This is a genomic window from Lacrimispora algidixylanolytica, assembly GCF_003609635.1.
Lineage (GTDB): Bacteria > Bacillota > Clostridia > Lachnospirales > Lachnospiraceae > Lacrimispora > Lacrimispora algidixylanolytica.
In genome coordinates this window covers 57,672-115,342 of the sequence record NZ_MCIA01000030.1, presented here as the reverse complement: position 1 = coordinate 115,342, position 57,671 = coordinate 57,672, and the positions used below count along the sequence as shown (strand labels likewise).

The window sequence follows — 57,671 nt, the reverse complement described above, 5'->3', positions numbered from 1 at the left end:
AGGTTCTTAGCGGCAACGGCTGCATCTTTAGCAGCGTCTGCCATGTCGGAAGCCGCAATCTTAAGCTCGTCCTTGTTTGCATTTAAGGAGACATAGTTACGGTTCATCGTACTATCAATTTTGGAAATATCGTCATTGCCATCATCTTCAAAGTCATGAAAATTTTCTTCCAACTCTTTGTGAAAAGATTTGTATTTCGTAAAATAAGAGATGCCTGCAGCAACTGCTCCGGCGATTGTAGCAAATGCCACAAATTTCCCAAAACCATAACCCTTTTTTGCCATAAAATAACACTCCTTTCATTCTCTCTGTTATTGTAATACTTCTATTGGAAAAAAGAAAGGTATATAATAAGAAAATTTCTATAAACTAAGTAGGTAAAGCGAAAAAAAGGGTTCAAAATGGCAAAAATGTAAAAAAAATATAAAGTTAGCACTCAACTATTGACAGTGCTAATAATGAGTGATATAACTTATTATGTGAATAATAAAAAAACTTCTTTCGGGAAGCCAAAAGAAAGAAAATAAGAAAAAAGCTATGAGGAGGAATTGCAATGAAATTAGTACCATTATTTGACAAAGTTGTGTTAAAAGCGTTGGTTGCAGAGGAGACAACAAAGTCCGGTATTGTTCTGCCGGGTCAGGCAAAAGAAAAGCCACAGCAGGCAGAAGTTATCGCAGTAGGACCTGGCGGTTTGGTAGAAGGCAAGGAAGTTACCATGCAGGTTAAATTAGGCGATAAGGTAATCTTCTCCAAGTATTCAGGTACAGAAATTGAGACTGGCGAAGATGACGAGAAACTCGTGATTGTAAAGCAGAGCGATATTTTAGCAGTGATCGAATAAATAAATGATGGTATTGACCGTCAATTAAGCAGAAAGCCCTTATGACTTTCTATCATTTTAGAAGAAAACTGGAGGAATGAATCATGGCAAAGCAGATTAAATATGGTGTAGATGCAAGAAAAGCACTTGAATCAGGTGTAAATCAGTTAGCAGATACCGTTCGTGTAACATTAGGACCAAAAGGAAGAAATGTTGTACTTGATAAATCATTTGGAGCACCACTTATTACAAACGATGGTGTAACAATTGCAAAAGAAATTGAATTAGAAGATGCCTTTGAAAATATGGGCGCTCAGTTAGTAAAAGAAGTTGCAACTAAGACAAACGATGTAGCTGGTGACGGAACTACCACTGCTACCGTTCTTGCTCAGGCAATGATCAATGAAGGCATGAAGAACCTGGCAGCAGGTGCTAACCCAATCGTACTTAGAAAAGGTATGAGGAAGGCAACAGAAGCAGCGCTAGAGGCAATCAAGAACATGAGTGAGCCTATTAAAGGAAAAGCATCCATCGCAAGAGTTGCAGCTATTTCTGCAGCAGACGATATCGTAGGCGAGATGGTAGCTGACGCTATGGAGAAGGTATCGAACAACGGTGTTATTACCATTGAAGAATCCAAAACCATGATGACAGAGCTTGACCTGGTAGAAGGTATGCAGTTTGATCGAGGTTATATCTCAGCTTACATGTGCAATGACATGGAGAAGATGGAAGCTAATTTAGACGATCCATATATCCTTATTACAGATAAGAAGATTACAAGCATTCAGGATATTCTTCCATTGTTAGAGCAGGTAGTTCAGTCTGGAGCTAGACTTTTAATCATCGCAGAAGATATTGAAGGAGAGGCACTTACCACTCTTATCGTAAACAAATTAAGAGGAACCTTTAATGTAGTAGGTGTAAAAGCACCAGGTTATGGCGACAGAAGAAAAGAGATGCTTCAGGATATCGCTGTATTAACAGGCGGAACTGTAATTTCTGATGAATTAGGCTATGATCTTAAGAGCGCAACTCTTGATTTATTAGGACGTGCTAAATCCGTTAAGATTCTGAAAGAAAATACCGTTATCGTAGACGGATGCGGAGATAAAGAAGCCATTACTGCAAGAATCGGCCAGATTAAGGGACAGATTGAGGAAACTACATCTGACTTTGACCGCGAGAAATTACAGGAAAGACTTGCTAAATTATCCGGCGGCGTAGCAGTAATCCGTGTAGGTGCTGCCACAGAGACAGAGATGAAGGAAGCAAAGCTTCGTATGGAAGATGCTTTATCTGCAGCAAGAGCAGCGGTAGAAGAAGGTGTAATTGCAGGCGGCGGTTCTGCTTATATTCATGCAATCACTGAAATCGAGGATTTAGTTAGTAAATTAGAAGGCGATGAGAAGACCGGTGGAAAGATCATCTTAAAGGCACTGGAATCACCGTTATACCACATTGTAGCAAATGCAGGTCTTGAAGGAAGCGTCATCATCAGCAAAGTAAAAGAAGCAAAAGTCGGAATCGGCTTTGATGCATATAAAGAAGAGTATGTAGATATGGTGGAAGCTGGTATTTTAGATCCTACTAAAGTTACTAGAAGCGCTCTTCAAAATGCAACCAGTGTAGCATCTACCTTATTGACAACTGAGTCTGTAGTTGCTAATATGAAAGATAAAACACCTGCAATGCCTTCACCAGGCGGAATGGATATGATGTAAGACATAATCCTACAGAAGAAACACCCAAAGGGTAAGTCTTCATGCCCTGGTATGATGGGCAGGGAAGAAAGGATCCAATATCATTATGAATGAAATGTATGCAGAATGGCTTGTGAAGCGCAAAGCTCCGGCCTATACCATGGTGCTTAAGATTTTAATGGGGATTTTATGCGTAATTGCATTTTTACTTTCCATCTCTCCGGCTTTTGGGATTTTCGGAGTGATTATTCTCTTTGCTGTGGGCGGAGCCACATATCTGGTATTTAGAAACAGTGAAGTGGAATTTGAGTATCTTTTTGTGACAGGCTCATTATCCATTGACCGTATCTACGGCAAAAGCAAGAGAAAGAAAGCCTGGGAGGCTACCGTGGATGAGATACAGATCATCGCCCCAACCGGCTCCATAGAAGCCAGGGACCATGAGACTAAGGAAATGAAGGTATTTGATTTTTCTTCCAAGACTCCAGATGCTAAGACTTATACAATGATCAGTCAGTCGGGTTCTGAAAGAACGAAAGTTATTTTTGAGCCTAACGACAAGCTGCTTCGCTGTATCAAGATGACAGCTCCCCGTAAGGTGGTTTCTCAGATATAAAGGAAAAAAGGCAGGGACAGTTTTTATTGTCCCTGTTCTTTTTTTCTTTTTTAAATAGGATTGTTTTATTGTCCACCCGAGACGGAAAACCACAATAAAATGTCCGTTGACAACCAATGTAAAATTTGTTAAACTATGTAACTAAATAAACAAATCGCGTGAAAGCGTTGTGTTTTCAAAATCGAAAGAAGGAGAGAATAAATTAATGGGTACAATAATTGGCGAAGGCATTACATTTGATGATGTGCTGTTAGTTCCAGCATATTCACAGGTGATACCGAATCAGGTTGATTTAACGACAAACCTTACGAAAACCATAAAGCTGAATATTCCGCTTATGAGTGCAGGTATGGATACTGTTACCGAGCACCGCATGGCGATTGCCATGGCAAGACAGGGGGGCATCGGCATCATCCATAAGAATATGACCATTGAACAGCAGGCGGATGAGGTTGATAAGGTTAAGAGATCAGAAAACGGCGTCATAACGGATCCATTTTTTCTTTCCCCAGAACATACATTAAAAGATGCGGACGAGCTTATGGGCAAATTCCGAATTTCTGGCGTGCCGGTTACAGAAGGGAAAAAACTAGTTGGCATCATTACAAACCGTGATTTAAAATTCGTAGAGGATTATAGCAGAAAGATCAAAGAGTGTATGACTTCTGAGAATCTGGTTACAGCAAAAGAAGGCATTACTCTTATGGAAGCAAAGAAAATTCTTGCAAAGGCAAAAGTTGAAAAACTTCCAATTGTTGATGATGATTTTAATTTAAAGGGACTCATTACCATTAAAGATATTGAAAAACAAATTAAATATCCATTATCCGCAAAGGATGAGCAGGGAAGACTTTTATGTGGCGCAGGCGTTGGAATTACTGCCAACGTGTTGGAGCGAGTTGATGCTCTGGTTCATGCTAAAGTAGATGTTATTGTTCTTGACTCCGCTCACGGACATTCTGAAAATGTAATTCGTTGTGTGAAGATGATAAAGGAAGCTTATCCAGATCTTCAGGTAGTTGCAGGTAACGTTGCAACTGGAGATGCTACCAGAGATCTTATTGAAGCTGGCGCAGATGCTGTAAAGGTAGGAATTGGACCTGGATCCATCTGTACGACACGTGTAGTAGCTGGTATTGGTGTACCACAGGTAACCGCCGTTATGGACTGCTACACAGTGGCAAAAGAGTATGGTGTACCAATTATTGCCGACGGAGGTATTAAGTACTCTGGTGACCTAGTAAAGGCAGTTGCAGCAGGCGGTAGTGTCTGTATGATGGGCAGCCTGTTTGCAGGTTGTGATGAAAGCCCTGGTTCTTTTGAGTTATATCAGGGAAGAAAATACAAAGTGTACCGTGGAATGGGATCCATTGCAGCGATGGAAAATGGCAGCAAGGACCGTTATTTCCAGTCTGATGCCAAGAAGCTGGTACCAGAAGGCGTGGAAGGCCGTGTGGCTTATAAAGGAATGGTAGAGGATACCGTATTCCAGATGTTAGGAGGACTTCGTTCCGGTATGGGATATTGTGGAGCACAAGGTGTTAAGGAGCTTCAGGAGAACGGTAGATTTGTAAAAATCTCAGCCGCTTCCTTAAAGGAAAGCCATCCTCATGATATCCATATCACAAAAGAGGCACCTAACTACAGCATCGATCAGTAAGAATGATAACAGGCGGAGTTTGCGAAAGCAACCCCGCCTGTTTTTGCAAAAGAAAAGATTTGTTATTTTGCCTTGTGAGGAAGACGTCCACGGAATAACCGCTTCTTTAATTCCGATAATTGGAATGGAATCAGAGGGTAGATATAGCTTTTTCCAGCTATGGTCTTATTAAAGACAACGGCACATACGGTAAGGAGTACGCCTCCAACAAATCCCCATACATTGAACATGGCCGTAGTTATGAGCATGATCATTCGCATGAACTTAAATGCATACCCAAGCTCAAAGCTTGATTGGGTGTAGTTTGCAACGGTGACAAAGGACATATAAAGCATGGTTTCACTGTTGAACCAGCCGGATTTTACGGAGTACTCTCCAAGGACAATACCGGCAATCACACTGAGAGGTGTGGTCAGCATACTGGGGGTATTGACCGCAGCAAGTCTTAATCCGTCAATGGCGAATTCAAAGATCAAAAGCTGGAATAATAAAGGGACCTGCGGTATTTCCGACAGCTTAATAAATTGAAGCCAGGACGGGATCATATCTGAGTTTTGCATAAAAAGAAGCCACGTAGGAGTCAGAAAAAGGGTCAGGATGGAAATCAGGAACCGAGATAAGCGAAGATAGGTTCCTGTAACGGGAGGAAAGTAGTAATCGTCTGCTTCTTCAATGATATCAAACACGGATGAAGGAAGAATCATGGCAGAAGGGGAATTATCCACCATGATAACGATGTTGCCCTCCAAAAGAGAGGCGGCTGTCGTGTCAGGACGTTCTGAATACTTGAATTTAGGAAACGGATTGAACCATTTATGGGGATAAATACATTCCGCAAGGCTCTCCTGGTTCATGGTAAGCGCATCTACTTTTACCGTTTTGATCAGTTCCTTGATTTTTTCCAAGAGCTTTTCGTCCACTCTTCCTTTAAAATAGCAAATTGCTATGTCTGTGTGGGAGCTTTCTCCTGCATTTGTAATCTCTATGGTCAGCTTTGGATCTCTGATTCTCCTACGGATAAGGGCTGTATTAAAGGTGAGGGTTTCCACAAATCCATCTCTAGACCCACGTAAGACCTTATCTTTTTCTGGTTCTGACACGCTTCTGGTTGGATAATTTCGGCTGTCAACCACCAGACACTTATCATATCCATCGATAAATAGGCAGGAAAGTCCGGAAAGTAAATTCTTTATCATGGTAAATTCATCTTTGACAAGGCTTACCTGGGTGTAAGGAAAGTGTTTTTTAGAAAACTCTTGGACATCAATAAGCATGTCTTCTGGAGTTAGGCTAGAGAAATCCTCCATAAGCTTTTGCCATACATCGTTTTTGGTGAAGCCTTCGATGCAGTAGAGGCAGGCAAGTTTGTCACCTACATAAAAGGTGCGGTGAACGATATCAAAGTTCGCATCCACATCAAGCTTGTTGTTTAGATAATTCATATTGTCGGAAATGCTGGTAGAAAATTCCATGGTAGTTATCTCCTTGCTTATAAAATGGCCGGGAATTGGCAATAAGGAAAGTATGTGCAATTTTCTGAAAAATATGTTTTATTCAATATTCTATGTGGTAAAAGATGTGATTCCTGTTTTGTGTGAAAATATTCCTTAAATCACCTTTTGAAGGGTGGTTTTTCAGTAAAATAGACGAAAAACATTGACTTAATTGGAAAACTATGGTATTATCGTGTATGTAATAAGCACAAAGGGGTGTCTTGTGTGCTTGACATCGGCATGGGGATGCCGAACAGCAAAAACGATATGGCGTGACGGTTTTGGATCGTGACGGAGGATTGCCTTCTGTGGGGGAAAGGCAATCCTCTTTTTTTGTTATAAAAAGATTGATATAGATTGAGAACTTACATATAATAGCTTTTAAAGATAAGGAGGATTATTATGTTTCGAAAACTAAGGAAAGACAAGCGGGTAAGAAATGTGATGACAACACTGGCTGTTGTTGTATCTGCGCTTTTACAGACCTATGTGATTCAGGCATTCATTCAGCCATCAGGGCTGCTATCTGGGGGATTTACGGGAATCGCCATTTTGATTGATCGAATCACTTCCTTATTTGGTATTAATATATCTACTTCCCTTGGCATGATCGTATTAAATATTCCTGTTGCTTGGGCATGTAGTAGAAGCATTAGCAAGCGATTTACTTTGTTTTCCCTGATTCAGGTTTTTTTAGTCAGTATGTTTTTAAGAGTATTCCACTTTGGTCCCTTATTCGACGACGAAGTGCTAAATGTGGTCTACGGCGGTGTTCTTTATGGTTTTGCTATTGTCCTGGCACTTCGGGGGAATGCTTCCACAGGTGGAACTGATTTTATCGCACTTTATGTATCCAATAAAACAGGAAATTCCATTTGGACTCAGGTCTTTATTGGCAATGTAATTCTTCTTTGTATCTTTGGTGCAATCTTTGGCTGGAAATACGCTGGTTACTCCATCTTGTTCCAGTTCGTGGGAACAAAGATAGTATCTACCTTTCATCACAGGTATGAACGAGTCACGTTACAGATCACCACTGTAAAAGGACCTGAGCTTGCCAAAAAGTATGTGGATACGTTTCATCATGGAATTTCATGTGTGGACGCGGTAGGCGGCTATAGTAAGAAGAAAATGTACCTTCTCCATACGGTGGTGTCCTCTTACGAAGTAGCCGATATCATCAGGTTAATTCACGAGGTTGATGATCATGTCATCGTAAATCTCATTCGGACAGAACAGTTTTATGGTTCCTTTTACCGGGCTCCTATGGAATAGGAGCTCGGCAGAAGGGATTATTTTTTTATGCGGAATGGGAAGCGCAAGCATTTGAGCCTGCTAAAAAAGAAGAAATAAATAAGAAAGAGCACGGAAGTAGTAACCCAGGTCATGGGGTAAGTGAAAATTACGGTTTCAATGGTACGGTGTTTTGGAACTACGGTCCAGATCCAAACAACACGGAGCAGACAGACTCCCATACAGGTAAGCAGCATAGGAATCCAGCAGTCCCCAGTTCCTCTAAGAGACCCAGAGCAGATCTCTATGGAGATGTAAGTGATATAGACTGGAGCCAGATAACGGAGAATGTTTGTCCCAATTGAAATCACGCTGGCGTCCGTGGTAAAAAGAAGATATATATGATTTCCAAAGGCATAAAACAGGAAACTAAGTATTAGGGAGGAAGTAAAGCACATAGCCATACAGACTTTCATTCCTTTGTACACCCTGTCCTTTTTTCCAGCTCCGTAATTTTGCCCTACAAAGGTAGTGATTGCAATTCCAAAGGCGCTGACGATGGTAAAGAATACACTATCAATCTTTCCGTATGCAGTCCAGGCGGCGATGGTATTGGTGCCAAGGGTATTGATACTTGACTGAATGATGATATTTGAAAAGGAGTACATAACCGACTGAAGTCCTGCTGGAAAACCGATGCGTATAATTCTTTTTAACATACCAGAATCAATCTTTAAGTTACGAGGGATCAGGCGGTAGGATTCCTTTGTGTGCATGAGGACTAACACCACTAAAACGGCACTTAAAAGCTGTGATAAAACTGTTGCAAATGCAGCTCCCCGTACGCCGAAGGGCAGGTATACTACAAACAGGATGTCCAATATAATATTGGTAAAACAACTGGCAATGAGGAAATAAAGAGGCCGCTTGGAGTCTCCAACGGCCCGGAGGATTCCGGCTCCCATATTATAGATTAAATTAGCGGTTATTCCTATAAAATACACCCTCATAAAAGCCACCGCGTGGTGAAGAATTTCATCTGGAGTTCCCATGGCCTTTAGAGCAATGGGGGCAAATAAAATCCCGATTATGGTAAAAAGAATCCCTGATATAATGGAAAAGGCAATGGCCGTATGGACCGCCTGGCTTACCTTATCCTTTTGATTGGCTCCGTAATGCTGAGAGATGATAACCGTTGCACCAGAAGAAAGCCCTATGAAGAATCCGATCAGCAAATTGATCAAGGTTCCGGTAGGACCTCCTACTGCAGCAAGTGCTTCCTTACCCACAAATCTGCCGACAATGACGGCATCAATGGTATTATAGAGCTGTTGAAAAAATGTCCCAAATAAAATAGGAAAGAAAAACAGAAGAAGCTGCTTCCATATCACTCCCTCTGTAATCCCGTTATGCCCCAATGCATCTTGTGCTTTTGTAGTTTGATTCATGTTAGTTTTCCTCGATCATGTAAGTATGTAACTCGTTTTTTCATTATACTGTTATAAATGAAAAAATACAATCCCTGCTTATTCTTCCTTTGTAGCATTAAGAAGCGCCTGATCCACAGCCTTTAAAAGAACGCCTGAGGTATAGCGGGATTCCGTTGGATAAGAGATGTTTTTCGTAGACTGGTTTTTCACAATCTGTTCCGATAAGTTTTCCATTGCAGGCTGCATCAGTGGATACATGGTTGTAACAGCTTCGCTTAGGGAGACCAGGTTCACAGAGGTGATCTTTCCGGAATCTACGGTGACCTGAACATTGATATTCTGGTTATTCAGTGTTATGGCAGAGGCGTATACCCCTGGAACATAATGCACGGCGTCGCCAGACGTTGGAACAGAATCCCTTTTCGGGCGGAACATGACTAAAAACAAAGTGATAAGTAGTATTCCAAGTCCGACGAAGATTGCAGTGTAAATGATTTCTTTCATTCGTAAAACAACGATTTTTGTTTTTGAGCTCATATAAAAAGCCCTCCGTACAGTTTTGTTATAGTGTATTATTTTGATTTGGGTTTCATGCCTAAGATTTGATTGTTGTAAGGGGAAAACTATGTTAAGATGATAAACGAACATGCGTTTTATTTTAGCAGGAATTATTAGAAAAAGGAGACAAAAAGGTTATGTCCCTTCAGTTTATTTTAGGTGGATCAGGGTCAGGAAAGACCTATCGCCTTTATACAGAACTTATCCGGATGTCAATGGAAGATGCGGATACCAGATATATCGCCATTGTACCAGAACAGTTCACCATGCAGACACAAAAGGAGATTGTTACACTTCATCCCCGTCATGGTGTTATGAATATAGATATTGTAAGCTTCAACCGTCTGGCGTACCGAATTTTTGAGGAGCTAGCCATAGAAAATCCCCAGGTCCTTGATGATATGGGAAAATCTATGGTCTTAAGAAACGTTGCTTCTGAAAAGAAAAAGGAGCTGGTGCTTTATAAGGAGCATTTATCAAAGAACGGTTTTATCTCCCAGTTAAAGTCCATGTTGTCTGAGCTTTATCAGTATGGAATTACACCGGACATGCTCAAAGAAGAGCTACCGGAAACCATGAGCCCTATGCTAAAGCAGAAGCTTTTCGATATCTCCGTGATGTATCAGGGGTTTAAAGATTATATCAAAGACAAGTACATCACTACAGAGGAGATTCTCGATGTATTTTGCCGAATTTTGCCCCAGTCTGAACTTATAAAAGACAGCGTTATTACCCTAGATGGTTACACCGGTTTTACTCCGGTTCAGTACCGAATTCTTGGTCTTTTTCTCAGGTTTTGTAAAAAGGTGATTGTAACCGTTACCATCGATCCCTTAGAAAACATGAGTAAAAGGGCAGGAATGCAGGAACTGTTTTACATGAGCCGCCAGATGATATGGAAGTTAAATGATTTGGCGAAGGAAGCAAGTGCCATTCGGGATAAAGATCTTCTTTTAATGGAGCACCCAGCCATTCGCTACAAAGAGTCAGGGGAAAATCAGGATAATTCCTTAGATTTTCTAGAACAGAATCTATACCGCTATAAAGGGAATGTCTCTAAAAATACTGGAGCCATTCGTTTGATAAAAGCCTTAAATCCTTCCGAAGAAATCTCCTTTTTGATTCATTCCATGGAGGAGGCAATACGAAGGAAAGGCCTTCGCTACCGGGATATGGCGGTGGTTACCGGAGACTTAGGAAGTTATGCCAATGAGATCATTCATCAGTTTCAGCTAAATAACATCCCATTTTTCCTGGATGATAAGAAAAGCATATTAAAAAACCCAATGGTTGAGCTGATCCGAGCAGCCATTGAGATTATTCAAAAAGATTTCACCTACGAATCCATGTTTCGTTATTTGAGAACTGCCCTTATTATGAAGGAAGAGGATAAGGAAAAGTCAGATCGGCTGGAAAACTACGTGATTGCCATGGGTATTCGAGGATATAAAAGGTGGAATAGTACCTGGGAGGGCTGGTACCGGGGAGCCAAGGAGCTTAATCTGGAGGAATTAAATGAATTTAGAGAAAAGATCATAGCCCCATTAAGTGGCCTTCGGGAAGCGTTTCGTAAGGAGGATTCTACGGTTAGAACCATGACAGCGGCTGTCACAGAGCTGTTGATGGAGCTTGGAATTGAAGAAAAGCTTCTTGCTTATGAAACCAAATTTAAGGATATGGGAGAATTGATTCTTGCTAAGGAATACAGTCAGGTATACGGTCTGGTTGTGGATTTATTTGACCGGCTGGCAGGTCTGTTAGGCGACGAGCACGTTAGTAAAAAAGAATATGGGGAGATACTAGATGCTGGTTTTTCAGAGATAAAGGTGGGTCTTATTCCTGCTTCTTTGGACCGGGTAGTGGTTGGAGATATTACCAGAACCAGGTTAGACCATGTGAAGATTCTCTTTTTTATCGGAGTCAACGATGGAATTGTTCCGGTAAAAAAGGAAAAGAGCAGCCTGTTTACCGACCGGGAAAGGGAATTTTTAGGAACCCAGGCCATTGAACTAGCACCAACAAGCAAAGAAGAGGGATTTCGACAGAGATTTTATCTCTATCTTGCGTTGACGAAACCAGAGCAGGAGCTTATCCTGTCTTATTCTGCTATGGATGGGTCAGGAAAGAGTCTGCGTTCATCGACTCTAATTGGGGAACTAAAAAAGCTATTTCCTGATCTGAAAGAATTGATTCCGACCAAGGATCAGATGCCTTTGTCTATGAGAGAAGCAAAGGATTCTCTGCTTCATGGTCTGCGAGAATACCGGATGACGGGTGAGGATAAAAGGTTCTTAGGTCTTTTTAAAGCATTTCTTTTATCGGACCGTTATAGCGAGGAAGGGAAAAAGCTTTTAGATGCAGCCTTTTACACCTACGAGGAAAAGGGAATTGGAAAGGTGGCAGCAAGAGCCTTATATGGTTCTGTCATAAGCGGAAGTGTGACTCGTATGGAGCAGTATGCTTCTTGTGCCTACGCTCATTTCTTAAATTATGGTCTGGAGTTAATGGAACGGCAGGAGTATGAGCTGGCGGCAATGGATATTGGTAATCTGTTTCATGATTCCATTGATATGTGCTTTCAAAGGATCAGAGAGGACGGAAAGGATTTTAAAAACTTATCCGATCAGGAGAGAAAAGCGCTTGTCCATGAATGCGTATCCCTAGTCACTGGAGAATATGGAAATACTATTTTAAAAAGTTCCGCAAGAAATGCTTACTTAGCTGGTAAGGTAGAGCGTATCACGGACCGAACCATGTGGGCGCTTACAGAGCAGTTAAAAAAAGGTGATTTTGTGCCCGTTGGTTTTGAGGTATCCTTTTCCGCTTCTGATCATTTAAAGGCTATGCGGATTCCTTTATCGGGTGAGGAAGCCATTCACTTACGTGGTAGAATTGACCGATTGGATTTGTGTGAGGATGAGGATGCTGTCTATGTTAAAATCATTGATTATAAGTCAGGAAGTACGGCTTTTGATTTATCGTCACTGTTTTATGGCTTGCAGCTCCAGCTTGTGGTATATATGGATGCGGCCCTTGAGATGGAAGAGAGACACAGGCCAGAAAAGCAGGTCATTCCTGCTGGTATCTTCTATTATAACATCGGTGATCCTGTGGTGGACAAGGACGGGGACATGTCTGATGAGGAAATAGACCGCAGAATGTTAAAGCAACTTCGTATGAATGGTCTGGTTAACACAGATCTAAATGCCATCTCTCATATGGACCGTGAGATCGAGACGGAGTCTGATGTAATTCCCATTGCTATGAAAAATGGCATGATTCAGGAAAACAAATCATCAATCGCAGGCGGAAAACGGTTTAAGGCCCTGCGTCAGTTTGTACAGGAGAAATTAAAAACAGAGGGACAAGAGATATTAGACGGAATCATTGATGTAAAGCCTTATAAGCAGGGAAACAGAAGTGCCTGTGATTATTGTCCCTATCATGCAGTCTGTGGCTTTGACCTAAAGACAGAGGGGTATGGCTACCGCAAATTTAAATCACTAAAATCAGAAGAAATCTGGCCCGTAATTGAGGGAGAAAAGGAGGCAAAGGACGATGGCGATAAGCTGGACGGATGAGCAAAAAGCGGTTATTGAAAGTAGAAATAGAAATCTTCTTGTCTCAGCAGCGGCAGGAAGCGGAAAGACAGCCGTTTTGGTAGAACGCATCATCCGTATGATTACAGAGGGAGAAGAACCTTTAAGAATTGATCAGCTTCTAGTCATGACCTTTACAAAAGCGGCAGCAGATGAGATGCGGGAACGAATTCTAAAAGCGGTAGATGAAAAGCTGATGGAACATCCGGACAACACTCACTTGCAGATACAAGCGGCCATGATTCCCTATGCCAAAATCACTACCATCCATAGCTTTTGCCTTGGTCTTATTAGAGAGCATTATAATAAGCTTACTATTGATCCTGCCTTTCGAGTGGGGGATGAAGGAGAGCTGATTCTCTTGCGGGCAGACGTGATGAAAGAGATGCTAGAAGATTTCTATGAGGCGGCAGATCCTCGTTTTGAGCAGTTTGTAGAAACATATGCCAATGGTAAGACAGATCATGGCATAGAAGATTACATCATGCAGGTATATACTTTTTCTCAAAGCAACCCATGGCCTGAGGTATGGCTTGAACACTGCCGGGCTGAGCTTTTAGCAAGTGATATGGAACAGATGATGGAAACGGACTGGATGAAGTTTCTAATGGCTGATGCGGCCCTTCAGGTCACCGAACTTGCAGAGCAGATAAAACGGGCGGCAGAAGTCTGTGAGGAGGAAAACGGACCAGAAGCATACCTTCCCATGATGATCAGTGATTTACGCCTTTTAAATAGACTTTTAGAAGCAACAGATTATGAGACTTTGAATCAAGAATTAAAACAGGTAGCGTTTGATCGGCTTGCCTCCATTCGTAAAAAGGAGATTGATCAGGAGAAAAAGGCTTATGTAACCGGGGTAAGGGATCGGGTGAAAAAGGCTGTGTCAAAGCTTTCGGATCTTTATTCCTTTGAATCTCCGGATGAGGTTCTGTCAGATATCCAGGGAACCAAAGAAGCGGTGGCGATGCTTCTTGATCTGGCTGGTGAGTATGCCAGAAGGTACCAGGAGAAAAAACAGGAGAAAAACCTGGTGGATTTTAATGACTTAGAGCATTATGCCCTTGAAATTCTTTTAAAGCAGGAAGACGATCAAAGAATTCCTTCTGATGCGGCCGATGAACTGAGCAAGCAATTTGAAGAGATTTTAGTGGATGAATACCAGGACAGCAACGATGTTCAGGAAGCTTTAATAAGCAGCATATCAAGAGAACGGTTTGGGACTCCCAATGTCTTTATGGTAGGAGATGTAAAGCAGAGTATCTATCAGTTTCGCTTGGCAAGGCCTCAGCTTTTTCTGGATAAATACGAAGCCTACAGCAAAGAAGAGGGCAAATACCAGAAGATTGAACTTCATCAGAATTTTAGAAGCAGGGATGAGGTTTTGACAGGCATCAATGAGATATTTTATCAGATCATGACGAAGAATCTGGGCAATATCCGTTATACCAAAGATACAGCTCTCCACCCAGGTGCATTTTATCCGGAAGGAGAAGGCCGGGTGGGGGAAAAACCAGAGTTATTGATGATCCATGCAGAGGGCAATTTATTAAAGCAGTTAGATGACGACGGTGGGGAATTTACCAGCCGGGAATTAGAGGCAAAAGCAATTGCAGCAAAGATTCGTGAGTTTGTTCATCCGGAAACTGGTCTTTTGGTTTTTGATAAGAATATAGGTAAAACTGGAGGTTACCGGACCGCCAGGTATGGGGATATGGTCATTCTTTTAAGAAGTTTAAGCGGTTGGGCAGAGGATTTTGTAAATGTATTGATGAATGAAGGAATCCCGGCTTATGCAGAGAGAAAGACTGGGTATTTTACTGCCATAGAGGTGGAAGTAGTTCTTTCCATGTTAAATATCATAGACAATCCAATGCAGGATATTCCCTTGGCGGCTGTACTCAGATCACCTGTTGGTGAGGTGACGGATGAAGAGATGGCTCATATGACAGCCCTCTTTAAAAAGAAAGCAAAGAAAGAACAAGACAGGGGCATCTACGGGGCATGGCAGCAGTATCTAAAGGAATATGAAGAAGCAGAGGATGAAAATTATCCTAAATTATATAGAAAACTAAATCGATTTTCTAAGATGCTAACTGCTTACCGCACTAAGGCGGCCTACCTATCCATTCATGAACTGCTATACGATCTCTATGAGGGAACCGGATATTATGATTACGTTTCGGCAATGCCTGCTGGAGAAGTAAGAAGGGCCAATCTAGCCATGCTGGTGGAAAAGGCTTCTGCTTATGAAAAAACCAGCTACACGGGATTGTTTCATTTTATAAGGTATATTGAGAACCTTAAAAAGTATGATACGGATTTTGGAGAGGCATCTCTATCCGGAGATGAGAATACAGTTCGGGTTATGAGTATTCATAAAAGCAAGGGACTAGAGTTTCCTGTTGTATTTTTAGCTGGAATGGGAAAGAAGTTTAATAAACAGGATGCTTATGGCAAGATACTCATTGACCCGGATCTGGGAATTGGAACGGACTACCTGGACTTGGAGAGGCGTATCAAAGCCCCTACCTTAAAGAAGCATGTATTACGCCGAAAAACAGAGCTTGGAGCCATGGGAGAAGAGCTTAGAGTTCTCTATGTTGCTATGACAAGAGCAAAGGAAAAGCTGGTAATGACAGGGCTTGACCGCTACCTGGAAAAGAAGATGGAGCGTTATCAGGAGGTCTTTCGGGTGAAGGGAGAGATTCCTTTTACCATTTTATCCACGGCAGATTCCTATTTAGACTGGATGCTCATGAGCCTTTCTGGGAAATATTCAGATACCGCCATTCTACTTGATGAGGGACAAGATACGGGGAGTTTGATTGTCAGAGAGTTACCAGTTTCTGATCTGGTGGGACGGGAAGTAGAGCGTCAGGCAGGAAAGAAACTGACCAAGGAGCGGCTGTTATCCCTAGATACGACTGAGATTTATGACATGGAGTTTGAAAGGGAGCTTGCGGCTGCATTTGGCTACCAATACCCTTATGAGTCAGAGATCGGACTTCATACTAAGCTTTCTGTATCGGAGCTTAAAAAGCAGGGGCAGTTTCTTGATGAAGAGGAAAGTGAGTTCTTGCCGACCATTCCTAAGTTCTTAAAGGAAGATGGAGAAGGGGATGCGGTAAGAGGCGCTTACCGGGGAACTGCCTATCACCGGGTTCTGGAACTTTTAGATTTTGGTTTGGTACAGACGGAAGCAGACATTTCACAGGCACTGGTTGATTTTTCAAGGAATAAGCGTATGGATGAGGAAAGTATTTCCCTGATCTCTAATACGCTGCTTCTAAACTTTTTAACCTCACCTCTTGGTAACAGGCTTTCCATGGCGCAGCGTAATGAAAAACTAAAAAAAGAGCAACAGTTCGTCATTGGCATACCTGCTAGAGAGATGGATCTTGGAGATTCTACAGAGCTTATTTTAGTACAGGGGATCATTGATGCTTATATGGAAGAAGAGGATGGACTTGTTCTGGTGGATTATAAGACAGACCACATAAGAAAAGGGGAAGAACAGGTGCTCATTGATCGGTACCAAATCCAGTTAAATTATTATAAACGTGCGTTGGAGCAGATGACCGGGAAAAAGGTAAAAGAAGCGGTAATTTATTCCTTTGCACTTCAAAAAGAAGTGGTGGTAATCGGTTCATAGGAGAAGGAATCTCAAAAAGAATGATTCTCTGCCAGTAAGCATAAAAAATAGGCAATGTTATATAATAAGGAAGAGCATTCCGGTTTAGGAATAACTAGTATAAAATCTGGCAGAGAATCATGGAACAAAGTATTATTATGAAAAGCAATTCCTAAGAGGGAATTGACAGAAAATTCTGATTAATGGACTAAAAAATAGTAATAATACACGAAATGCACAAGAATAAAAATATCATTGACAAATAGTTGTACAATATGTTATAGTCGACCTGTCAGAGATCACAAAATTTATTTGATATCAGAATAAATGAAGCTTATATATGCTCATAATTGGTTGAGTGTTTCTACCAGCTACCGGAATAGTTGTCTATAAGTTTTCGCATGAAATACGGCGCAGCCCCTTTGGGCTGTGATTTGTAGTGCGTGCGCGGGAAGATAGAGGAAACGGTAGTTTTTTATTGCGCATGGAACAAAATGCTGCAATGGAAGCTGCCGTATTGTATTTATGGATAGCAGGATAGGAGGCTTTATGGCTGATAATAATAATTTTGTCTTTAAGGGAAACATATGCTACAGTGAGGATATCCATCTGTTACGGACCGTAGAACAGGGGTATTTGGTTTGTTTGGAGGGGAAAACGGAAGGGGTATATAAAGAACTGCCTGAGCAGTTTTTAAACCTGCCGCTTACGGATTGGGGAGATATGCTTATTACTCCTGGTCTTACCGATCTTCATATTCATGCGCCCCAATTCTCGTTCCGTGGGCTTAATATGGATCTGGAACTTTTGGACTGGCTGAATACGAATACGTTTCCGGAGGAAGCTAAGTACATTGATCTGGATTATGCGAAGAAAGCCTATCAGATTTTTGCCGATACAATGAAACGAAGTGCTACGACAAGAGCCTGCATTTTTGCCACCATTCATCGTCCGGCTACCCAGGTCTTAATGGATCTTATGGAAGAAACCGGATTAAGGACAATGGTGGGAAAAGTGAATATGGACCGGAATTCTCCTGATTTTTATTGCGAGAAGAGTCCAAAGGAGTCGGAACGGGAAACCATTGAGTGGTTAGAACAGGTAATGTCTAAATACAAACATGTCAGTCCCATACTCACACCTAGGTTTATTCCATCTTGCACGGATGAATTGATGGAACGGTTGTCAAGGATACAAAAGAAATATAAGATACCCGTTCAGTCCCATTTATCGGAAAACAAAAGTGAGATAACATGGGTCAAGGAACTTTGTCCTGCCTCAAAGTTTTATGGAGATGCCTACGACCAGTTTGGAATGTTTGGTAAACCTGCAAAGACTGTTATGGCTCATTGCGTTTACTCTACGGACGAAGAGATAGACTTAATGAAGAAACAGGGAGTTTATATTGCTCACTGTCCTGAGTCCAATACCAACTTATCTTCTGGAATTGCTCCTGTGAGAGCTTATTTGGACCAGAAGATGAACATTGGCCTTGGAACTGATGTGGCAGCAGGCACTGGAGAATCCATTTTCCGCGCTATGGCAGAGGCTGTTTCCGTCTCAAAATTAAGATGGCGCCTTGTGGATGAAAGCTTGAAACCAGTTACCATGGAAGAAGCATTTTACATGGGTACATTAGGTGGAGGGTCCTTCTTTGGTAAGATTGGAAGCTTTATAAAAGGCTATGAGTTTGATGCTCTGATTCTGGATGACAGCAGTTTGCCTCATCCACAGCCTCTTTCCTTAAAAGAAAGGCTGGAACGTTTTATTTACCTGTCAGATGACAGACATATCAAAGGAAAATTTACAGAAGGAAGCCGGATATTCTAAAAGTAGACTCCGGCATCAGGAGGTACGACAATGGCAACAAAAGATAAGGGAAGTTTTCTAGATAAGACATTCCACTTGTCACAAAACCACACGGATGTAAAGACAGAGGTAGTAGCTGGTGTTACTACATTTATGACAACTGCTTACATTCTGGCAGTGAACCCCAGCATCTTAAGTGCTACTGGAATGGATAGCGGAGCTGTATTTACAGCCACTGCGCTAGCTGCCTTGGTGGGAACGCTTTTGATGGCATGGCTTGCAAACTATCCGTTTGTACTTGCTCCAGGTATGGGGTTAAATGCTTTCTTTGCTTACACCGTTGTAATCAAGATGGGATATACTTGGCAGATGGCTCTGGCAGCCGTTTTTATTGAAGGGATTATCTTTATCGGTCTTTCTCTTACCAGTATTAGAGAAGGAATCTTTAATGCGATTCCATTGACCTTAAAGCATGCTGTTTCTGTTGGAATCGGTTTATTTATTGCTTTTATTGGAATGCAGAATGCAAAAATCGTTGTTGATAGTTCCACTCTTGTTTCCTTTTATTCTTTTAAAGGTTCTTTGGTAGATGGGACATTCCATACAGTGGGCATTACTGTTTTACTCTCCATCATTGGTATTCTTATTACATTTGTGCTTGTAGTAAAAAATGTTAAGGGCAACATGTTATGGGGAATTTTAATTACCTGGATTCTTGGAATGATCTGTGAGGCAACTGGCCTTTATCAGCCAAACCCTGAACTTGGTATGTTTAGTGTCTTTCCAGATTTAAGTTCTGGATTTGGAATTAAGAGCATGGCTCCTACCTTTATGAAGATGGATTTTTCTAAGGCATTATCTTTAGACTTTTTGGTGGTTATGTTTGCATTCCTGTTCGTAGATTTGTTTGATACACTGGGAACACTCATTGGAGTTGCTTCAAAGGCGAACATGCTTGATAAAGATGGAAGACTTCCTAACGTAAAAGGTTCCCTGCTCTCAGATGCCATTGCGACTACAGCAGGTGCCGTATTTGGAACCTCCACCGTGGTTGCCTTTGTTGAAAGTGCAGCAGGTGTGGCAGAAGGCGGAAGAACAGGTCTTACAGCCGTAGTTGCAAGTATTTTGTTTGGTCTATCCTTGTTTTTATCTCCAATCTTTTTGGCAATACCTGCGTTCGCTACAGCACCAGCCCTTGTGGCGGTAGGTTTTTTGATGATAACCTCTATCGTTAAGATTGATTTTAATGACTTTACCGAGGCGATTCCAGCTTACATTACCATCGTAGCCATGCCGTTTATGTATAGTATTTCTGAGGGTATTTCCATGGGAGTTATTTCCTACGTATTTATTAATGTTATAACAGGAAAGAGTAAAGAGAAGAAAATCAGTCCTCTGATGTATGTTCTGGCTGTCTTATTTGTTCTAAAATATATATTGATATAGAAGATTTTTAACATTTGGTTTAAATAATATGAAAGACCGTATGCCTCACACCAGTCAAAAGCTTTCGGCTTTTGCCAAGATGAGGCATACGGTCTTTTTGGTAAGCTTAATTAGTTTAAAAAAATAATAGCAAGGTTTAAGTACCCGGCAAAGGTAATCCATAAAAGATAAGGAATCTGAAGCAGTGCAGCGGTTGGATCAATCCGGAAGAAGGCGCGAATCATCTTAACGATTACATACCACAAAAGAACAAGGACCAGGAATGCCAGAAAATAATTTCCCAAACCAAAGAAAATAGGGCTCCAGATGAAATTAAGAAATAACTGGATCGCGTAAAGCAACAAGGCTTCCTGTTTTTTTAGAGAGGGGGAGGTGGCAATCAAATAGGAGCTTACTCCCATAAGTATGTATAAAATGGTCCAGACCACGGGGAATATCCAGCCAGGAGGAGAAAGGGCAGGCTGATTTAAGGAGTTGTACATGGTCATGCTGTTTTTTGAAAGGATCCCAGACACTAATCCAACGGCCAGAGGTATTAAAATAAAGACGATTAACTTTCTTTTGTTTGCATTCATAGGCAGTCTCCTATATGAGTAGTTGATATTATTTTATTCCTGATCCCTTAAGATTATCCACGATATCATAGTTTTGTCAGATTATCTATGGTTTAGCCCATAAGTCTGGCCTGTTATTACATGAAATAGGTTATTTTATACATGATCCCCCTTTTTTTTAGAATATGGTTTATATTGTAATAGAATCGAAATAGGGTCGATAAAAAGACGATTTGTTCGGTGATACAATATTTTTTCTGAGTGAGGTATTATGTTATGAAAGATAAACTTGAGACAGTGGATGGGGTCGCCTTATCGTGCTCCATGGGAAGCTGTTCCTGCTGCTTAAAGGTTCCTGCCAGTCGCAGTACAGATGAAGAAGGCAAACGGCAGGCTACTGTCATGGATTATAAACCAGGGGTCAATATTACTTCTTTTGGCACATGCACGAGAATGACACCTCCCCAGCCATGTGTTCCGGTGGTATTGATCCCCTGGATGATAAAGGATAAGAAAATTAAGATGAATGGTGATATCGCACTTTCTGATCAATGTGTGTTATCTTGCCTGTGCGGGGGAGTCATTGGACTGGACAATATCTAAATCTCCAACTGCTTCCTCACAGTCAATCCATAAGTTGTATTTTGTTGTGTGAAAGATCAGAGTACAATACCCAGGATCATCGGGACCGCTAAAGTGATTCCCCATTCCCGAATACCACATCTCTTGCTTTATCTCAGGGTTTGTTGAAACTTCAATCCAGCCTTTTAAGGTGATGTTATAGGTACCTCCAGTGTTAAAGCATACGCTGGCGTTGGAATTGTTTAAAATTCGTTTTGCTTTGGTGCTTCCAAAACCGGTACAAAAGCTGATCCACTGGATTCCGTGAGATTTGGCTGGAGTGATGGTTGAGGCTGTGGGAACTCCATCTTTGTCAATGAGAGCCAGGACGCAGTAAGGATAGGAGCCTTCCGGTCCGGAATGTACTGTGTTTTGCTGTATCAGATATTCTGCTTTTTCTATTAATTCTTTACTCATGTTCCACCTCCATTTAATTGATAAGCGCTATCCTTTTATAAACTTCATGATTTTTTTAGATTCGGCCATTGGATTGAGCAGTAGAATCTGTTTTGTGATCCCCTCTATTGCCTCATCCTTGTCTATCTCTGCGGCTTTGTCAAAGACTTCTGTGCCCCAGAAGTGTTCCGTAGTACAAAAAACAGTAGAAGACCAACCATATTCTTCTCCTTTTAAAGAACGTTTCTGCTTTCTGCCACACATGGTGAGATACATCTTCATCTGTAATTCCACCAAAGCTCGGTCAAAGGTTGACTTGTCCTCTTTCCCAAAACCGGCTAGCTCCTTAATGGTATGAAGAGGTAACGTGCCATGTTCTAAAACAAGTTCATAAATCTGTTTTGCAGGACTGCTTATAAGACCGTCCATATATTCTTCTTCCAGTGTTCGTCCGCTTCTTCGGACTGCGAGGAACAGAGGAATCCATTCTCTTACGATAAATCCACTTTTTTTGAAAAACAATTTAGCATAGGCGATATCATCGTGCTCTTCTAATACACGGATTCTCCATTCCCAGGGATCGGTATCCCAGTTTCCTGTGTGCCAGGAGATCGGGGTGTCGTATGAGGGGCTTTGATTCCAACCCCAGTTAATTACGGAGTAAATTCCTTCGCTGTTTCCTCCCCCCATGGAGAAACCGGCTTCTAATAAGGTCTCTACAAAGTCAGAATAACTTCTTATCTGTTCATGTATCAATGTAATTCCCTCCTTTATTATAATCCTATCACAAGCAACATGACATCAGTATGTCTTGTTTAGGAGTACTTCTTATAAATCTCTGCTGCGATTTTTTTGATCTCTTTTGCCATATCAATAGGTTTGAGTACCTTTGCTTTATCTCCAAATCCTAGAATCCAGGAGATGGTATATTCTCTGTTGGTATATCCAATCTCCAGACGAAGAAGTCCATCCTCTGTTTCTGTATAGCAATGAGGTCCGTAAGTCTCAATGAGTTGATAGCGAACGGAAGGGTCAAATAAGGCAACCAAAGGCTTGTCATCTGGAAGGGATTCGTTAAAATTCTTTTTTTCTTCCGGTATTTCCTGTGGAACAAACGTTTCTTCACAAAGAGAAAGATCCCATAAGCGCATTAACTTAAAAAGTCGCCAGTCCTTTTTTTTCGGACAGTAGCCAAACAGATACCAAGAGGTCCACTGAAAAACCACCAGGTATGGTTCCAAGCGGCGATGGGTCATTCCTTTCTCATAATAATAGTCAAATTCTACAAGCCGTGTGTCATAAACGGCTGTTTTAATGAGTTGAATTTTTTCTGTTAGGCTTCCTTTGTAGTGAGATGCCAAGTCAATGATCACAGGCTCATGTAAGGATACCGTAGCTTCCTTTTGGGCAGATAATTTATCCAGTGTCTTTTCTAGATAGGACTTGTCCATGACTGTACCAATTCCTTTTAAAGCGGCAATAATTCCAGATAGCTCATCTGGCGTTAAAAGGCTTTTATCAAGCTTATATCCTTCCGCAATAAAGATGCCTCCGCCGCTTCCTTGCTGTGTGATTACAGGAATTCCTGCCTGACACAAGGCTTCAATATCCCGGTTGATGGTACGCCTGGAAACTTCAAATTTTTCTGCCAGATAAGGAGCGGTGACTTTGTCGTTTTTAAGCAGAGTCGTTAAGATTCCAAGTAAGCGGTCAAGTTTCATAGATTCCTGCCTCCAATTTTAACCCGTAAAAAAGATAGTTCACAGGTATCATTATATCCTTAAAAGTCATTATACAATAATTTTGATGGGAGGTGCAATTATGTTTTTTCTAAGAGAGAAAGACAAAAGATTACATGCAAATTTTGGAAGTCAAAGTGTACAATTTTAGCACTTGGGTTGAAAAATGTCGGTTTTCATTATATGCTAAAAAAGCCATAAATATCGAAAAATGTAACAGTAATTACATAAAACCCCATCGGATGCTGACGAAAGACCAAGCTGTCAAAGCGTTCAGTGAAGCAAATAATAGTAAGACTTGTCCATTAAATCTGAAAATCTTCACCTTGTCAGCACCTTTGTAAAATCCATAAAAACGAATCAACAATGAATGAATCACTTGCATGTGAAACATATGAGGTTCTTTATAGTAATACAGAATAGTGGGAGGTATGAAGATGTTGGAAATAGGAGTCTGCGATGATGACCATCTGCTGCTGTGGGAAATGGAAAAATATCTGTTGGAACTTGGATATGAAACCGGAGTAAATTTAGAGGTCGATACATATGCAGACGGGGAAGAGATTGTAAGAGCAGTGATGAAAGGAAAGCGTTTCGATATTATTTATATGGATATCGAGATGCAGAATTTAAGCGGCATGTGCGCGGCAAAAAGAATCAGGGAGATGGACCGCGCGGTACAGCTTGTTTTTGTGACATCTCATGAAAGCTATATGAAGGAAGCATTTCTTGTAACACCCATCGGCTTTCTTGTTAAGCCACTAGATAAGTCGGAATTTACAGATATGTTTAACCATATTTTAAGAATGATCGGAACAGAGGATCAATTTTACCGTTTCCGCTATGACCGGTCAGATTATAAGATTCTTTTAAAGGAAGTTGTTTATTTTGAAAGCAAGGGAAGAATGACTGAAATTGTCTGGGAAGGAGGACGTTACAGGCTCTATAAGAACTTAGAGGCCATTGAAGAGGAGTTAAGGAGCCAGAAGATGCGTTTTGTGCGCATACATAAGTCTTATCTGGTCAATTACTGGCACATATCCAGATTTTCTGCGGACATTGTGGAATTGATGGATGGAATGTGTCTTCCGGTTAGCAGAAGTCGGAGAAAAGAAGTGGAAGTCAATTTATATGAAGCTATGGATTGGTGTCACGTATGAACATTGGGATAAGACTTGCTGCCAGTGTTTGTTTTTCGCTTTTCAGTGTATGGACGATGAAGCTGTATCTGGATACATTTCTGTCGAAAAAAAGTGGGCTTAGCAAGGCAGCAGGCTGGTTGCTTTTCTTTTCCTGGCAGATGTATGGCAGATTTTATCTGTCTGGCGAATTACCGATACACTACCTTTTTGGAACCTTTGCAATTATTGGGCTTGTAGGAATCACTGGTTATGACTCGGCGTTATGGAACCAGGTTACGTTTTCCACACTTTTCGCAGCACTGTGGGAGTTGATGGATATGTTTTTTCTGCTGGGAACCAAGTTCATAGGAGGAGAAGTTGTTGGCATTACGGTTTCCATGTGGCTGTCTAAGATATGCCTTTTTTCTCTAATCCTTGGAATAAGAAGATATATGAAGGCAAAGGGAAGTGAGGGGAATCTACCAGCTCACGGGTTTTCATTTTTGCTTCCGTTTACAGCCCTCATGACAATATATTTTGCCTTTTATATGATTGCAGAGCATTCTGTCTTCCGGGGAGGTAACACGCTTTTTTGGCTACTGATAGGAACTTCGGGCATGATTTTACTAAATCTTCTTGTTTATCCAGCTTACCTGCTTCAGGTAGAAGAAGCCAGGATTAGAAAAAATGAGCGTATGTACGTCAAACAATTGGAATTATTTAAAGAGCAAAGACAATTAGAAGCTGAGGAAACCATCGAGATTCAGACGAAGCGTCACGATATGAAGCAGAAGCTGATATACATTCATGAATTGGCCAAGAAGGAAGAGATAGACCGGTTAATGGACGTGCTGGATCAGATGATAGGGGAAGCTTCAAAAAAAGAACATATGGAAGAGTGGACAGGCAATCTGGTAGTAGATTCTCTGGTCAATCATCTATATCGGGTCGCCGAGACAAAAAGAATCGATTTAGAATCCAAAATCAGTCTGCCCAAAGAACTGAACATAGAAGATACGGACTTATGTATCCTGCTTGGTAATGGTTTTGACAATGCGGTGGAAGCTCTGGAATTTGTGGAGGAAGAAGACCGGAAAATGCGGGTAGACATAAGATATGAGAGAGGTTGTCTGCTTTTGTGCATCAGGAATAAGTTCGCTGATGATCTTAAGATAGACGAGGAGGGACGGTTAAAGACGAAAAAGACGGAAGGTGTCCACGGTCTTGGAATCCGTTCCATGAAGAAGGTAACCGATCGATATAATGGTGCTTTGATTACAGAAGGTGAAAATGGATTGTTTACCTTAAAAGCAATTATATATGAACCTAAAAATGAATAAGGGTATATGGGAGGCAATGAGAAATTAGTTGCCTCCTATTTTTATGAAAACAAGAAACCGTTTCAAAAAACGCCTTTAAAATAACAAAAAAGTACATATTATGACCAAAACTTACATATAAAGTGCTATTTCATACGTTAATGATTTTTTTGTCGTTTTTTATAGTATATTGTAACAAGTAAAAAACATAAACAAGGGTGTGTAAGATCAATGAAGAGATTAAAAAGGGTTTTGTTAGTGCTGTTTTGTTTTGTTTTTCTTTCCCAATCCCAGAGCGCTATGGCAAAAGAGATACCCAGTGAGCAGATTGGTCTCGATGTCATATTTGTTATGGATTACAGCGGTTCTATGAAATCCAATGACCCTGATCAAACGGCGAAGGGAATGGTAAAGGCATTTATCGATACGGTTCACAGTGCAGACATCAGAATTGGATTTGTGGCGTACAATGACCGGATCGTATCATCAGCAGCACCTGTTTCCGTAAAGACTCAGGAGGAACGTGATTCCTTAAAAGGCATGATGGATTCCGCCGGATATTCTGGAAATACAGACACTGGCCTGGGCATCAATTATGCTTATGGGCTGTCTGGTCAAGAGACTGGACGTAAGCGCATGATTGTCCTCATCTCAGACGGAGAAACCGACTTGAAAGGCTCAAAGACAGGCAGAACCTTAGAACGATCAAACGGAGATCTAAAAGACACAGTAGCAGCCTGCCAGTCCCAGGGGATTCCCATATACACCGTAGCTTTTGGAAAATACGATGGTAACAAAGAGATCCTAAAGGAAATTGCCAAGCAGACAAGTGCTGAGAATTATACGGTTGAAAGGCCGGAGACATTAATTGATGTCTTATACGGAATCTTCCATTCCAACATGGCTTACCGCATTCAGGAGATTACAGATGGTATCTACGGAGCAGGTAGTCAAAGCATAAGGGTTAAGCTTGATGATGCTTACCTAGATGAGATGGATGTGCTAATGATTTCTCCACAGCAAATTTTAGATACTACAATTGTTTATGGGGATCAGCAAATTCAGCCAGTTAATTTAGTTCATTATTCCGTAGCAAAGCTATCCGACGTGAAAAGTGATATTAAAGAACTAAACATACAAACAAACACTTCAAAGGATCAGGGATTAAAAGTTTACTTAATCAGCTACCGAAACTTGGTACCTGTACTGGACATCGATGTTGATATAGACAGGAACAAGCCGGTTCCTTTCCGGATCTACTTTAAGGACAAGAATGGTTCTATCATTACCGATGAAGCTTTTTATAAGAATTTCACACCTAAAATAGAGCTTTACGCAGATGGTCAGTCTGCCAATGGCAGAACGACTTTGAATACAGAGGTTAAAGATGGCGTCATAGTAGGGGAAGCAAAGCTTAGCAGCTCCGGAACGTATTACATAGACAGCCGTCTTGACGATGTCATGGAATCCTGTGTATTTGAGACAGTAAGATTACAGGTGGTCAATACACCTCCAGCAGGCGAACTGCCACAAAAGCTTGGACTAAATCCCTTAAGCAAGGAAAAGCGACTTGTGTTAAATGATTATTTTCATGATTCCGATGGGGATGCTCTTACCTATTCTCTGGAAGAAAGTACAAAGAGTGCTGCTAGTGTTACTTTAGATAAAGGGATTCTTACGGTAAAGCCAATAAAGTCAGGAAGGGAAAGCCTTGTGATTAAGGTCTCTGATGGAGAGTCAGCAATATCCTTTCAGTACAGCTTTCAGGTGATTCCTTTGTGGAAGGCATACTGGTGGGCGTTTTTACTGGGAGCCTTGTTACTTGGAGCAATCATTTGGCGAATATTCCATAAGCCTAGGCCAGAACTTGAAGTAATAACAGAAAAGAAAGCTCAAAACCGCTTTCAGGGAAAGATGGATGCCTACTTTATTGGTCAGCCAGAGGGAGAAGAAGAGATTCCGCCCCTTACCTTCCCAATGTACAAGATTAAGGATAACCGGGTCAGCATAGGAGATTTGATGAAGGAATACTCCGAGGCTTCGGAGGCATTAGGGCTTGACCGCATTTTCCTCATTGCAGATGAAGAGAGGCGAATGGTTTTATACCATTCTTCCGATTCTGCCATTATGTTGGGAAGCTCTATCGTATGCAAGAAGATTCAGTATAGTGTATGTTTTGGAGATATCATAACCATTACTTCGTTAGAAGGAGATTACGATCTGGAGATTCATTATATCTCCATGATCCAATAAGTTTATATTTGTCAGTAATGTTGTTTACGCCTCTTTTCCAATTGATGGAATAAGGGCGAATAAATAAAAGTAACAAGTAAGAGAGAGGGAGAGCGCCGATGGAAACGATTACACAAACAAACCGGACGATTCTGTTTTCCGAAATTAATCCTGAAAAGTTGAATCTTCTAACGCTGATCGGGGATGTGAGAGGAAAAACAAGTCTTGATGATGAGAAGATTAAGGAAATCAATGAAGTACTTCTGGTAGAAAGCTTTGAGGATTTTTTAGAGAAATTTGCACCTGTTGTTTATTCCTGGTGTGATGCCAACACTGGTAGCATCCAGTACAGCCTCATCAAGCCAGAGAATTTACCAGACAACTGCATCACTGAGATACCTCTCAATGAAACAAATGATTTGTTAAACATGCTGATTACTCTGCAGGGAGCTAAGGGCGCATTGGGAGTTGCCAATGTGGACTTTAAATTCAGCAATATTCTAGACATGATCTCCCCTAAGAAAATCATGGAAGACATCCGTCAGGTACGAAGAGAAGTTCAGTATACCTACGGCAAATACATGGAGCTTGACGAGGAAGACCCAAAGAAGCTGGATATGGGAGATAAGCTTAATTATCAGTTTGAACAGGCTAGTTACAATTACAACAACGTACTGGCCATGCTCCCACTTGCCATTGAAGATATTAAGACCAGACTCCTTTTAGGCAGCGGGGAATCCGCCCAGGGAGGCCAGGAATTTAGGGCAGGTCTTTTAAGCATGGGAGATGACGGTGAGCTTAAGATTCTTGAGATGAAGCAAGAAGAAGGAACTCAGCTTGCATTGGTGGACGATCAGATTAATACAAGCCTTATTGAGACCTTTAAGGACGATTACGACGCACTGAATGATACTCCTTCTGACTATGTAAGAGAACTAGTGGTAAGAACCTTCTGTCCACTTACATCTACGGTAGAAAGCAGTGTGGACCGTGAAGTAGAGGTTAAAAACTATAATACCTACTTAGAGTTTTACAAAAAGAGCAAGGACGATTTCGTAAAGGCAGTAAAGCCTTTGATTGAAAAAATATTAGGAGTCAAATCCTTCTTTGAGCAGTATCAGGTTAAGGAAAAAGGAATGCAGCCTAAGCTTCTCATTACCAACACTCCACTTGAGATGATGGTAAAGTCAAGCAATTTACCAAGGCTGATCACTTATTTAAATACGACCAATGATAAGAATGAGTTTGAAAACACACTGTGGTTTGGTGTGGTACCTGATGTGGAGTTTAACCAGTCAGGGGGCGGAAAGCTTCAGAGAATGCGTTTTGCTGGAAATCAGAAGGAGATTAAGCCGGGAACCAACACCATGGAAAGTCTGGCAACCTTAATGAATGCAATCAACCCTTACAAGATTACTACCTTTTTCAGTTTCGCCACAGGAGAGGAAAGTACCTTCAGCTATGTGGCAACAGAAGGTATCGGTATCTTTAAAGATAAGTGCGGTCCTCTTATGAAGAGAGATTTCAGTGAGTTTGTGGTTCCATGTATCCCGAATGTGACCATTATTCCAAAAGATAAGTCAGGCCTGATTCTTGATAAGCGTATGCTCATTGATGATGATGGTAGAGTGGCTCTTTCTGAGGAAAAGGAAGATGTCATGAAGATGTGGATCGAGGGTGTATACGTGGGAGCTTCCTACGGAGCAGCCGGGATTACAGCCGCATGGCAATGTCCAGAGTATTTAAAACAGAGATTTGGCAATACGACCAAGGAATATCCGGGCGTACGCTATGACATAGAAGCAGGTGACAATGCACTTTTAGTGACCACCAGCATGACCAAAGAGATCTCAGGATTTACAAACACCATTAAAAATTCCATTAATAACACTGGTTTTGGCTTTGTGTTCACCTCAGATAATGCCCAAGTAAAAGGGCGTGAAGTCAAGAACATCATGGTTTACAAAGCAAGGAATCTCTTAAGCAACGGAAGTGAGTACGAGCCGATCTATAAAACCCTTGTGGTTACTTACATCGAGCGGATGCTTCGTTTCTACAGCGGAGATTTCAAACAAGACAAGATTTTACAATTCTTTAGCAATAACCCAAGCAGCCAGAAGAGCAAATGGGATGCCAATCGTCAGTATGTGAATTCTCTCTTACAAGATGGGGATGAGTTAGACTTTAATATTGACGAGAAGAATGGAATCTGTAATGTGTTACTGACCTTTAGTAACACCACTCGGAATTTAAAAGTGGAACTGACCAGAAAAGGACAGTCCGCGTAAGAATTGCGTGATGCCCGCAGTAACAAATGTGCATCAGGGTGGAGGAATAACGCTTAAGGCCGTGTGTCTATAAGTTATTCCCAAATGAGTAGGTTTTGTGACTTTATTCGATAGATGAAAAGCAGGTAAATGGTGATATACCTGCTTTTCGATCCCCCAATATCCAGATAGATTAAAGCGGATATTAGGGCGGAACATGATATGGGTATCTGAAAGCAGGCATTGACTTGCTTATAGATTACAAACAAACATTTATTAAGAATGGAGGAAGAAATATGGGACTTAGAATGAAAATCACAGGAAGCGAATCCGTTGATTTGCGTGAAACAAGTATCGTAAAAGTGGTATTTGGGGCAGATATTCCTCATGATTCCAATGCAAGATCCACCGATCTTGGTTCAACCGTTTTGGTTGAAGGAAAGATTTTGGCAGCAGTAGGTGGGGAAGCAGCAGACGATACCAGCAAGTTGGCTAGATGGTCTTTGGTACCCGCTGAAAATTCCGATTGCTATCGCAACGTACAGATTGATGTTGTCAATGCATCACAGGTAGTAAGACAGATTACAGTTCCGAATGCATTTGTTGTGGATTATACAGAAGATTTCACGGACGAAACAGGAACTGGAATATTTAAACTTCTGATCAAACAGAAGAAGGACAAGATGACCACCTTAAAGTTTGAAGGCGGATTCAGCGGAGAATAATAAAAAACGCATAGAAAGGAAGGGATAAATTATGGGATTTACTTTAAAAGTTGAAGGGCCGTCTACAATCGACCTTGGAACCACAATTATGACAGGAGTTAAGTTTAGAACAGACATTCCTCTTGATTCCAATGCACGTTCCACCGATATGGGAAGCACAGTAGAAATTACTGGTAAGATTTTAACAGCAGTGGATGGAGATCCTTTTGATGCTACCAGACAGCTTGGTCTCTGGTCTTTAGTGCCAGCAGAGAAATCCGACTGCTACCGCAAGGTAACAATCGAAGTGATCGCTGCTTCTCAGGTGATTCGTAAATATACATATCCAAATGCATTTGTTGTAGATTATAAGGAAGATTACGGCGATACAGAAGGCGTAGGAACATTCCGACTGATCATCAAGCAGAAGAAGGATAAGATGGCGCAAATCGCTGTGGAAGGCGGATACAGCGTGTAAACATGCAGGGGCTGCCGTTTCGGCAGCCCTTTTTGTAAAGGAAATATAATATGCCCGATTATTACAAGATTCTTTTCGTATCCACGGATGCAACGGATAAGGATATCAAAGCAGCTTATAGAAAGCTTGCAAAGAAATATCACCCGGATGTCATAAAAGATGATAAGGAAGGAAATAAGAAAATGTACGAAATTCAGGAGGCCTACGGGGTCCTGAGTGACGTAGTAAAGAGAAAACAATATGACAGAGCCCGTGCCGGGAACAAGGAACGAGGCAAAGAGCAAAACAAAGAACAAAGGAAAAATGATGAGCCTTCAAAGGCTGCTCCTGATATGAGCCAGTTTGAACGCTTTTTTGGATTCCAGCCGGGGAAAGGTATGGAGACATACCAGGGGGCAGGTCAAAAAGCCAGGAAACAAGGTGGTCCTGTAAATCCAGATGATCTGTTTGCCGCTTTCTTTGGAACAAAAAAATAAGAAAGGAGCCGGATTGCATATGAGACCAAGTAGAGCATTAAAAATCGGTTTTGATATTGCTATTTTAATCAGTGTGGTGTGTTTAAGCTTCCTGTTGATATACCAGGGCAATCCTCCCTTGTGGGCGCAGGTCATAATTATAATCTTTGGTCTTTTTTCAGCAGCAGATCTGATCGCTTTGCTTGGCGCTAGGAACTCTGTAAAAGAATTTCAAAAACCCCCAGGTTCTGATTCTTTAAAGACGGACCAGCTAGTGCTTTTAGATGAACGTGACAAACCCCTTAAATCATGGGATTTAGCAGGGAGAACAGCTCTTATCATAGGAAAGAAGAATGAGAACGAAGATGTTGATGTGGACTTGACGGAATGCGAATATAGTACCTTCATTGATGAACTGCACGGAGTTCTTAATTACTGTTTGGATTCCTGGTATTTAGAAGACTTAGGTTCAAAAAACGGAATTAAGATCAAAAAGGTGGAAGATGGCGGCTGTTATAAGGTAACCAATCGGCCGTGTAAAGTTTCGGCGGGGGATGTGATCTATGTTGCAAATACCCGCCTCTTACTGACATAAGAACAAAGATTGGAGATAAAAGCATGAGCTTAGTAAGATGTCCCAATGGACACGTTTTTAACGCAAGGCGTTACGGGAATACCTGTCCATACTGCCAGATGAAATTAAAAGAGGAAACAGAAGAGAAGAAGCCTTTGGGATTTGAGCCTACCATGGAGCTTTTGGAGGAAGACATCCTTCCAGTTTGTGGCTGGTTGGTTTGCATATCCGGTGCAAGAGTGGGAATGGACTACAAAATCCACAGCGGAAAGAACTTTGTGGGCAGGGGAGATGATATGGATATCCAGATTCTGGGAGACAATGACATCAACCGGAAGAATCATACAATCATCGTCTATGACCAGAAAAAGAGAAATACGGTCATATTGCCAGGCGATGCAGCAGGACTAGCTTATTTGAATGAAGAAGCCGTTTATGTACCCACAGAGTTAAGACCTTACGATGTAATTGAGCTTGGAAAAAGCCGGTTCCTGTTTGTTCCCTTGTGTGGAGAAAACTTTGAATGGAATGATCAGAAATGATGATGACGATAGTGAGCGGTCTGGGAGCGTTATTGTCGGTTTCCCTTTTGGGAAGGATAATTTTGTTTGCCAGAGAACATTTAAACCAGAAAGCCAAAAAGCATAAAGCTGTCGGAGGGGAAGCGGTAAGCCAGACCACCGGAGACCAGGAGATTCAGGCTGATGTTTCTGAGATTATGAAAAGTCCGGCAGGAACCCTTGCCATTTTATCTGATGGAATGGGCAAAGCCAATACTGGAAAGGTATGCGCAAGAATTGCGGCAGATACCCTTCTTGACGCTTATAGGTCTTATGAGGTCTTGCAAAATCCAGAATACTTTTTTAAGACTTCCTTTCGTGAGGCTCATACACGAATCCAGAAAACCATTGGAGATAGAAGGGGAGGAGCCTGCGTAGCCGCAGTTTTTGTCAATGGACGAACCTTACATTACGGCTTGGCTGGGAATATCCGTGTAGCCCTTTTTCGGAATCAGGAGCTAATTCCCATAAGCAAAGGGCAGACCCTTGATGTCCTTGCGTTAAATGCGTTTGAAGAAGGAGTTCTTACAAAGTCTGAGGCGGTCTGGTCTATGGAAGAAACCAGAATCTGGAATTATCTTGGATTAGATGGATTTCATGAAATTGAAATCTGTGAGCCTCCCATACGTTTGAAGCCGGAAGATGTAATTTTACTTCTTTCCAAAGGAATTTATGAAGCTCTGTCCTGGGCAGATATTGAGGATATTCTTTTAAAGGATCTTACGATAAAAGAAAAGGCCGACCTCATAGTAATGGAAGCAGAAAGAAGAAAGAGCCTTGAGAAAGAGAATGGAAGCGTTCTGCTTTTAAAGGCGGAGGTACCTTATGAGAAGAATTAATTCTGAGTTCCGGACTCGGTATATATCCGAAGAAGGGCAAAAGCTGGCGAACCGAGATTATTTTGGTTTTGTGGAGATGGATGATTATGCTTGTTACATATTGGCTGACAGTCTTGATGGAGAACTTCAGACAAACAGCGCCAGATTTGTGGTAGAGAGCCTGATTCGCAGTTTTGTAGAAGGTCCTTCCATGAAAGCCACAAAGCTTAAGCATTACATGGGTCAGGCTCATAAGGAACTTTTAAAGCAACGAGGCGGAATGTATTTAAAGGCTTCTGTTACTATGGTTGTTACCGATTATAAGAAGCTCTGTTATTGTTACGCAGGCAATAGCCGTTTTTATCTCATTCGTAACGCCAGAGTACTCTTAAAATCAACCGATCAGTCTTTAACACAGAACTTGTTAAAAGAGGAGATCATTACCTTGGATAAGGCGGCTGCCCATGAGGAACGAAATAACCTCTATTCGTTTTTGGGAGATAGAAGTCAGCCGGAAATTCTTGTATCCAAGAAAATCTCCTTGGAAAATGGAGATAGCTTTGCCCTCCTGACCAGAGGGGGGTGGGAGAATTTAGGGGAAGAGGAATTTTTAGAATTATTTAAAGATGCCAAGGAACCAGAGGAGATACTGGAAAAGTCAGAAGATTTAATTCTTGGGAGACAGGAGACAGAGGAAGTAGATAATTACAGCCTTGCAGTCACCTTTGTAGATAAGGTCTACCAATCTCCTAAAAAGAAAATTACAGCAAAGCAAGTCCTTATGGTGGCAATTCCAGCAGTGCTTGTGATTGGTGGAGTCAGTCTTGGTTTTTATCTTAAAAATCGCAGTGTAAAACAAAAAGAAGAGAGCCTGGAGCGTCATCTGACCAGTGGACTGGAATATTTAAGATATGACAATTACCAGAAGGCTTCTGAAGATTATAAAGAGGCAAAGAAGCTGGCAGGCAGCTTAAAGAAAAAGGATTTGTCAAAGGAAGCGGACCGTTATGAAAAGCTTGCAGAACAGATCATACTTTCTGACGCAGCCATGAGTGCAGGCGATTATAAAAAGGCCCAGGATCTTTATTTAACCGCCAAACAATTGTCAAAAGAAGCAGGGAATACCGGAAAGAAATACATTGAAGATCAGTTAAAACAGACCAGAGATTATATTGATGTTTTTGATCTCATTGAAGAAGGACAGCAAAAAGAAGGATATGGAGATATTGACGGAGCCGTTCTATCGTACCGTAAGGCGAGAGATAAGGCAGCTGCTCTTTACTTTACTGATGGAAAAGAAGAGGCCATAAAAAAACAGTCAGCCCTGGAAGAAAAGCTTAATAAAGACAGTCAAAAGACGGCCGCATCCGCTGCATCGGCGAAGGAAGAATCTCAGGCGGCAAAGGATAAGGAAGAAGAATCCAAGCAATCAGAAGAGGATAAGACCAAAAAAGAGGAAGAGGAACAACGGGAGTTAGAAAACCAGCAAAAGATAAATGACCAGAAAAATGCCATTGATTTGGAGAACAAAGCCAATGAGCTCTTTGCAGAAGGAAAATATGAAAGTGCAATTACTTATTATAAGACTGCACAATCCATATACACTCGTCTGGAGCTGACAGAGCTTGCAGATGGAATCAATGGAAAAATAAAGGCGTCGAAAACAGCCATAAAGGAAGAAAAACAAGAAACTGCCGTAGATGAGACTACTGGGGAATATGGCCCAGGACTGGGCAAATAAAAGTCCGATAAATAACAAAGCGAGGAAATGCACATGAGCCGATATACCTATACCTTACATCCGGGAACGACGGAGCCAGAAAAGGGCACCTACAAAAGAAGCAAACTGGAGAAGATGACGACGTTTCAGCTCAGCGAAATATGCCGGAAAGAAAAACTAGTGATGTCTTCCGGAAATTACATGGACCGGGAAGGTCTTATGCGTCTGATTATGAGGTTTCGGGGACAGAAGGATTATCGGCATATTGCTGAGGCGTTGGAAGGCGGTCTTTTGCGCCTTCAAGATTTTCTCGACCAGAATCACATGGATATCAACTCCAGTCAGGATGTCATCATACCTGGAACTATTATTCTTTATGAGGGAACTGGATTAAACGAGCTGGATCAGTACAAGGTAAAATCAGATATCGCATTGTATGAAGGGAATTTATTGTTAGTCGATGAAAATCTTCAAATCTACACCTGTTTTTACTTAAAGGAAATAGAAGATACCTGGATTCTGTTTCAGGGGGCGAGTATGCCAATAAAGCCCCTTACAAAACATCAGTACTCCATTCTTTATTTTCCAAATGAGAGGGATTCCGAGTTCCTTTACGACTGTTATCAGGGAAACGTTAAGAATGTTCCTGGACGGATAGAAGCGGTCCGTATTCCCCTACTTAATATTGAAGTCAAGGAAGTCACAGACACGGATCTTCCCCTTGTCATAGACTTTGGAAGCTCCAATACTACCATGGGAATCTGCCTACCAGATGGAACGACTAAAATAGCCAGAGCAGGAAATGGCAATATCATACCAAGCGTGATTGGCGTAGAAGAAACAGAAGAGGGCAAACACGGATTTTTATTTGGATATGAAGCACTGGCGCTGGAAAAACAGAATTACCAGGATGAGGATGTTCCTGTGTTTTTTGATATCAAGCGTTGGGTCAGCGATTCTGCCCGGTTGGAAGGTGTCATTTTAAAGAGTGGGTTTAAATATCAGATTTCCAGAAGGGATATGCTAAGCGCCTTCTTAGAGTATCTGATGAATCTGGCGAAACAGCAGTTTAAGTGCCGGTTTAAAAACATACAGTTTTTAGCTCCTATTCGTCAAAAGGAAAAATTTCAGGATTTGTTTAAAGAACTACTTCCCGGATACAACGTAAACTGTGAGCTAGATGAGGGAATGGCAGTACTTTTTAACACCATTCATGGAATGATCCTAAACAATCAGTATGAAAGAGGACGTTGGTATCAGGCGTTAATTATTGACTGTGGAGGAGGAACCACAGACTTAACCTCCGGACGCTTCTCAATTGAAAACAGCCGTATTTCCTATACCATTAATTTAGAGACCCGGTATGAGAACGGAGATACCAATTTTGGCGGCAATAACTTAACCTTCCGCATTCTGCAGATGCTGAAAATTAAGATTGTCAGGGCTCTTTCCATTGCGGGTGAGGAATGGGACGAACAATCCCGAGATGAAGGTGGATTAAAGCGGATCAATGACCAATACGAGAGAGCAGAGGCAATTTTGCCTACCCGTTTTAAGAAATATGAGGAAAAAAGCCGGAATCATTATTTTAGAGTGAAAAATAATTATTACTATCTGTTTCAATTGGCGGAGGAAGTGAAGAAATCCTTCTTTCAAGCTAGCTTTCAGTATGAGCTTTTTATCAATACAGAAAAAAATCAGATAAACAATGAGATGTTTTTGGACAAATGGAAACTTTCTATTCGGGATAAGACAGGACTCACCCATATCGATCAGGATATCCGTTTTCCTCTTTACTTAAATGAGATTGAGTTTTTGCTCCAGCCAGATATTTACCATGTTATGGAGCGCTTTTTGGACCAGAAGTTTGAGCAAGGGGAACTCCAGGAATATGAGATGCTTAAGCTAACTGGACAGTCTTGTAAATCAAGACTTTTTACGGAAGCCTTAAAGCAGTATGTACCAGGTAAGCTGATTCAAAGCACAAAACGAGAAGGAGACGATGCCGGACTAAAGATGTGTTGCTTGGAAGGTGCTCTCTCTTACTTCATGGACTGCAAACGTGGATATATGAAGGTGAATCAAGATTATCAGGTGCGGACCTTGCCTTATGAAATTATGGCTTATACCCATGAAAATCAGGAGAAAATTCTAATTCGAAGTCTGGATGAAGAAGATCAAATTGGCTGTATCTCCCGGTTTATGGTAGGAAAACAATTGGATCTTTATTTAAGCGATGAAAAAGGAAAACGACTGAAAGCGTATTACTTTGAATATGATACCGAAACCTTTGTCAGAACGACTCAGGAGGAGATTGAACGAGAGTATGAAAAAAGCGTAATCCAGGAGGAAACAGACACGATTTTAGAGGGTGAGATGAAATTCTTTGTCTGGGTATCAAGAAAACGCTGGGGCTTTTTGGTGTTACCGGTTCTTCGGGAAAATGAAGTGCTCTATAAAGGAAAAGAAACATTTTTTGATTTTGAGGATGATACCTGGGAAGAAAACTTTTTTGATGGGAGGAAGTAGCTTAAATGGATCAGATGGAAGAAATGAAAGCAATGATCCGGGAGGAGATTCAATCCATCAGTGATCTAAAGGAACGGATCACGTTTAAAAATCTGATGGAGGGAGTTTTTCTGGAGCTATACGAAACAAATATCCGAATGTATCAGATGTTAGAAGAACGGGTCATGAATGATCTTGTATATGATATCAATCGTTATCTGATCCGTACCGGGCTTGTGGAGCGGTCTTATATGGATCAGTCCCACCACCTGATGTCTCCCATGTGCGGGGAAGATATGGACATCCCGGTTTATGAGGTTTCTGATATAAGAAAAAAACTGAAAGAAGAAGGTAAATTTCGGATAGCTACGGTATTTCTTCCGTGTGATGCCTTGGAAGTAAGAGAGATCTTTAAAAACCAGGAAGGTTATACCGGGATTTTGAAAGCAGGAAAAGAGTATCCGGTAGAAATACTTCTGGAACCCAGCAAGCGTTATCTTGATAAGCTGGAGCATTTATATCATCTCTTTATGAAGAATGGGATTCCATGGAAGACCATCAATGCACCGTATTTATTTAAGATGGCGGATATCTGCATTACTGGAATACCAGATGAGGCAGCAGACGATGAGCCAGTCACTAATTTTGGGGGAGATTTTGGGGAATACAACCGGTTTGTTCATTACGATATGATCCCCATATGGAATGTATGGCATTTAAAACTGGAAAGCGTAGGCTTCCCAGTCGCCTGCAGAGACCATGAAAACTATGAGCATGTGATTTCCATTCGGGATTATGGCAGCGGACACGCCTATCTGGTGGAAGAAAAGGCTGGAATCCGCAGTGTAAGACAGAGTGGGGAAAAACTTCTGGTCACGGGCAAAGTGGAAAGTGCCAAGAAGTGGGATGTGTATATGATCCGGGGTGGCTCAGATAATAAGATTGACCGCTATACCTATCCGGTTATGGAGAATTTAAGAAAAGACGGATTTGCAGAGCGTTTTCAGGGGAAGGCAGGACAGATGGTAAAGACAAAAGGGGAGCTGGAACGGTTTATCCGGGGATTTGGCCTTGAAGATTACGTGGAATATCAAGATTGTGTTCTGGAAGAGGATAAGGGGGAACAGCAGGAGACTTACCCCATGAATTTTTTTATGGAAGATGAAATCAGAGACCGAAAGGGGAAAAAGCGGCTTTTGATATATTTCAAACCAAAGGGGAAGGAGCGGTGGCTCTTAAGGGACCTGGCAAGCTTTGTTACCTCTGAAGTACAGGAATTATACCCGGAATATGAATGTGGAGGAAAGCTGGTATGAATTATTTATGGGAAGTCATGCTTAAGCTGAGAGAGCAGGGACTGTCAGAGCGTACGGTCCGTTATCAGATGCCACATGATTTCAGTGCCTACATGGAGTTATCCATGCCCTATTTAAACCAGGAGTCCATAGAGGAACATTCTGGAGTGGAAGTAAATCCTTATTACCGGTTTTATAATATCTTTAAGGACTTTTTTAGGCCGGATCTGGAGGAGTTTCCGAAACTTAGAGAAAATCTCTTTCACTTGATTTTTCATATGCTGGCTCAAAATGATGCTCTTTCCGGAATGACAAGAGAGGAATACTACAAAAAGCTTTTGTATGAAGATTTTATGGAAGATGCCTTTGGATCTGATGCCAGAGAGGCAATTGCTTTGTTTGGACGGGATGAAAGGGAGTTTATATTGAGTGGGTTGTTAAAGCAATATGAAACCGGAAGTTCTTTGGATATCTTCAAGGACATGATGGAAGCACTAATCACCAACAACATTGTGTATCACAGCAATCAAAACTCCTTTGAAATCCTAGTTTATATTGGCTGGAAAAAGGACAAGTCCCTGGCTGATAAAATGAAATTTTTAATTAAGATGTTTGTGGAGCTGCCATATCACGTGGAAATTTATTATGAATATCATTTTGGAATTATGGGCCTAGAAGAAACCATGTCCATGGATGAAATTATTATGTGTTGACGGAGGAAAAGGGAATGTTTCAATACGATTATCCCCAATTTGAAAAGAAACGCCTGCTAAGAGTGGAGATGCTTGATAAACTGAGAGATTACCCAAAGAATTATCTGGATCTGTCACTTAAGGAGTACGGCGACGGTGTGATTTGTGGCTGTAAGATTACTTGGGATAACGAAAGGCTGTCCATAAATTCTGGCATGATCTATTGGAAGAAGAATCTTTATTTTATGGAACAGCCTTTTGTTATAGATTGCAAGGCAGAGGATAAAGTCCGCTATTTAAAGGTGCAATTCATGGCGGAAATTAGGGAGGCTGGAAGGATCACTGCCAACACCAGGATCTTTTTGGAAGATAAAAAACCAGATCCTTCCTGTGAGATGGAGCTGTGCAGATTTCGGCTTCAGGAGGGAGCCAGACTTCGTGACAACCACGAAAACTTCCAGGATTATTCCACGGCGTTTGATACGTTAAACATCATAAGCCAGCCTTACGGGGCACCTGGGGGAACTACGTTAAATCCTTGTATCATCAGACAGTTTTCAAAGGAAGTCTTAAGAAGCGGCACTTTAGATCCTTTTGATATAAGTTTTTCCACTGTAGCTCTGGCAAATCAAGGGCATGTGGCTCCAGAGATATTACAGGAATATCTCTTAGTAAGGTTGGAAGAGGATTACTCTAAAAAAAGCAATAAAGAAATTTACAGTGGACTTTCGGAGGTATTAAGAACGAGAAGAAATGGGGAAATAAAGAGAACACAAGGCAACCAAGGGAAACGAGGCATGATGCTTTTATAAAAGGAGGACGACCATGTATCTGGATGAAAAAATCGCCTTAATGGAACGAGCCAGAAGGCAAAAGGAAAAGATGGACCGGGAAGAAGCAGAGAAAAAGGGAAAAGAAGATAAGGAACATAAGATTGAGCTAGAGGAGGCTTTAAAAGGAATCTTAAAAGGCCAGTTATCCCTGCCTGACGGGGAGCATCTGGAATTTGAGCCTCGGTCATATACCGATCAATTGGTTCCAATGATCGTGTTTAAAAATTTCTTTCAGGCTTCCAAAGAGGACGAGGAAGGTGTAATTTACGTCAATCATGATAAGAATGTCAGCCAGGTTCTTTCCTGGCCTAAAAAGTTTGTAAAGCCGGTTCCTTTTTCTTTGTGGGATAACCAGCTTGTAAATGGCATGGCTTCCAGCGGTCTTCATGCCAAAGTGGAAAAGAAGAATCAGCTCCAATCGCTGGAATATCTCTGCTTTGAGGTGCCTACAGGAGAAGGCTGGCTTTATAATGTGATATTTCGAAAAAAGGGAAAGGGACAGACGATTTCAGGAAATTATAATTGCCTGAAAGAAGATAAGGATACCTACGGAATCATTTTGGAAGCAATGGTGATGGCACTTGATCAGTGGTTTATAGACGGAGAAAGGGGCGTACTCTTTGGAGAAGAACATGGGGAAGAACAAGGAAAATGACAATGGAGCGATTACCTACAAGGACCTATATTTAGGGGCTATAGGGATCGCTTATTTTCGTAAGATTGAGATCATTGAAACACCAGGAGAACATGCCAGCCTTTTTGTGGAAGCAGTCTTAAACAGTGATACCAGTGAGAATGCGTTTCATGAAATAGAGGATACCATCTCTCTTGTGTGTCAAAAAAATAACAAAGATCAGGTGTTATTTTATGGAGTTTTAAAACAGATAGCCATGGACCGGGATGGAGATGAGCTGATAGTAAGGATTCAAGCGTTGGACGGAACGTCTCAAATGGATGTGGAACGCAAAAAGAGACTATTTCAAAATCCTCAGATGGGTGTTCATGAACTAATTCGTCAGGTGATGAGTTCCTATTCAGGCTCTGACCATGTGGCCCATATTCCAGATGTTCCAATCGGACAGCTTGTGGTTCAATACGAGGAAACGGATTGGGAGTTTTTAAAGCGTTTCTTATCAAAGTACAAGGAACATTTATATCCAGATCCAGCGTTTCCAGACATCCGCTTTGAAGCTGGGCTCTCTCCAAAGCCAGAGAGCAGGGATTTTAATAAGCTTCCTTTTACCCTGTCCCAGGACTTTGTATTTCTTGGAGCAATGAAGGAAAATGGCTGCAATGATCTGACCCGGTCGCAAAATGCCGTTTATGAAATAGCATCTTATGACATTGTATCCATTGGAAGTCAGGTTACATACAAAGGCAGCTCCTGGTTTGTAGAATCCGCCAAGAGAACCCTGAAAGAAGGGCTTTTCATAAACAACTATCGTTTGCGTCAGAAGGAAAGTCTTAAGCGGCTTACCTATTTCAATGAAAGAATTACAGGCGTCTCTTTGGAAGGGACCATTGCTTCTATTAAGAGAAACCAGGTACAGGTAAATATGGATATAGAAGCTGGAAGCGGTGAAAAGTACTGGTTTCCATTTTCCACGGTGGCGGCCTCATCAGACGGCAGCGGTTGGTATTGTATGCCGGAAAAGGGAGAAAGCATCCGAGTATATTTCCCAGTGGCAGACGAAAAAGAGGCTTATGTGGTAACCCACACAAAAGGACAAAAGCCGGGGGGTTCCTCCTCAGATTCCATGGGAAATCCCAATCATCGAAATATCCAGACGGCTCAGGGAAACCAAGTGAAGATGACGGAGGAAGGAGTCTTGATTGCCGCAGGAGATGGTCATGGAAGCATCTTATTAAAGAAGTCGGGAGAAATTGTGTTGGACGCTCTAAAAGACATTAAGGTCCTGGCCGCTGAAAACTTAAACATAACAGCAAAAAATGATTTGACAATCAAGTCCCAAATCTCAGTCAAGGTGGCAAGCAAGTCTGGAGCAGACATTGAGATAAAAAAAGGAACTGTTGACTTTCACGGAGATGAGATTCACGAAAATTAGGAGGTGTTTATATGGCATTTACAGCGGAACAGATTGTGATAACAGGAATTCCGGTGGAACATTTAAACGGACTTACTATAAGCTGCGTGCCAGGGGAGCATAGTTGCCTAAATTTAAGCGGTTATGCGGCATCGGAAAATGGAGAGGAAGCTCTTTTTGAATTTACTGAAAACGATTCTATCACCATTTCAGTAAAAGAGGGAGGAAGATTATTTTCCGGAATACTCACCAGTGTAAGTTTGACAGAAGAAGGCGGTGGCATTCGAATCGAAGCGGAGGCAAAAAGCCGAAGCATTCTTTTAGACCAGAAGAAAAAGTCCCGGTCATTTCAGGATGTTTCCATTACCTATAATCAGTTATTCCAGACCATCCTGGCAGACTATCCAGGCAGTGAAATGAAACTCTCTATTCCAGATAAGCCACTGGGAGAGATCGCCATTCAGTATGAGGAAACGGATTGGCAATTCATAAAGAGGATGTTGTCAATGCTAAATGGTGTCCTTACATGCCGTTCCGTATCAAATAACATCAGTCTATACGGAGGAATTCCAAATATACCGTTTGGAAAGTGGGAGTATGAAAAGGCCGGATATCGAAAAGAGATGGGGGAATATTCCTACTGGTCCATGGAGGGGGGATCCGTCAGCGACAACGATTTCCTGATACTTGATGCAAAAACTTACTATGTACCAGAGATTTTTGAACAGGTATCCGTAGAAGGAAAAAACTTTGTCATCAGACGGTTATTTAGTGAATTAAAAAAAGGGCTGATATACAGCCACCTGGAACTCCAAAAGAAGGAAGGAATTCTCCAAAGATCCAGGTATCCCATGCACATCATCGGTGTAGCTCTTAATGGCAAGGTGTTAGAGATCTCAGGAACCAAGATAAAAGTTCATTTGGATATCGATAAAGGAAATGGAAAAGATGTTTATTGGTTTCCGTTTTCTACATTGTCTGCATCTCCTGATGGCAGTGGCTGGTACTACATGCCAGAAAAAGGAGATAACGTAAGAATCTATTTTCCTTCCAAACATACAAAGGATGTCATTGCAGTTAGTGCAGTTAGCTCCTATGACGGTAAAAGTGAGGGTGTCCCAGACCGGATGGGCAGCTCGTCCACCAAATATTTAAGCAATCCTCACGGTCAGGAGATGAGGCTGGCCGCAGATGGAATTTATCTCTCCAGCAGCAAAGGGTCTGCCAGTGTAAAGATTGGTAATGGGGGTGATGTTACCTTAAGTGCTAAGGGAACCATTCAAATCGAAGCACAAAACAACCTGGAACTATCTGCAGAAGAGGCCATTTCATTGGAAGCGCTTGAAACTGCGGTTGTAACCTGTGTAAAGGGCGGTGCAGTTAAGATGATATCAGACGGAAAGCTGCTTATTCAGGGGACGGAAGTAAAGGTGAATTAGGAGGGGAACTATGACAAGACAGGAAGCGAGAAAGCGATTTTTCGAAGAAGAGAAAGAATATCTGGAAGAGAAAAAGCTTGAGTTTTACAAAAAGATTCAGGAGCAGTCAGAAGAACTTGCCAAAGTAATACGGGGGGCAGTCAGAGAACTGAAAGAGGATATCTTAAGGCTTGATAAAGAGGAAATCATGTTTTTTCATTTTTCTCTTTTGCGTATGGACCTACTTAGCGGAAAATACCGTTTTTTGGTTCAGGCTATGGATGCAAGATGGTACATGGATACAGAACCGGCAGAAATCGGGTTTTCCCTAGAATTTCTTTTTTCTATCGCGGAGGATATGAAAGAAAAGCTTACTCTTGATGCTGGAAAATATATGGGTAAGGTCAACCAGTATGACATCACTGAGATATTGCAGGATAACGCCATGGAGTGGAATCAAATTCTTGCAGGAGAACTTCGCTTTTTATTCCGTGACATGGAAGAGAATACTGATTTTATAGAGATACCAAAGCTAAAGACCTGGGGAATCTATTGGGGTGAATATCGGGATTCCAGTGATTTGATTGCCTTTGTGGACAGGGAGAAAAAGAGTCAAAAAGACTGGGAACGGGCACTTCGACTATCCAGAGAGCATGAAGAAGTTCTTATTTCCAAGTATTGGTATGAAATGGAAATCCTTGATTCAGAATGCAGCAATAAATTGCTATTATTCAATCAGTTTGAAAATTGTACATTAACGCAAATATCGTTTGATAACACCAACCTTTCCGGAACCCGTTTCAAGGACTGTGTCATTAAGAGGTGTAGCTTTCAAAATGCTGTAATCCGTCAGGCAGATTTCGTTAACTGCAGATGGGAGGATAACGATTTTACGGGAGCAGACTTATCCAACTCCATTTTTTTAGAAAAGGACATTCCCTTTTTACATATGGAACCAGAACAGCTTCAGACTATCTTGATCGACAGGAGGGCAAACGGATGAGATTTTTTACCATAGAACAAGATAAAAGCCTGCAGGATCAGATCCGTTTCCGGGATTTTGATATCTCCGGTCCCAGACATATTTTTTATAAAGAGGATGGGGGAAACCTTCAGGAATCTACCATGATGTATCTGGAAAAGGACAGCGGAGAGGCTGCCCCAGATTTTATTCAAAGTCCTGTCTATCTGGTATCAGATAAGGTAAAAAAGGTGTTTGATGTTTATGAAGATGACATGGTGTTTAAGACGGTTACCATCACGCATAAGGAAAGAAAAACGATTTGGATTTATCATCATTTGCTTTTGGAACGGTTTGATGCATTTTCAGAAGAGACGGAGTTTTATACCAATGGAAGTATAAAGCGTCTCGTTCTTGATCCGGTAAAAATAGGAGATCACAAAGTATTTTTGTTAAATGATAAGCGTTTTCCAAATCCTTTGATTAGCCTTGAAGTGGCAGAGAGCTTAATGCGGAGAAATGTAATGGGGATTGTCTGGAAGGAAGTGGAGGTGGGAGCATGGCAGAATTAAACGATACCTTTGTCGTACATGGTGCTTGTTCTACCTGCACCATGGGCATGAGGCCCAGTAATGTGGTTCTTCCTGAGACGCATGGAGTTTTTTTGAGGGGACAAGCGCAAATGACAATCAAAGACTGCCTTGGAGGCGCCAATGTAATCTGCTTTGGCGGCTGTTACAGCATGGAGAATCCAAGCACCAAGGAAGAGGCTGAAAAGGTACAAAAAGCTGTGGATGAAGCCTGCCCTGAAACATTTACGGACAAAGTTATGAACTTTTTTACCGGAGGTAAGAAGAAAAAAAAGAAAGAGGAGCCCAAAAGCACTGAAACACCTCAAGTAGTTGGAGTCTGTACTCCCAACATTATCGCCCAGGAGTGGGATCACGGACAAGAGGGAGTAGAAACCGAGAGCCAGCGCCCTTTGATGGGGGGAGCCAGACTCTATTGCATGTATGGGGGAGAAATCGAGATTGTTGAATCGGGACAGCCGGAGGCTGGGAGTTAATAATAGATTGAGGCAGGATTATTCGATACAAATGAACGGTTACCTCATGAAAAGGGGGGAATGAGATATGATATTGGCTTATAAGGAATTGGAAATAGAACTCTCACTGGAAGGCATCATCCAGGTAGAGACATTCCGGCTCACTCAGGAATTAAACAGCCACGTAATTCTTACGATGAAAATGCTGGTAAATGGTGAAATGGCAGAACAATTCGTAAACATGGCTTCAGTTGTACCTGTGGTCGTCAGGGAAAAAGAGCATTCAGGGGGACAAACAGTATTTCAAGGTAAGATTGAAACTGTTTATACCAAGCTGGAGCAGGGACTGCCCTATCTTTATCTTGAGGCGTGCTCCTATACAAAAGACTGGGACCGGAAAGAAAAAAGTAGGAGTTTCTTAGACGGCAATATGACGTATATGGAAGTCGCAGGAAAGGTCCTGAAAGATTACGGGAGATATGATATTAAGTCAGAGGCTGGTTGTGATGGTGTCATTCCTGAATTGTTGTTACAGTATGAAGAAAGTGACTGGGTGTTTCTTCGCAGGCTTGCCAGTCATTTTGGAACGTATCTGATGGTAGATGCCAAAAGCGACTGCGGAAAAGTTTACTTTGGCATTCCAGATATTAATATTGGGACAAGACTTCGCAAAGATGATTATGTGTTAAATAAAAACATGGCCCATTATACAAAAGTATTGAGGCCTCAAAGTGTTCTATCCCAGGAAGCTTCCCAGTGGTGCATCCAAACTCGAACATTTCTTCAAATGGGGGAAACAGTTACCTTAAATAAGATCTCAGCTATTGTGATTGGAATGGAGCTTTATACTCTAAAAGGAGAGCTGGTCTATGAATATACGCTTTCTAGAAGAGAAGGATTAAAAAGGGAAAAAGAAAAAAATCCCCGGATATACGGTATGAGTATTCCTGCAACGGTAAAGGAACGAAACGGAAACAGAATCCGGGTACATTTTGATATTGATCCTGTTTATGAGCCGGCAGCTCAAATGAAATACTTTACTTATGCCATAGAAAGCAGCAGTTTTTACTGCATGCCAGTAGAAGGAAGCCAGGTACATATTTATTTTCCAGAGCATGACGAACAGAGTGCCATAGCAGTTCATGCCATTGGAAGCGGCTTGGGAGGCGGTGGGAGCAAAAACCCTGATAACAAGCAATTCTCAGATCCAAGCGGAAGTGCCATGGACATGACCAAGGATTATTTAAGTTATGCGCCTGACTCCAGCGGTAGTATTTTGTTAAGCTTAAATAAGGCTGGGTTTATGTCCTTAACAGGAAAAGATATCAATATCAAAACCCAGAAGGGATTGATGGCCGGAGGAGATAAACCGGTTCGGAATCTGATGATTTCCGGAGAGAATAAGGTGGTTCTTCAGGTAGGTGACGGTGGTGATGATATGATTACCATGGAGGAAAAAACCGATGTGAAATCTACCCTTATCACCCATAAAGCGGATTCTCACCCACAAGCAGTTCCATCAGCTTCAGAAATAGAAGCAGAGCTGACAAAAAATGATGCTGCCAGCCGTGATGCACAGAATGCAGAGCTGACCAATACTCTGATTGAAAACAAACAGAAAAGCAAAAAGAAATTCTTAACCGGTGTTTTGAGTATTGCTACGGTAGTAGGCCTTACCGCCCTAACCGTATGTACTGGTGGCGCTACCGCACCATTATTGGTGGCAGCAGGCGTAAAAGCGGCATTTGCAGTTTCAGACATGGCAGAAGGTCTAGATGGTTATAGTAAGGTCAATAACTTAGATGCTTCAAGGCCCTCCAACTTCATACGAGATACCATATTTATGGGAAATGAGGACGCCTACAATTTTGCCTCTACAATAACGGATATCGTATTCGATGTGGTCAGTGGGAAGGCCCTTAAAAATGTTGCCCAAATTGGAAAGTTCAGTAAACTAATGTGTCCCAAATCTCAGGTGGCCAATCTGGTCACTCAAATGGGAGGTTCTGTTTTATTTGGTGCTATCAATGAATATCAGATTTCTGGCAGGGTGAATGTGAAGGATATGGCCTTTAATGCAGCTCTTGGTATGTTTAAGGGAGGTACGGGCAATGCCATAATGGGGAAGGCCCAGAGCTTTGCCAAAACTCCCGTTGTAAAAAAGGTGGTTGGTGTAGGAGTGCAGACTGTCTATGGAACCGCTGTAGATGTTGCGGTGGATGCTACCTTGCCAAATAGAAAAGTGGATGTCCTTGGATCATTAAAAGAAAACTTTATAACAAGCGGTCTTGCCCAGTTCTTTGGGGAACCGGTTGATGCTGTTTCCGGCGCATTTCTTATTACAGCTTCGGATTTTATCATTCCAGATATTCAAGAGGCAATCAGACTGGAGCGAAGATATAATTCCACTGTGAAACAGGAAGGAATTATGGGGCCAGGCTGGACATTTGCTTATGAAGGTAAGCTCTATCAGGATGGAAACAAACGCCATGTTATATTAGAGAATGGTCAGCATCTCATCTTTGAATGGGATGGGGAAAAAGCACGAAATACTACCTATGGATGCAGTTGGTTTGAACTAATAAAGGATCATGAGGAATGGGTCGTTAGGGATAAAAAGAAGCATCAGAGCTACCACTACTCACCAAATGGTCTTCTTCAGTCCATAACAGATAAAAATGGACAGGCTCTAACTTTTTCCTATTATGGTGAAAATCTGGAAGCAATCACAACTGCTCTTAATTATCAGATAAACGTCACATTAAGAGAAGGGCGGTTGATACAGTTAACCGATACCTTAGGCAGAACCATGCAGTACCGATATGAAGACGGTCGATTGTCTGATGTGGTACATATGGATTATGGGGTCACCCATTACGAATACGATGGGAATGGATATTTAACAAAAGCGGTGGATCAGGCAAAGGTAATGTATCTGGAGAACCGATATGATGAAGCTGGCAGGATGATACACCAGACCTTGGCAAATGGAGATTTTTATAAAGCTGAGTACCTAGAAGAGGAACGAAAGGTTATTATATACAGCAGCGTAGGAAACCAAACCGTCACCTATCTTTATGGAAAAGAAATGCAAATTCTTTCCGTAGCTTATGAAGATGGAACAAAGGCTCTTTTCCAGTACAATGAAAATGGCGACCGAATCAGTGAAACCGACCGCTTGGGTCATAAAACGGAGTGGTCTTATGACGAAGAAGGTCGTATTACGAAGGAAAATAAACCAGGCTGGCTAAATATTGTCTATCAATACGACGAAGCCGGTGATCTGGTGAAAAAAAGTGATAATGCCAGACGAAAATTTGTCTATGAATACGATAGAAACCATAACCTCATAACAGAAAAAGAGTGGCATTCAGAGAATGAAGGCTGGATTATTCATTCCTACCTACATGACCGGAGGGGAAGGCTTTTAGAGGAAACGGATCCCTTAGGAAAAATCACCAGATATTCTTACACCGATCATTGTGGAAAGCCTTCTACCATAGTGTTCCCTGACGGAGAAGAAGTCCATTTTGAATACGATGCAATGGGACGCCTCATGGCAGAAGAAGATGGATGCGGTAGAAGGGAATACGGCTACAATGCAAAGAATTATCGCACTGTGGTAAGAGATGGGGAAGGAAATGAATCCCGTTATCTGTACGATGGAATGGGACGGCTATTAGCAATGTACCCCCCAAAAGCCTGGAAACATCAAAAGGGAGAGTATACTTACCAGTATGATTTTCTGGATCGAAGGATTGATACCCGCCGTCCTGATGGCAGTCATGACAGGCAGATTCTTGATGGTGAGGGAAAGGTTTTAAAGAAGATACATCCAAATTCATACAAAATTGATGCTGACGATGGGGAAGGCATCTCCTATGAGTATGATAGTGACTCAAATCAGATTCGGATTCGTTATCCGGATGGAGGTTGTGAGCGGATCTTCTATGATGCCAATGGGAACCGGATTAAACACATTCTCCCAGAATCCTATGATCCTGCAAAAGATGATGGTGCCGGTTGGCAGTATATATATGATGATGCAGAACATCTGGAGCGAGTTACTGGCCCCGATGGCAGTGTTCAGGCAGAATACACCTATGACCTTTTGGGAAATCCCACGAGAATGACTGATTCCATGGGACGTACCACCTGGTATTCTTACGATCTTAAGGGGCAGCTTCAAGAAACCCTGCGGCCTGCAAAGGAAGAGGAACAGGAGGTATTATACCAAAGAACCACCTATAATTATGATGCCAATGGAAACAAAATCACCGAGTACCGCAGAGGTGGGTATTGGAGTCTTGACGGTCAGCAAAAGGAGGATGGAGGCAGTGAACTTCGGTTAAAATACTCTTATGATAAAAGAGACCGTTTGATTTCTGTGGAAGATGGCCTTGGAGCTGTGATTCGTTTTTCCTATGATGTACAAGGAAAAAAGATATATGAAGAAAAAGTCATTTCAGATGGGATTCGCCAGATTATTCACTATAAGTATGACAAAGCCGGAAGACTTACAGAAGTAAAGGAAGAATTAGACAGTGGGTTAACTCCGGAAACGGGAGAGGCGAAGTACGCCATTACCAGCTATACCTACGATGAAAATGGAAATCGTATCTACATAAAAACACCAGAGGGATACGAAATATTCCGAGAATATGATTCCTGTGATCGACTATGCTTAGAGCGGATTTTTGATGGTCAAAATGGCATAGATCGCTCAAGCTCTGTTACCTACGATCAAGCCGGTAATATTACTAGGATCTCCAGGCAGGGAAAAGGTGGAGAAATCTGGGAAGTAACCTATGATTATGATTTGAAGGATCGCATTGTCAATGCAAAAGATTGTTTGGGACCAGTTTTCCTCTATCAATATGACAAGAATGACTGTCTGGAAAAGGAAATCCTTCCAAGCGGAGAGGAAACGTCTAAATTAGAAAATAGCTTACTTTATTCCTACGATTGCTATGGAAATCTGCTGTCGAAAACCAATGGAGCCGGGACTGTTCTGGAAGAGAATCAATATCTTTCAGATGGAAGTATTTCTAAAAAACAGGTGGCAGGGGGAAATGAGTTCTCCTATCAGTACGGAGTTCATGGATTGGAAACCGAAATCTATACCAAAAGGAGCAATAAGCAAGGAAAATCTGCCCAGGCTTATACATATGATTCAAACGGCCGGATAATTGGAGTGTTAGATGGCAACCAAAACAGCACTGACTATGACATTGATAGCTGGGGAAGAATCTGCGGCATACACAATGGAGATGGTGGAAGTGAGAAATACACTTACAACAACAGCGGGCTGGTAACAACCACAACGGATGCCAATGGTGGAGTCATCACCTACAGATATAACAGCCAGGGTAAGGTTTGCGAAATCGTTGACCAAGATGGAAACAGCGAGACCTTCCGATATGACAGGGAAGGCAGAAGAGTGCAACACACCGACCGAAATGGAAATCTGGTAAAAACCTCTTATAACGTGGATGGAAATCCTGTATACGAGACTGGCTGTGATAAGAATGGAGAGAAGCAAATAACCAGATGCTGGGAGTATGATACCTTTGGCATGAAGAAAAAAGCGGTTTCAGGCGGATTTAGTTATTCATATGAATACCGACCTGACGGTAAGCTACTAAAAAAATCTTCCTCCGGGCGTCCTCTTCTTTCTTGTACTTATGACAAGAATGGTGCTTTAGAGACTCTAACAGATATCAGTGGCAAAACATTGCACTATGGATATGACTGGAGAGGCAATTTAAGCCTTATCAGTGGGGAAGGCAATGCTAAAATTGTGGAATACGACCACTGGCCTGATGGGAAATTAAAATCCATTCACCATCAGAATGGATTGAGAACCATTTATGAATATGATACAGATGGAAATATTAGTCGGTTAGCAACTTTTGTGAGCGAAAGCCAGTCACTGTTTGATTTCCAGTATGAATATGATTTAAATGGAAATCGGATTGCAAAAGGCGGTATGCGGGTAGTTCCTTGCACATTAGCAGAAGGTGTGGGAACAAAAGCTGTCGCTGGTATAAAAGAGGTTGCATCCGAAACTAGAATTGGTTATGGATATGATGCCCTGAACCGATTAACCAGAGAAAGCTATGATGAAGAAGATACTTTTTATGAATATGATCTCTGCGGCAACCGTATCGAGAAGGAGTCTGTTGCAGGGAAAGAAACGTACTGCTATAATAGAAGAAATCAGCTAACCGAAAGAAAGATACAAGGAAAAGGCTGGACTTACGAATATGATAAGCAGGGAAATCTTCTGGAAGAACTGGGAGATGGAGATAAAAGGAGGTATGAATACAATCCGTTTGGTCAGCAGACGGTAGTGATGGGGGAAGATTTCCATTTAGAGAATTTTTATGATGGAGAGTTTCTACGAGCTGGGACAAGTGTCAATGGGAAGGTCTCTCGCTTCATTTATTATAATGGAGAACTGCAAGCCGAGACAGATGAGGATGAGTCTGTAAGCACCAGGTATATTCTTGGTTATGGTGTTGCAGGAATTGAGAGAAATGATGTAGCAGGTCTGCATACATACCATCTGGATGAACAAAACAGTACTTCGTATGTAACAGGGGCTAGTGGGGAAGTTGAAAGCTTCTATGAATATGATGCCTTTGGTGCTATACGAAGGAAGTCAGAAGAGATTAAGAATCGGATCCTGTATACAGGTCAACAATATGATCAGGAAACAGGGCAGTATTATCTGAGGGCAAGATTTTATAATCCGGTTGTAGGGCGTTTCTTCCAAGAGGATGTTTACCGAGGGGATGGGCTGAATCTTTATGCTTATTGCGGGAATAATCCGGTGAATTATTATGATCCTAGTGGGTATAAGAAAAAGACTCAAAATTGTAAAGATGATGATAAGACTACCACTAAGGGTTCGAGGGTAGAAGGTTATCAAGAATATGATATTGTTCCGTATGATAACAGAAAATATAAAACAACAGGCTATGAGAAACATCATGGTGTTCTAAATGAATGGGCAGAACATAACATTCCAGGATATACTAAAAAGAATGCACCAACCGTATTATTAACTCCAGAAACTCATGGAGTCACAAAAGAAGTTTATCGTGAATGGCTAAGGGAAAATTATGGTAAACCAGTGGGAGTATCTCCAGATTGGACTAATGTGCCAAAAACGGATGCAATGAAACTTACCAATGATATGTTTAATGCAGCAAAAGTTCCTCAAAATGTGAGGAATGAATATTTTGAATTATTTGATATTTTTGTAACTGGAGGTTGAGATGGATATTAAAGAAATTATATTTGAATTTAAGAAAGATAATAATTTTGAGGTTAAAGATCCCTGTGGTTATCCAACACTTAATAATGGGCACGTATTACCGGATGATATGAAAGAATTCTATAGTATATGTGGTGGAATAGTGTGTTATATTGAATATGGAGGTTTTCCCATTGAAATATTATCTCCAATTAATGTGAAACAGGCTAATCCTATATTAGTGGGAGAGGAATGTGAAGAAGATATTTCCTCTTCATGGTATCTAATTGCAGATGCGGAAGATGGTAATTACATTTCAATAGACTGTGATCCATCTAGACTTGGCAGATGTTATGAAAGTTTTGAATACAGTCATGCTGTTGCAGGTAATTGTCCTATTATTGATTTGTCCTTTACAGAATTATTAAATAATATATTTAATTATAAAGGAGATTATTTTTTCTGGAAGGATAATCCAAGTTTCTCAATGCATGGAGATGCTTATGATTTAAACTAAGTGCTTTTAATAAATTAAATAAATATCGGCATGGTGATTAGGATTAGAAAAGAGATAATTCATCATGCCGATTTTAATATTTATGGAGAATTATAATTTGCCAATGTATTTTAACAGCTTCACACCATCCATAAATCCTTGTTGATAGATAGAAGTTTCTTCCAAAGCAAATTGCCTTATTAGGAAATTAATGTAACTTCCAAGCAATTCCTTCTCTTTGCTTTGGAAATCTTCTGTAAGAACTGGGAGATGGAGATAAAAGGAGGTATGGATATAATCCGTTTGGTCAGCAGACGGAAGTGATGGGAGAAGAGTTCCATTTAGAGAATTTTTATGATGGAGAGTTTTTAAGAGCTGGGACAAGTGTTAATGGGAATGTGTCTCGCTTCGTTTATTATAATGGAGAGTTGCAAGCCGAGACAGATGAGGATGAGTCTGTAAGCACTAGATATATTCTTGGGTATGGCGTTGCAGGAATTGAGAGAAATGATGTAGCAGGTCTGCATACATACCATCTGGATGAACAAAACAGTACTTCGTATGTAACAGGGGCTAGTGGGGAAATTGAGAGCTTCTATGAATATGATGCCTTTGGTGCTATACGAAGAAAGTCAGAAGAGATTAAGAATCGGATCCTGTATACAGGTCAACAATATGATCAGGAAACAGGGCAGTATTATCTGAGGGCTAGATTTTATAATCCGGTTGTAGGGCGTTTCTTCCAAGAGGATGTTTACCGGGGGGATGGGCTGAATCTTTATGCTTATTGTGGAAATAATCCGGTGAATTATTATGATCCTAGTGGGTATATGAAAAAGACTCAAAATTCTCAAAATTGTAAAGATGATGATAAGACTACCACTAAGGATTCAGGCGATAATAATACTGTTCCAACTGATACCTATGTATTTGGAAATGCAACTAAGCCAGGCGATGCGAGACCCGGTAAAGATTTTGGAGTAGAAAGTGGGAGTGATGTGGTTAATGCTCAATCTCCACCATTACCTAAAGGAAAATCAGTTTGTGCAGATCCATATGATACACCATTAACAGGTACTATATATAAAGTTCCAGAGGGAACAAAACTACCAGAAGGTTTATCAATAGTATATGATGGCAAAGATAAAGTGCCGGGCGGACATGCAATAGGTCATTCTACGATATACCCTACAAGAGATATAACCGTTGATGAATTTAATGGATTATACCAATCTATGCCATGGGAAAAAGGAGAAAAGAAGAGATAGTGAGGTAAATATGGAAATGAATTATTCACGAGAATGGAAAGAATTTTTAGAAAAAAAAGCAGAATTTGAAAGTACATCTTTCTATTACAATAATAATGTAGAGAAAAATAAAAAGAAAAATGATTTAAGAAAAGCATTAGAAGAGACAGATTTACTTAGTCAATTATCAGTAGTACGAATGATGGGAGAGGGTTATATCTTTACAGATTCGATTGAATTAGTTCTAGAAGAGGTTGTTGAAATCGCAATAACTGGACATGAGGAGTGCGCTGGGTGGGCAGGAATTGCCTTGAATCATTTAAGTAAAAAAAAGTGGAAAGACAAGATAATAGAATTAATCAATTTCTATACAGACCGTAATAGAGATGATAATGCAGTATTTCATCACTCATGGCTTTTATTATATAAGCTAGGGTTTAAACATGCGTTAAAAGAATATATTGAAAAATACAAAATATATATGGAAGGAGAACTTGACAATGATGACTTATCAGATATAGAAAATATGGTAGAACGTTAAGGTGAATTAAAAGTACCAGAAGAGAAGATAGTATAATTCTTGACTAGATACTTAAATGCACTGCGATAATGTTAGATATCGTGGTGCATTTAAGTTATAATTTTTTATAGGGATTTACTATTTACGGAATATGTTGATAAGTGTCAGAATGAACACATCAAGTAAAATTGCCTAGCCTTAATGCTTTTCTTTTTTGAATTTAAATACAAATGATTTAAGAATAGCATAACTGTGAATGGCAGTGAATTTTTTACCACTCCTTGAGTTACAATTCAAGCAATATCATCCTTAATCCTCTTAACTGCTAATTTATAAAAGAAGGCGTTTTGTCAAGGATTATACCGCTTTAGAAGAATTTAATAGTAATGTTATAAGTACAAAGATTATTAACAGAGATTTAGAATAGGAGAGAATAAGGTGAATAATTTAGATGAAAGCTTATTTAAAGTAATATTAAGTATTTTATTAGATGAAAGTGAGGACTATTCAAACGATGCCAGATATTCAGCGGCTAAAATTATACCTTATTTTAATCTTGATATTTTAAAAAAGTATAAAAAAGAGTTACTTTATGTACAAAGATATAAATTGGAAAATTTGCGACCATTTCCTAACGATACTAGCTTAATTTGGCTATACGAGTGATCAGCAGTCAAGTAAAATACTTTGAAATCCTCTGCATAGTAAAAAATACTACTGCAGAGGATTACTTATAATTGTATAATTACCTGAGAAGATAATTATGGGCATTTAAAGGGCAAGAATATACTAAGTGTCCGGGGGGGGATGGTTTTCAAGAATATAATATTGTACTATATGATAATAGAATATATAAAACAACAGGCTATGATAGCTTTGAGTATAGTCATGCAGTTGCTTTAAATTGCCCTATTATTGTTTCATTATTTACCGAATTATTACAAAATATTTCTAGTTATAAACAGATAATTGTCATGCCTATATTATTTTAAGAAATTATAATTTGTCAATATATTTAAATAAATTAACTTCATTAAGAATCCATTCGGATAAATAAATCATCTTCTAAAACAAACAGAGCTTTAATTGAGTTGATGTTATTTTTACTCTTTTTGACCGCCAGATCATATAAAAGAAAGGATGTTGCAAAAAGTTTTATTCAGTCAAATTGCTGGTTGCTGCACAAGCAAAATCAAAAGTAGCAAATTCGGGGTATAATGAAGATAGTGACTGAATTATGATACAAACGACGGATAAATATGGCGTTTCTTTCAAATGTAATTCCTCTGATTGTCTGGCTTTATATCATTTATGTTAAACAAGACGGTGATGATATCTTCTTGCGGATACATACACATTCAGCTCCTTTTAGAGCTTTCAGGAGTTTGGATTTTTGTCCTTCCCCGCTTCGATTTTATTTGTTTTGATAAGCTTAACATGTAAATTCCAGTAGATCATTTCTCTCTTTCCATTCCATTATCATATTTTCTCCAAAAGAAAACCAAAGGCACAATTGCCAGTAAAAGCCCCAGTACCCCTTCTCCATTAATCAAAAAAATATTGCCATCTATAATCCCTGCCTTACCAGTATAAAGATTGCCTAACAAAGCCGTATTAAAGGTATTCCATATAGAGTGATAAATAATTACTGGAATAACACTCCCTGATAAGTAGTAGCAGTATGAAAATGCAAAATTGGACAAAAAGACAACGCCAGCCTGAACCACGCAGACGAGGAGCGGATTACCCAGCCCGGTTAACCTTGCTACAAGATATACAGTAGGTATG

The 57,671-nt window shown here is 41.0% G+C and carries 45 protein-coding genes and 1 riboswitch (2 of these 46 cut by a window edge); of the genes, 36 read left to right on the top strand and 9 right to left on the bottom strand.

All coding sequences use genetic code 11. The features are described from left to right. Positions 1-284, bottom strand: the 5' portion of a protein-coding gene (locus tag BET01_RS14445; protein WP_120197512.1) for a hypothetical protein. Its footprint begins 277 nt before the window's first position; the window shows 284 of its 561 coding nt (coding positions 1-284); its start codon is at positions 282-284; its stop codon lies beyond the left edge, outside the window. 269 nt (positions 285-553) lie between these two features. On the opposite strand from BET01_RS14445, the gene BET01_RS14440 reads away from it, so the two are divergent. From BET01_RS14440 to guaB, 4 genes are all read left to right on the top strand, one after another. Continuing rightward, entirely contained in the window at positions 554-844 is a 291-nt protein-coding gene (locus BET01_RS14440; RefSeq protein ID WP_120197511.1) for a co-chaperone GroES, read from the top strand. 83 nt (positions 845-927) lie between these two features. Beyond that, positions 928-2,547, top strand: a complete 1,620-nt coding sequence (groL, locus tag BET01_RS14435) for a chaperonin GroEL (protein WP_120197510.1) — start codon at positions 928-930, stop codon at positions 2,545-2,547. 85 nt (positions 2,548-2,632) lie between these two features. Then, on the top strand, positions 2,633-3,142 hold the full coding sequence (locus tag BET01_RS14430) for a DUF6106 family protein (RefSeq protein ID WP_120197509.1): 510 nt from the start codon (positions 2,633-2,635) through the stop codon (positions 3,140-3,142). A gap of 205 nt (positions 3,143-3,347) precedes the next feature. Next, the gene (gene guaB / locus BET01_RS14425) at positions 3,348-4,802 is read left to right on the top strand and encodes an IMP dehydrogenase (RefSeq protein WP_120197508.1); all 1,455 of its coding nucleotides are present in this window, start codon (positions 3,348-3,350) and stop codon (positions 4,800-4,802) included. Positions 4,803-4,864: 62 nt separating this feature from the next. On the opposite strand, the gene BET01_RS14420 is transcribed toward guaB, so the two are convergent. After that, a complete protein-coding gene (locus tag BET01_RS14420; protein WP_120197507.1) occupies positions 4,865-6,274 on the bottom strand; it encodes a spore germination protein in 1,410 nt (469 codons plus the stop codon). 423 nt (positions 6,275-6,697) lie between these two features. Here BET01_RS14420 and BET01_RS14415 point away from each other — a divergent pair, with 423 nt between their 5' ends. After that, positions 6,698-7,570 carry a YitT family protein gene (locus BET01_RS14415; protein WP_120197506.1) on the top strand — a complete coding sequence of 291 codons (873 nt, stop codon included), beginning with the start codon at positions 6,698-6,700 and terminating at the stop codon, positions 7,568-7,570. A 17-nt stretch (positions 7,571-7,587) separates the two neighbouring features. On the opposite strand, the gene BET01_RS14410 is transcribed toward BET01_RS14415, so the two are convergent. Then, positions 7,588-8,976, bottom strand: coding sequence for an MATE family efflux transporter (locus BET01_RS14410; RefSeq protein ID WP_120197505.1), 1,389 nt, complete (start codon positions 8,974-8,976; stop codon positions 7,588-7,590). Between the two features lie 78 nt (positions 8,977-9,054). Beyond that, positions 9,055-9,495, bottom strand: coding sequence for an FMN-binding protein (locus BET01_RS14405; RefSeq protein ID WP_120197504.1), 441 nt, complete (start codon positions 9,493-9,495; stop codon positions 9,055-9,057). A gap of 158 nt (positions 9,496-9,653) precedes the next feature. On the opposite strand from BET01_RS14405, the gene addB reads away from it, so the two are divergent. From addB to BET01_RS14385, 4 genes are all read left to right on the top strand, one after another. Further along, positions 9,654-13,097, top strand: a complete 3,444-nt coding sequence (addB, locus tag BET01_RS14400; protein WP_120197503.1) for a helicase-exonuclease AddAB subunit AddB — start codon at positions 9,654-9,656, stop codon at positions 13,095-13,097. Continuing rightward, positions 13,075-16,770 (top strand): helicase-exonuclease AddAB subunit AddA, encoded by a 3,696-nt coding sequence (gene addA / locus BET01_RS14395; protein ID WP_120197502.1) that lies wholly within the window; start codon positions 13,075-13,077, stop codon positions 16,768-16,770. Before addB ends, addA begins: the two co-directional genes overlap by 23 nt. Before the next feature lie 293 nt (positions 16,771-17,063). Further along, a riboswitch (purine riboswitch) is annotated at positions 17,064-17,159 on the top strand. A 139-nt stretch (positions 17,160-17,298) separates the two neighbouring features. Next, entirely contained in the window at positions 17,299-18,579 is a 1,281-nt protein-coding gene (locus BET01_RS14390) for an amidohydrolase family protein (RefSeq protein WP_120197501.1), read from the top strand. A gap of 30 nt (positions 18,580-18,609) precedes the next feature. Then, positions 18,610-20,004, top strand: coding sequence for an NCS2 family permease (locus tag BET01_RS14385; RefSeq protein ID WP_120197500.1), 1,395 nt, complete (start codon positions 18,610-18,612; stop codon positions 20,002-20,004). Between the two features lie 110 nt (positions 20,005-20,114). On the opposite strand, the gene BET01_RS14380 is transcribed toward BET01_RS14385, so the two are convergent. Further along, a complete protein-coding gene (locus tag BET01_RS14380; RefSeq protein ID WP_120197499.1) occupies positions 20,115-20,579 on the bottom strand; it encodes a TspO/MBR family protein in 465 nt (154 codons plus the stop codon). A 255-nt stretch (positions 20,580-20,834) separates the two neighbouring features. On the opposite strand from BET01_RS14380, the gene BET01_RS14375 reads away from it, so the two are divergent. Then, the gene (locus tag BET01_RS14375) at positions 20,835-21,161 is read left to right on the top strand and encodes a DUF4280 domain-containing protein (RefSeq protein ID WP_120197498.1); all 327 of its coding nucleotides are present in this window, start codon (positions 20,835-20,837) and stop codon (positions 21,159-21,161) included. Here BET01_RS14375 and BET01_RS14370 read toward each other — a convergent pair. From BET01_RS14370 to BET01_RS14360, 3 genes are read right to left on the bottom strand one after another with little or no spacing between them, the layout of a single operon-like run. After that, positions 21,117-21,596 carry a pyridoxamine 5'-phosphate oxidase family protein gene (locus BET01_RS14370; RefSeq protein ID WP_120197497.1) on the bottom strand — a complete coding sequence of 160 codons (480 nt, stop codon included), beginning with the start codon at positions 21,594-21,596 and terminating at the stop codon, positions 21,117-21,119. The genes BET01_RS14375 and BET01_RS14370 overlap by 45 nt on opposite strands. Before the next feature lie 27 nt (positions 21,597-21,623). Continuing rightward, entirely contained in the window at positions 21,624-22,331 is a 708-nt protein-coding gene (locus BET01_RS14365; RefSeq protein ID WP_243117236.1) for an AlkZ-related protein, read from the bottom strand. 59 nt (positions 22,332-22,390) lie between these two features. Then, complete coding sequence (locus BET01_RS14360; protein WP_120197496.1) at positions 22,391-23,296, bottom strand: helix-turn-helix transcriptional regulator; 906 nt, start codon at positions 23,294-23,296, stop codon at positions 22,391-22,393. A gap of 455 nt (positions 23,297-23,751) precedes the next feature. On the opposite strand from BET01_RS14360, the gene BET01_RS14355 reads away from it, so the two are divergent. From BET01_RS14355 to BET01_RS14230, 26 genes are all read left to right on the top strand, one after another. Then, positions 23,752-24,474 carry a LytR/AlgR family response regulator transcription factor gene (locus BET01_RS14355; protein ID WP_158585074.1) on the top strand — a complete coding sequence of 241 codons (723 nt, stop codon included), beginning with the start codon at positions 23,752-23,754 and terminating at the stop codon, positions 24,472-24,474. Continuing rightward, positions 24,471-25,775, top strand: coding sequence for an ATP-binding protein (locus BET01_RS14350; RefSeq protein ID WP_120197494.1), 1,305 nt, complete (start codon positions 24,471-24,473; stop codon positions 25,773-25,775). The genes BET01_RS14355 and BET01_RS14350 overlap by 4 nt, the downstream gene beginning before the upstream one ends. A 210-nt stretch (positions 25,776-25,985) precedes the next feature. Next, positions 25,986-28,007, top strand: coding sequence for a vWA domain-containing protein (locus BET01_RS14345; RefSeq protein ID WP_120197493.1), 2,022 nt, complete (start codon positions 25,986-25,988; stop codon positions 28,005-28,007). 98 nt (positions 28,008-28,105) lie between these two features. Then, a complete protein-coding gene (locus tag BET01_RS14340; RefSeq protein ID WP_120197492.1) occupies positions 28,106-30,274 on the top strand; it encodes a transcriptional regulator in 2,169 nt (722 codons plus the stop codon). Between the two features lie 275 nt (positions 30,275-30,549). Further along, positions 30,550-30,978, top strand: a complete 429-nt coding sequence (locus BET01_RS14335; RefSeq protein WP_120197491.1) for a membrane-associated protease 1 — start codon at positions 30,550-30,552, stop codon at positions 30,976-30,978. A 31-nt stretch (positions 30,979-31,009) separates the two neighbouring features. Then, a complete protein-coding gene (locus BET01_RS14330) occupies positions 31,010-31,435 on the top strand; it encodes a membrane-associated protease 1 (RefSeq protein WP_120197490.1) in 426 nt (141 codons plus the stop codon). Between the two features lie 50 nt (positions 31,436-31,485). After that, positions 31,486-31,911, top strand: a complete 426-nt coding sequence (locus tag BET01_RS14325; protein WP_120197489.1) for a DnaJ domain-containing protein — start codon at positions 31,486-31,488, stop codon at positions 31,909-31,911. Positions 31,912-31,930: 19 nt separating this feature from the next. Continuing rightward, entirely contained in the window at positions 31,931-32,485 is a 555-nt protein-coding gene (locus tag BET01_RS14320; RefSeq protein WP_120197488.1) for an FHA domain-containing protein, read from the top strand. A gap of 23 nt (positions 32,486-32,508) precedes the next feature. Beyond that, positions 32,509-33,006, top strand: a complete 498-nt coding sequence (locus BET01_RS14315; RefSeq protein ID WP_120197487.1) for an FHA domain-containing protein — start codon at positions 32,509-32,511, stop codon at positions 33,004-33,006. Beyond that, on the top strand, positions 33,003-33,863 hold the full coding sequence (locus tag BET01_RS14310; protein WP_120197486.1) for a PP2C family protein-serine/threonine phosphatase: 861 nt from the start codon (positions 33,003-33,005) through the stop codon (positions 33,861-33,863). Before BET01_RS14315 ends, BET01_RS14310 begins: the two co-directional genes overlap by 4 nt. Then, positions 33,850-35,583 carry a PP2C family protein-serine/threonine phosphatase gene (locus BET01_RS14305; protein ID WP_120197485.1) on the top strand — a complete coding sequence of 578 codons (1,734 nt, stop codon included), beginning with the start codon at positions 33,850-33,852 and terminating at the stop codon, positions 35,581-35,583. Before BET01_RS14310 ends, BET01_RS14305 begins: the two co-directional genes overlap by 14 nt. 33 nt (positions 35,584-35,616) lie before the next feature. After that, positions 35,617-38,091 carry an acetate and sugar kinases/Hsc70/actin family protein gene (locus BET01_RS14300; protein ID WP_120197484.1) on the top strand — a complete coding sequence of 825 codons (2,475 nt, stop codon included), beginning with the start codon at positions 35,617-35,619 and terminating at the stop codon, positions 38,089-38,091. Between the two features lie 5 nt (positions 38,092-38,096). Then, positions 38,097-39,386: a hypothetical protein gene (locus tag BET01_RS14295; protein WP_120197483.1), complete on the top strand. Its 1,290-nt coding sequence runs from the start codon at positions 38,097-38,099 to the stop codon at positions 39,384-39,386. After that, the gene (locus BET01_RS14290; protein ID WP_120197482.1) at positions 39,383-40,078 is read left to right on the top strand and encodes a hypothetical protein; all 696 of its coding nucleotides are present in this window, start codon (positions 39,383-39,385) and stop codon (positions 40,076-40,078) included. Before BET01_RS14295 ends, BET01_RS14290 begins: the two co-directional genes overlap by 4 nt. A gap of 14 nt (positions 40,079-40,092) precedes the next feature. Continuing rightward, positions 40,093-40,869: a hypothetical protein gene (locus BET01_RS14285; protein ID WP_120197481.1), complete on the top strand. Its 777-nt coding sequence runs from the start codon at positions 40,093-40,095 to the stop codon at positions 40,867-40,869. 13 nt (positions 40,870-40,882) lie between these two features. Beyond that, positions 40,883-41,545 carry a hypothetical protein gene (locus BET01_RS14280; protein ID WP_120197480.1) on the top strand — a complete coding sequence of 221 codons (663 nt, stop codon included), beginning with the start codon at positions 40,883-40,885 and terminating at the stop codon, positions 41,543-41,545. Then, the gene (locus BET01_RS14275) at positions 41,523-42,956 is read left to right on the top strand and encodes a phage baseplate assembly protein V (RefSeq protein ID WP_120197479.1); all 1,434 of its coding nucleotides are present in this window, start codon (positions 41,523-41,525) and stop codon (positions 42,954-42,956) included. Before BET01_RS14280 ends, BET01_RS14275 begins: the two co-directional genes overlap by 23 nt. Positions 42,957-42,967: 11 nt before the next feature. After that, complete coding sequence (locus BET01_RS14270) at positions 42,968-44,374, top strand: contractile injection system protein, VgrG/Pvc8 family (protein ID WP_120197478.1); 1,407 nt, start codon at positions 42,968-42,970, stop codon at positions 44,372-44,374. Between the two features lie 10 nt (positions 44,375-44,384). Beyond that, the gene (locus BET01_RS14265; protein ID WP_120197477.1) at positions 44,385-45,356 is read left to right on the top strand and encodes a pentapeptide repeat-containing protein; all 972 of its coding nucleotides are present in this window, start codon (positions 44,385-44,387) and stop codon (positions 45,354-45,356) included. Further along, positions 45,353-45,886: a hypothetical protein gene (locus BET01_RS14260; RefSeq protein ID WP_120197476.1), complete on the top strand. Its 534-nt coding sequence runs from the start codon at positions 45,353-45,355 to the stop codon at positions 45,884-45,886. Before BET01_RS14265 ends, BET01_RS14260 begins: the two co-directional genes overlap by 4 nt. After that, positions 45,874-46,380, top strand: a complete 507-nt coding sequence (locus tag BET01_RS14255; protein WP_120197475.1) for a DUF4280 domain-containing protein — start codon at positions 45,874-45,876, stop codon at positions 46,378-46,380. The genes BET01_RS14260 and BET01_RS14255 overlap by 13 nt, the downstream gene beginning before the upstream one ends. A 67-nt stretch (positions 46,381-46,447) precedes the next feature. Further along, positions 46,448-53,641 (top strand): RHS repeat-associated core domain-containing protein, encoded by a 7,194-nt coding sequence (locus BET01_RS14250; protein ID WP_120197474.1) that lies wholly within the window; start codon positions 46,448-46,450, stop codon positions 53,639-53,641. A 1-nt stretch (position 53,642) separates the two neighbouring features. After that, positions 53,643-54,137, top strand: a complete 495-nt coding sequence (locus tag BET01_RS14245) for an SMI1/KNR4 family protein (RefSeq protein WP_120197473.1) — start codon at positions 53,643-53,645, stop codon at positions 54,135-54,137. 302 nt (positions 54,138-54,439) lie between these two features. Then, positions 54,440-55,384 (top strand): RHS repeat-associated core domain-containing protein, encoded by a 945-nt coding sequence (locus BET01_RS14240; protein ID WP_120197630.1) that lies wholly within the window; start codon positions 54,440-54,442, stop codon positions 55,382-55,384. Further along, positions 55,326-55,904 (top strand): hypothetical protein, encoded by a 579-nt coding sequence (locus BET01_RS14235; RefSeq protein ID WP_120197472.1) that lies wholly within the window; start codon positions 55,326-55,328, stop codon positions 55,902-55,904. The genes BET01_RS14240 and BET01_RS14235 overlap by 59 nt, the downstream gene beginning before the upstream one ends. A 417-nt stretch (positions 55,905-56,321) precedes the next feature. Continuing rightward, on the top strand, positions 56,322-56,549 hold the full coding sequence (locus tag BET01_RS14230) for a hypothetical protein (RefSeq protein WP_120197471.1): 228 nt from the start codon (positions 56,322-56,324) through the stop codon (positions 56,547-56,549). Positions 56,550-57,337: 788 nt separating this feature from the next. Here BET01_RS14230 and BET01_RS14225 read toward each other — a convergent pair. After that, on the bottom strand, positions 57,338-57,671 hold the end of the coding sequence (locus BET01_RS14225) for a CPBP family intramembrane glutamic endopeptidase (protein ID WP_158585072.1). It continues 464 nt past the right edge of the window; 334 of the gene's 798 nt are visible here — the last part of the coding sequence; its start codon lies beyond the right edge, outside the window; it ends in the stop codon at positions 57,338-57,340.

Excerpts from the sequence above, each read along its gene's own strand:
- BET01_RS14355 (WP_158585074.1), top strand. The coding sequence starts at position 23,752 with ATGTTGGAAATAGGAGTCTGCGATGATGACCATCTGCTGCTGTGGGAA.
- BET01_RS14245 (WP_120197473.1), top strand. The coding sequence starts at position 53,643 with ATGGATATTAAAGAAATTATATTTGAATTTAAGAAAGATAATAATTTT.
- BET01_RS14340 (WP_120197492.1), top strand. The coding sequence starts at position 28,106 with ATGGAAACGATTACACAAACAAACCGGACGATTCTGTTTTCCGAAATT.
- BET01_RS14300 (WP_120197484.1), top strand. The coding sequence starts at position 35,617 with ATGAGCCGATATACCTATACCTTACATCCGGGAACGACGGAGCCAGAA.
- BET01_RS14320 (WP_120197488.1), top strand. The coding sequence starts at position 31,931 with ATGAGACCAAGTAGAGCATTAAAAATCGGTTTTGATATTGCTATTTTA.
- BET01_RS14360 (WP_120197496.1), bottom strand. The coding sequence starts at position 23,296 with ATGAAACTTGACCGCTTACTTGGAATCTTAACGACTCTGCTTAAAAAC.
- BET01_RS14375 (WP_120197498.1), top strand. The coding sequence starts at position 20,835 with ATGAAAGATAAACTTGAGACAGTGGATGGGGTCGCCTTATCGTGCTCC.
- BET01_RS14270 (WP_120197478.1), top strand. The coding sequence starts at position 42,968 with ATGGCATTTACAGCGGAACAGATTGTGATAACAGGAATTCCGGTGGAA.
- BET01_RS14255 (WP_120197475.1), top strand. The coding sequence starts at position 45,874 with ATGGCAGAATTAAACGATACCTTTGTCGTACATGGTGCTTGTTCTACC.
- BET01_RS14285 (WP_120197481.1), top strand. The coding sequence starts at position 40,093 with ATGTTTCAATACGATTATCCCCAATTTGAAAAGAAACGCCTGCTAAGA.
- BET01_RS14415 (WP_120197506.1), top strand. The coding sequence starts at position 6,698 with ATGTTTCGAAAACTAAGGAAAGACAAGCGGGTAAGAAATGTGATGACA.
- BET01_RS14440 (WP_120197511.1), top strand. The coding sequence starts at position 554 with ATGAAATTAGTACCATTATTTGACAAAGTTGTGTTAAAAGCGTTGGTT.
- BET01_RS14370 (WP_120197497.1), bottom strand. The coding sequence starts at position 21,596 with ATGAGTAAAGAATTAATAGAAAAAGCAGAATATCTGATACAGCAAAAC.
- BET01_RS14380 (WP_120197499.1), bottom strand. The coding sequence starts at position 20,579 with ATGAATGCAAACAAAAGAAAGTTAATCGTCTTTATTTTAATACCTCTG.
- BET01_RS14280 (WP_120197480.1), top strand. The coding sequence starts at position 40,883 with ATGTATCTGGATGAAAAAATCGCCTTAATGGAACGAGCCAGAAGGCAA.
- BET01_RS14335 (WP_120197491.1), top strand. The coding sequence starts at position 30,550 with ATGGGACTTAGAATGAAAATCACAGGAAGCGAATCCGTTGATTTGCGT.
- BET01_RS14385 (WP_120197500.1), top strand. The coding sequence starts at position 18,610 with ATGGCAACAAAAGATAAGGGAAGTTTTCTAGATAAGACATTCCACTTG.
- groL (WP_120197510.1), top strand. The coding sequence starts at position 928 with ATGGCAAAGCAGATTAAATATGGTGTAGATGCAAGAAAAGCACTTGAA.
- BET01_RS14345 (WP_120197493.1), top strand. The coding sequence starts at position 25,986 with ATGAAGAGATTAAAAAGGGTTTTGTTAGTGCTGTTTTGTTTTGTTTTT.
- BET01_RS14410 (WP_120197505.1), bottom strand. The coding sequence starts at position 8,976 with ATGAATCAAACTACAAAAGCACAAGATGCATTGGGGCATAACGGGATT.
- guaB (WP_120197508.1), top strand. The coding sequence starts at position 3,348 with ATGGGTACAATAATTGGCGAAGGCATTACATTTGATGATGTGCTGTTA.
- BET01_RS14240 (WP_120197630.1), top strand. The coding sequence starts at position 54,440 with ATGGGAGAAGAGTTCCATTTAGAGAATTTTTATGATGGAGAGTTTTTA.
- addB (WP_120197503.1), top strand. The coding sequence starts at position 9,654 with ATGTCCCTTCAGTTTATTTTAGGTGGATCAGGGTCAGGAAAGACCTAT.
- BET01_RS14305 (WP_120197485.1), top strand. The coding sequence starts at position 33,850 with ATGAGAAGAATTAATTCTGAGTTCCGGACTCGGTATATATCCGAAGAA.
- BET01_RS14265 (WP_120197477.1), top strand. The coding sequence starts at position 44,385 with ATGACAAGACAGGAAGCGAGAAAGCGATTTTTCGAAGAAGAGAAAGAA.
- BET01_RS14420 (WP_120197507.1), bottom strand. The coding sequence starts at position 6,274 with ATGGAATTTTCTACCAGCATTTCCGACAATATGAATTATCTAAACAAC.
- BET01_RS14260 (WP_120197476.1), top strand. The coding sequence starts at position 45,353 with ATGAGATTTTTTACCATAGAACAAGATAAAAGCCTGCAGGATCAGATC.
- BET01_RS14390 (WP_120197501.1), top strand. The coding sequence starts at position 17,299 with ATGGCTGATAATAATAATTTTGTCTTTAAGGGAAACATATGCTACAGT.
- BET01_RS14310 (WP_120197486.1), top strand. The coding sequence starts at position 33,003 with ATGATGATGACGATAGTGAGCGGTCTGGGAGCGTTATTGTCGGTTTCC.
- BET01_RS14295 (WP_120197483.1), top strand. The coding sequence starts at position 38,097 with ATGGATCAGATGGAAGAAATGAAAGCAATGATCCGGGAGGAGATTCAA.
- BET01_RS14325 (WP_120197489.1), top strand. The coding sequence starts at position 31,486 with ATGCCCGATTATTACAAGATTCTTTTCGTATCCACGGATGCAACGGAT.
- addA (WP_120197502.1), top strand. The coding sequence starts at position 13,075 with ATGGCGATAAGCTGGACGGATGAGCAAAAAGCGGTTATTGAAAGTAGA.
- BET01_RS14315 (WP_120197487.1), top strand. The coding sequence starts at position 32,509 with ATGAGCTTAGTAAGATGTCCCAATGGACACGTTTTTAACGCAAGGCGT.
- BET01_RS14250 (WP_120197474.1), top strand. The coding sequence starts at position 46,448 with ATGATATTGGCTTATAAGGAATTGGAAATAGAACTCTCACTGGAAGGC.
- BET01_RS14430 (WP_120197509.1), top strand. The coding sequence starts at position 2,633 with ATGAATGAAATGTATGCAGAATGGCTTGTGAAGCGCAAAGCTCCGGCC.
- BET01_RS14235 (WP_120197472.1), top strand. The coding sequence starts at position 55,326 with ATGAATTTAATGGATTATACCAATCTATGCCATGGGAAAAAGGAGAAA.
- BET01_RS14290 (WP_120197482.1), top strand. The coding sequence starts at position 39,383 with ATGAATTATTTATGGGAAGTCATGCTTAAGCTGAGAGAGCAGGGACTG.
- BET01_RS14405 (WP_120197504.1), bottom strand. The coding sequence starts at position 9,495 with ATGAGCTCAAAAACAAAAATCGTTGTTTTACGAATGAAAGAAATCATT.
- BET01_RS14330 (WP_120197490.1), top strand. The coding sequence starts at position 31,010 with ATGGGATTTACTTTAAAAGTTGAAGGGCCGTCTACAATCGACCTTGGA.
- BET01_RS14275 (WP_120197479.1), top strand. The coding sequence starts at position 41,523 with ATGGGGAAGAACAAGGAAAATGACAATGGAGCGATTACCTACAAGGAC.
- BET01_RS14350 (WP_120197494.1), top strand. The coding sequence starts at position 24,471 with ATGAACATTGGGATAAGACTTGCTGCCAGTGTTTGTTTTTCGCTTTTC.